Raw genomic sequence first — 56,912 nt, forward strand, 5'->3', positions numbered from 1 at the left:
GCGAACCGTCAGGTCGCATCCGCATTCTGCAAAGGCCTGATGTTGGTGGCGCCGTCCTTGTTACGCATTGCGTTGTGAATACGCAGTACGTCCTTCGCTGGCGGCAATCCAAATTCACGAGCGTACTCGCGGCTGAACTGGGTCGGACTCTCGTAGCCCACTTCATGCGCCGCCGTGGTGACGCTGTAGCCCGCAGTAACCAGCCACTTGCGCGCCTGCAGCAGGCGAATCTGTTTTTGGTACTGCAGCGGACTTAGCGCTGTCACGGCTTTGAAGTGACGGTGGAAGGCCGATACGCTCATCGCAACCTCCTCGGCCAGTTCTTCCATCCGCAGCGGGCGCGCATAGTCCTGGCGGATACGTTGAATGACCCGGTTCATGCGCGCCAGGGCGGTGTCCGGCGTCGCGATGTCATGCAGCATCCAGCCCATTGGACCTTGCAGTACGCGGTAAAGGATCTCGCGTTCATACGCGGGTGCAAGGGCCGCAATATCCATCGGATGGTTCATCAGGCGCAGCATGCGAACCCAGGCATCCAGCAATTCGACGGTCATGGCAGCGACCGAGAAGCCCGTTTCGCGGCGTCTTGCCGCGGCAGCATTGGGCAAATCGGACAGCAATTCCGCCAGCAGCGACGGGTCGAGCGTCAGGCTTACCGCAAGATAGGGCGCGCCCGAATCGCTGCTGCGCACGATGCCGGCTGCAGGCAGGTCGACGGACATGACGAAATAGGTGGCAGGATCATAGTGCAGGGTCTGTCCGCCCACGGTCATGGACTTACTACCCTGCAGGATCACGTTGACCATGGGCTCGTAGACGGCGGCAAGCTCGTGTTCCGGAACGGCTCCCTGAACCATCGCCACGCGCGGGATGCCAGTCTCGGTTCGACGATTTTGCGCGTGAGCGGCAAGGCTCCGCAGTTCGGTCAATGGGTTCTCCATGACACCCATTGGACTTCGACTTTCGGCTGACGGCAAGCGATCGAGCAGAAATAGGCAGGAATGAGGCACGATCGGGTGAGCCAGCGACGCCACGCGCACCTATCGTATCGGTACCGAATTTCAAGGAGCCATTCATGGGAGTCATCGTCATCACCGGCGGAAGCCGGGGCATTGGCGCGAGCACCGCAGTCGAATGCGCGCGGCGCGGATTAGGCGTCATCCTCACCTACAACCAGAATTCAGGCGCTGCTGAAGACGTGGTTCGCAGCATTGCGGTCGTGGGAGGCAAGGCGGTTGCGTTGCCGCTGAATGTCGCCGATGTCCGCACCTTTACAGGCTTTCGAAGCTCAGTGGAACAGGCGCTGGTATCCACATGGGGAGTGAGCCAGTTGGCCGGCCTGGTCAACAATGCGGGCTACGGTCTGTTCAATCCCATCGAAACCGTCACCGAAGACCAGTTCGACGGCTTGATGAACGTGCATCTGAAAGGCCCGTTCTTCCTCACTCAGGCGTTGCTGCCGTTGCTGAGCGAAGGCGCCAGCATCGTCAACCTGACGAGTGCGACCACGCGGGTGGCCACTGCGGGCGTTGCGCCCTATGCCGCATTCAAGGGGGGCCTGGAGGTACTGACGCGCTACATGGCCAAGGAATTCGGCGAACGCCGCATCCGGGCCAACTCGGTATCGCCGGGACCCATCCGCACCGAACTCGGCGGGGGACTGAACACTGAGTTCGAGGCGCTGCTTGCCTCTCAAACCGCCCTCGGGCGCGTGGGCGAGCCAGAAGAAGTGGCTCGTGCGATCGCGTCGCTGCTGACCGTGGACGGTGGCTGGGTCAACGCCCAGAACATCGAAGTCGCCGGCGGCTACGTCGTCTGAGGGCCATCCCATGATCGATCACATCTTTCTTACCGTGGGGGACACCGATCGCTCGGTTGCCTTCTACGAGACAGTGCTTCCCATCCTCGGAATCACCAGCCGGCTCGACTATGACGGGAAGGACGGCCCGGTGGGCCATCCCGACCTGAAGGGTTTCGGCGCAAAAGGCCGCATGTCGTTTTGGCTACGGCAAGGCGTTGCGGCGCCCGGTGCCGTGCACATTGGCTTCATTGCGGATTCCGAAGACGTGGTGAATGCCGCCTTCGCGAAGGCCCTGGCCGCCGGTGCGACCGAGATCCATGCGCCCGGGCCGCAGCTTCCCTACGATCCCCGCTACTACGCTGCGCAGGTCAGGGACCTGGATGGCTACAGCCTGGAGTTTGTCTACAAGAGCTGGCAACACGGGGCCTGATGGGATGACTCAGCAGACCGCAAACCTACGAAGGATCGCGAATGCCCTCATCGCTGCGACCAACGCCTTCGACGTGAAAAAGACATTGGCCTTGTTCACAGCGGATGCGGTGATCGACGACCCGTCCACCGGCCATCGCTTCGACGGCCACGCTGGCATCCGGCGCTATATCGAAGAGTATTTCATCGGCTATCACACGGTGACAAAGTTCGTGTCGATCGAGTTCCTCGACGACAACCGGGCGCGCGTGCGGGTCGATTTCACCGGGGATTTTGGTCGCGAGACCGGCCTGTTGGAGATTTCGGTCGACGCCCGGGGACTGATCCTGCGCATCGACGCTTCGCTCGACTAGCCGATCCCGAAGAATGATCCAAGCCGGGCGGCGCTTGCGACACCTGAGCTGCAGGCGTGATGCTTCACCTTCGGTCAGATCACCGCAGGCGCATTCCCGGCGGGAGACGCGGTGGAACATGCCAGCAGCTGAGCCACGCTGAGTTGGTCGGCGTGCTGTTCCAGATGGGACACGCGCGACTGGCCTGATATCCGAATAAATACAATTTATCTTTAATTCAAATAAATGGCGAATATTCGTATATCAGATAACTGTGGTCGCGAACCTCGGATCAGTCAGTTGCAGCCAGCGCCACCGCATCATCGCCAGCAGGAATATGTGACGGACTTCCCGCATCGTTCGCCGCAAGCCATACCGCCTCGGCGACCTGCACCGACCGCGTGATGGGATGATTGCCTTGCCAGCTGGCGAATACGTTCTTCGCCAGTTCCGCGTACGGCTCGGGAAAACCCGCCGCCATGCGTGGCTGGGCGTTCTCGCCGAACCGCGTGTCAGGCGCGCGGCCCGGCAGCACAACACGAACACGTATGTTGAACTGCTCCAGTTCGAGCGCCAGCGAATCGGAGAAGGCATTCACCGCGGCCTTGCTCGCCGTATAGACGGACAGCAGATGCAGGGGGCGGAGCGTCACGGTCGAGGTCACATTGACGATCACGCCGTCCTTGCGCTCGCGCATCTGCGGAACGAAAGCCTGCGTCACGGCGATGGTGCCGAGCGTATTGGTCTCGAATACGTCGCGGGCAACGTCCATTGGCGTGCCCTCCAGCGCGTTGAGCATGCCGATCCCCGCATTGTTGACCAGAACGTCGATCGGGCCGGCGTCCGCCACGGCCCGGCGGATGCTGGCCGGATCGGTAACGTCGAGTGCGATCACCCGCAGGCGGTCGGAGCGGGGCAGGACGTCTTCGCGTGGCGTGCGCATGGTGGCGACGACATGCCAGTCGCGGTCGAGGAAGTAGCGGGCGATCTCGAGGCCGAAGCCGGACGAGCAGCCGGTGATCAGGACGGTTTTCATGGGATCTCCTGGGTGGGGTGTGCAGGAGAGTCACGATACGGCCCGGCATCCGGACTTGCTACAATCATTCGTCCCATTATCGTTTGCAGGAGTCCGGTCGTGGTCGATCCGCTCGCCGATGTCGTCAGCTTGCTACAGCCGAAGCCGACGTTTTCGAAGGCAGTCAGCGCGGCGGGGCCCTGGCGCGTTCGCCGGAAAGAAGCGGGGCAGCCGTTTTATTGCGTCATCCTCGATGGGTCCAGCCGGATGCAGACGAACGGAGAGGCGCCGATCACGCTCGAGGCAGGCGACTTCATCCTGATTCCCGAAGCCTTCGACTTCACCAGGTCGGGCCTGGTGGAAGTGCCGGACGACGCGCCGGATAGCTTGCCCGCGGCCATGCCCGATGGCCGGTTCCGTCTCGGAACCATCGACGCGCCGGCGGATGTGGAATACCTGATCGGTCACTGTGCGTTCGGCTCGCCGGACGCCGATCTGCTCGTCTCGCTGCTTCCCCGGATCGTGCTGGTGCGTGGCGAGCGTCGCCTCGCTACGCTGGTCGAACTCCTGCGCGATGAATCGCGCGCGCAACGGCCGGCGCGCGATGTCGTACTCGCTCATCTGCTGGAACTGCTTTTCATCGAGGCACTGCGATCGACCGGTACGGCGGCGTCGCCCGGGCTGGTACGGGGACTGACCGATGCACGCCTGGCCCTCGCGCTCCGGCAGATGCACGCAAGTCCGGAGAAGCCCTGGACCGTCGTGGAGCTTGCGAAGATCGCGGCGCTGTCTCGCTCGGTGTTTTTCGAGCGCTTCAGCCGCGCCGTGGGGGTGGCTCCCATGGAATACCTGCTGTCGTGGCGTATGGCTCTCGCCAGGCGGCTGCTGCGTGGGAAAGACATGGGCGTGGCTACCGTCGCCGGGCGTGTCGGCTATAGTTCGGCGAGCGCGTTCAGCGTCGCCTTCGCGCGTCATGTGGGCATGCCGCCGACGCAATTCAGAGACGCGTAGAAGCGCGTCGGGACGATATGCGATGCCCGGTGATGTATCTGCTGCGATCGCTCAGGCGTCCTGTTCGCCCATCGGAACCCGCTCGACCAGGAAATCCACGAAGGCCCGGATGCGCGACGCCAGGTGCGGATGTCCCACGAATACGGCGTGGGTCGCCTGACGCTCGCCGGTAGCGAACGCGTCGAGGATCGATATCAGCCGCCCTTCGGCGATGTCTCGCTCGACGTGGTAACTCGACAGGCGGGCGATACCCACGCCTTCCATCGCCATGCGCCGCATCGTCTCCCCGTTGTTCGCGCGAAAATTGCCGCCGATGGGCACCTGACGTACCTGTCCCGTAGCGGGATCCAGGAAGGGCCACGAGGTAAACGCCGGACCGAGGTTGAAGGCCAGGCAGTTATGTGAGGCCAGGTCATCCGGCGTGGTGGGTACGCCATGGCTTTTCAGATAGGCCGGCGAAGCGAAGACGACGAACCCGGCCTCGCCGATCTTGCGGGCCTTGAGGCCGGAGTCGGGCAGGGTGCCGACGCGGATGGCGACGTCGGCACGATCGTCCACCAGGTCCACGATGCTGTCGCTCAGCGACAGGTCCAGTTCGACGCGCGGGTACAGGGCGAGAAAGTCGGGCACCAGTGGCACCACCTTGCGCACGCCGAACGACACCGAGGCACTGACTCTGAGCCGCCCGGAGGGCGTCGACCGGGCGCCATGGGCGACCAGGCGCTCCGCCTCATCGATATCGGCCAGGACGCGCAAGGCGCGCGCGTGATAGACCTCGCCTTCAGGCGTGAGCTGCAGCGTGCGGGTGGTGCGTACGATCAGACGGGTGCCCAGACGCGCCTCGAGACGTGCGACCAGCTTGCTGATCGCCGACGGTGAGAGGCCCGCGGCGCGGGCGGCGCCGGCGAAACTGCCGGCCTGCACGACGCGCATGAACGCTTCCATTTCACCGGCGCGGTTATCCATGAAAAAACCTCTATTCGTGAATTCAAGGAACGGGTGTCGGTCCGCGGGACGCCTTGTCGCCCGGGCGACCAGCTTTCATATTACGTCCTGATCACGGCAGCTCACGATCATCCAAGCCATGTGGCCTGCCGATCGAACTATATTGATGAACTGAGCGACTGAATGTGCCGCGTGACTCTCATTCGCTCGCGTGCTTGCCGATTCCCCTGCTGATCACCATGTCGGGAGCCATCCCGACCCTTTTTCCGGAGCCACTCATGGCGCAGCCCGCGCTTTTCAAACCCTTCCGCGTACGTAATCTCGAACTGGCCAACCGGATCGTGATCGCTCCCATGTGCCAATACTCGGCCGACAACGATGGCCGCATGACCGACTGGCACCAGATTCACCTGGGGCAGCTGGCCTTGTCCGGTGCGGGTCTGCTGACCATCGAGGCGACGGCCGTCGAGCCGGAAGGTCGCATTACCTGGGGCGACGTCGGCCTGTACGACGACGCCACCGAGGCGGCCATGGGCAAGGTGCTGGAGAGTGTGCGCCACTGGTCCGATATGCCGATCGGTATCCAGCTCGGCCACGCCGGGCGTAAGGCGTCCACCGAGACACCCTGGGCCGGTGGTCATCAGCTGGCGCCGGATGACGTACACGGATGGCAGACGGTCGGTGCTTCGCCGATTCCCTTCCAAGCGGGCGATGTGGCTCCGACCGAGCTCGACAAGGCCGGCCTCGCGAGGGTGCGCGACGCGTTTGCCGCCGCCGCCGTGCGTGCGGCGCGCCTGGGCCTGGCGTTCGTGCAGTTGCACGGGGCCCATGGCTACCTGTTGCACCAGTTCCTTTCGCCGCTGTCCAACCAGCGTAGCGACGAATACGGCGGTTCGCTTGAGAACCGCATGCGTTTCCCGCTGGAAGTCTTCGACGCCGTGCGCGCCGCGTTCCCCGTCGATCGCCCCGTGACCATGCGTGTTTCCGCGACCGACTGGGTGGACGGCGGTTGGGACCTCGAGCAGACCATCGCCTTCGCCAAGGCGCTGGAGGCGCGTGGCTGCGATGCCATCCACGTTTCCACCGGCGGCCTCGACGAACACCAGAAGATCCCGGTCGGACCGAGCTATCAGGTGCCGTTCGCGCGCGGTGTGAAGGAAGCGGTCGACATGCCGGTCGTGGCTGTCGGTCTGATCACCAGCCCCGAGCAGGCGGAAGCCATCGTGGCCACGGGCGAGGCCGACCTGATCGCCCTGGCGCGCACGATTCTCTACGACCCGCGCTGGCCCTGGCATGCCGCCGCCGAACTGGGCGGCACGGTCCATCCGCCCAAGCAGTACTTGCGTTCGCAGCCGTCGCGGCATCGCCACCTGTTCGACGTCGAAGGGCTGGTCGAACCGCAGGCCGCGTGGCGGCGGGATGAGGGTGGCGCTTACCGCTGAGTTATCGCTGGCAAGCAGCGCCGGTCCGACGTGCCGCAGGGTCGACCCCTGCGGCATTTTCGTTCAAGCGAATCTCTGTACCAATCGGTACACTGCGACCTCCATCGACACAGGAATCCGATCGTGGCCGCTCCGTTCCCTCCCTTCACGCACGCTACCGCCGTTCAGAAGGTCCGCATGGCCGAAGACGGCTGGAACAGCCGCGACCCGGCGAAGGTCGCGCTGGCATACACCCGCGACAGCCAGTGGCGTAACCGCGCCGAGTTCGTCCATGGCCGCGAGGCGATCGTCGCCTTCCTCACCCGCAAATGGGAGAAGGAGCACGACTACCGTCTGATCAAGGAGCTCTGGGCCTTCGACGGCAACCGTATCGCCGTCCGTTTCGCCTATGAATGGCACGACGACAGCGGTCAGTGGTACCGCTCATACGGCAACGAGAACTGGGAATTCAGCGCGGAAGGCGAGATGGAGCGCCGTTACGCCTGCATCAACGATCTGCCTGTCGCCGAGTCCGATCGCAAGTTCCACTGGCCGCAGGGGCGTCGTCCGGACGATCATCCGGGACTCTCCGATCTGGGACTTTGAGCGCGATGGCTCGCGAGGTCTACGAGCGTGCGGAGATCATCCCGCTGCTGGCCGAGGCGTTTCGGGAACTCGGCTACAACGGGGCGACGATGAGCCGTATCACCGAGCGTACCGGGCTGGGCAAAGGAAGCCTCTATCACTTTTTTCCCGGTGGGAAGGAAGAGATGGCGGCGGCCGTTCTGGCGGATATCGATGCCTGGTTCGATGAACACATCTTCAAGCCGTTGCGCGGCGCCGAGCCCGGTGTGGCGATCGAAGGGATGTGGAAATCCGTGGATGCCTATTTCGATTCAGGACGACGCGTGTGTCTCGTCGGGGCATTCGCCCTGGATGAGACACGCGACCGCTTCGCGATGGCGGTGAAGAACTATTTTGTCCGTTGGATCGATGCTCTGAGCGAATGCCTCGGTCGGCTGGGACAGTCCCGGGTCATGGCGCGCGAGACGGCGGAAGATGCGGTCGCTGGCATTCAGGGGGCGATCGTTCTGTCGCGGTCGCTGGGCCAGCCCGGCATTTTCAGGCGTGCCGTGGCCCGGATGGCTTGTCGGACAAGTGCTGGACGCTAATATGTACGAACGATCACTTGCAAGTACGTCCTGATCTCCGGCACCGACGGATCGCCTCTCATGCCCACCATAGAACCCACACGCTGTGCCTGGGCCGGATCCGACCCGCTCTACACCGAGTACCACGACACGGAGTGGGGCGAGCCTCTGCACGATTCGCGAATGCTCTGGGAGCAGCTGATGCTGGAAGGTTTTCAGGCTGGGCTCTCGTGGATCACCATCCTGCGCAAACGCGAAAACTTCCGCAAAGCGTTCAAGGGGTTCGATCCGGTCAAGGTTGCCCGCTTCAGTGAGAAGGACATCGTGCGCCTGCTGGACGATGCCGGCATCATCCGCTCGCGCGCCAAGATCGAGGCGACCATCAACGGGGCGCGCATTTATGAAGACATGCACGCCCGCGGCGAAGACTTCGACAGCTACTGCTGGTCGTTCACCGACGGCAAGGTGATTCGTGGCGACGGCCGTACGGCGCCTACGCAGACGCCTTTGTCGGTCACCATCTCGAAAGACCTCAGGAAGCGCGGCTTCAAGTTCGTCGGTCCGACCATCACCTATGCCTGGATGCAGGCCGTGGGTATCGTCGACGACCACGCCCTCGGCTGCTTCCGTCGCTGACGAAACGACGTAGAATCCCCGGCCTGCCTGACGGAAGACCGCTCTTGTCCGCACCTCCGGTTTCCAGCGACGACCGCTTTACCGACGCCGATCGCGCGTGGATGGCCCGTGCGCTTCAGCTGGCGGAACACGCGCGCGATGCGGAGGGCGAGGTGCCCGTCGGTGCCGTGCTCGTGCAGGGTGGCGTCGCGATCGGCGAAGGCTGGAATCGCAACATCACCCTCAACGACCCCACCGCGCATGCGGAAATCCAGGCGCTGCGGGCCGGAGGCCAGGCTGTCGCCAACTACCGGTTTCCAGGCTCCACGCTGTATGTGACGCTCGAGCCTTGCACCATGTGCGCGATGGCCATGATCCACGCACGGGTCGGGCGCGTGGTGTTCGGCGCGACCGACCCCAAGACCGGCGCAGCCGGGAGCGTGTTCGACACGCTGGTTTCGCCGTTGCACAACCACCGGGTGAGGGTCGAGGGCGGCCTCGGGGCTGACGTGGCGAGCACGATGCTGCGCGAGTTCTTCCGCGCGAGGCGCCAGGCGCCACGGGTTGAAGGTCAGGCGTAGGGCGCGAGCGCGTCCGTGACCGACTGCTCGATTTTCACGTCGATCAGTGCGTCCGCGCGGGTGACGCCGAGGTTGACCGAGGCGATCGGCAGACCTTTGCGCGAGGCTTCGAGAACGAAGCGGTAGCCGGAGTAGACCATCAGCGACGAGCCGACCACCAGCATGGCGTCGGCCCGGGCCAGATGTGCCCAGGCCGTGTCGACACGGGCGCGGGGGACATTTTCACCGAAGAAGACGACATCGGGTTTCAGGATCCCGCCGCAGACCGTGCAGGTCGGGATGACGAATGCGCTGAAGTCCACCTCGTCGAGGTCGGCGTCGCCATCGGGCGCCACCGTGGCCTGCAGCGCGAGCCACGCGGGGTTCGCTTCCTCGAGCCTGGCCTGCATGGAGGCGCGCGTCGTGATATCGCCGCATTGCATGCAGCGCACGCGGTCGAGGCGTCCGTGGAGGTCGACCACATTGATGCTGCCGGCCGCTTCGTGAAGCCCGTCGACGTTCTGGGTCAGCAGGAGTTCGATGCGCCCCTCGTGCTCCATCCGTGCCAGTGCCCGATGCGCGAGGTTGGGGCTCACCGATGAGAAATGGCGCCAGCCGATCATGCCACGCGCCCAGTAGCGTGCCCGGGCCGGCGGACCGCTCATGAACATCTGCAGGGTCATCGGCGGGCTGCGTTTCCACGCGCCCTGACCATCGCGGTAGTCGGGAATACCGGAATCGGTACTGATGCCTGCGCCAGTCAGCACGAAGAGGCGCGGATGGGTGTCGATGAAGGTGTGCAGGGTACTCACAGTGCCGGGCACTATAGCCGATCGCTCAGCTGTGTTTGCGCAGCACCTGAAGCGCATGCGCGGCGTCTTCCCCGAAGCGCCGGATCGCCGCGTCGACGCTGGCATCCCGTTCTTCCGCCAGGCGGCGCTCCAGCGTGAGTCCCAGGCGCGCGAGGTCGGTGGCCTCGGCCATACCAAGCGCACCGGAGACCCGGTGCAGCCAGGCCTGCAGATCGGCGATGCCGGGCTGGGCGAGCAGGACGTCGAGTTCGGAAAGATCGCGGCTGAGTGAGCGATCCAGTGCCGAGATCACTTCGCGCAGCGCATGGGTGCCTCCGAGCGTGGTCCGCAGGGTCTCGATGTCGATGCGCGGAGGATGGCGTGGCAAGGTCAGCGTGACCTCGATGATGACCCGTGTACCCCGATCCGGCGCGCACTCCCTGTGCAGGACGCCATCGAGCGAGGCGATCAGCCGGGCGGCAGTGTCCAGGCCTAGACAGTCGTCGAGCGTCTCGCCGGGATCGGCCACCGTGATGTGGACCAGCTGGCCGTCCGGCACATCGCCGACGACATCGACCTGCAGCGCGACATGTGCATGGACGGTGACGGCGAAGGCGCGGTCGAGCAGCAGGCAGAGGACGTCACCGAGCGCTGCGTAAGGACCCACGAGATCGGGCGCCAGGGCGGGGTCCAGCTCGAGCTGAAGCGTGCCGCCGCGCTGCCGGGCGAGGCCCGTGTAGTAGTGGCTTACGCGCGTCAGCAGGTCGGGCAGGTCAGCGCTCGCACCCATGCGGACGCAGGCCCGGGCGATGCGTTCGCGCCATGCGTGAACTCGCGCGTGCAGGCGCATTCGTAGTGGCGATGCCGGCGGCGATGTGCTCAACTCTGCGCCCCGCCGCACGGACTGGCTACGGAGAAAGGATTACTCATGGTTCACCGCGTCATTCTTGCGGATGATCATCCCGTCGTTCTCAAGGGCATCAGCCTGGCCCTGACCAAGGACGGCCTTGCCGACGTGGTCGGCGAGGCGCAATCGCCCGATGAACTGCTGGCTGCGCTCGCCGCGCAGCCTTGCGATGCGCTGATTACCGATTTCAGCATGCCGGAGCCCGGACGGGACGGCCTCGCGTTGCTTACGGAAGTGCGGAAGCTCTATCCGGCATTGCCGATCATGGTGATCACCACGCTGGCCAATCCCGCGCTGTATCGCGAGATTCTCGGTACGGGCGTCCGCGGACTGATCGGGAAGTCGGGCGACACCCGGGAAATTCCCGAGGCATTGGCGCAGATCGTGTCCAACCATGTGTACCTGGGTGCCTCCGTTCGCGAGATGATCGTTACGCCGCAGGGCGAGCCGGTGGGCAAGGGCACCCTGGCGGACCTGTCGCCGAGGGAGCTGGAGATCCTGCGGTTGTTCGCCGCGGGTAACAGCGTGACCGACATTGCCCGCGCCACGGGCCGTGGTCTTTCGACCGTGAGCCAGCAGAAGACGAATGCCATGCGCAAGCTGCGGCTGGACACGGATGCTGAGATCTTCGAATACATCGACCGGCTGCGGTTACCGCCGGCCGATGAGAGCGATGGCAAACAAGATAGTCGCAGGCGACCGCGCCGGACATAGAAAAAATCTCAAAAGTGCACACCGGTTTGACAACGCCATTCAGGCGGCATGCCTACAATGCCCCGGTCCGGTGCCCTGACGGCACCGCCCAAGGAGAGCTATCGGTGAGTGCCAAGATCAGCCCGCTGGCGGGAAAGCCCGCTACGGAAACCACTCCGGTCGACGTCGCCGCCCTGCTTGCCGCGTATCACGACCTGCGACCCGATCCGTCGGTACCCGAGCAGCGCGTCGTCTTCGGTACGTCCGGCCACCGCGGCTCCTCGTTCGACCGTTCGTTCAACGCATGGCATGTGCAGGCCGTGGTCCAGGCGATCTGTGAGTATCGCCGTAAGGAAGGCGTGGACGGGCCTGTGTTCGTAGGCATCGATACACACGCGCTGTCCGCCCCGGCGTTCGAGAGCACGATCGAAGTGCTCGCCGCGAACGGCGTGCCGACTTACATCTCGGCCGGTGGGGAATACACCCCCACACCCGCGGTCTCGCACGCGATCCTGGTGTTCAACCATGGGCGCGAGAGCGGCCGTGCCGACGGCATCGTCATCACGCCGTCGCACAACCCGCCCGAAAGCGGCGGGATCAAGTACAACCCGCCGCACGGTGGGCCCGCCGATACCGATGCGACATCCTGGATCGCGGCCCGCGCCAACGCGCTGATCGAGGGCGGCCTGCGTGACGTGAAGCGGCAGCCGTACGCACAGGCGCTGAAGGCGTCGACGACGCAGGAATACGATTTCCTGGAACGCTACGTGGCCGATCTGGGCAATGCGCTCGATCTGGACATCATCCGGAACAAGGGCGTCCGGATGGGCGTGGACCCTCTGGGTGGCGCCGGCGTCCATTACTGGCGCGCCATCGGTGAGCGTTACAAGCTCGACCTGACCGTGGTCAGTGAGACCGTCGACAAGACCTTCTCCTTCATGTCGCTCGACTGGGATGGCCGTGTCCGCATGGATCCATCGTCCGCCTATGCGATGCAGCGGCTGATCGGCCTGAAAGATAAGTTCGACGTGGCCTTCGCCTGCGACACGGACCACGATCGCCACGGCGTGGTCGCGCCCAGCACGGGACTGCTGCCGGCCAATCACTACCTGGCGGCCGCCGCGTGGTATCTGTTCCAGAACCGTCCGGGCTGGCGCGCGGACGCGGCCGTCGGCAAGACGGCGGTGAGCACGGGTCTGCTCGACCGCATCGCCGCGCATCTGGGCCGCCCGCTGCGCGAAGTGCCGGTCGGGTTCAAGTACTTCGTGTCCGGACTCTACGACGGCAGTCTCGGCTTCGGCTGCGAGGAAAGCGCTGGCGCGTCGTTCCTGTCGAAGGACGGCGGGGCCTGGTCGACCGATAAGGACGGCATCGTCGCCGCGTTGCTTGCTGGCGAGATGACCGCGCGGCTGGGCAAGGATCCCGGTGAGATCTACCGGGGTATCACCGGCGAACTGGGTGATCCGGCCAATTCGCGCATCGACGCGCCGGCCTCCCACGCGCAGAAGGCGAAGCTGTCGAAGCTCGCTCCGGACCAGGTCGAATCCAGGACGCTCGCCGGCGATCCGATCGTCGAGGTGGTCAATCAGGCGGGCGGCCAGCCGATCGGCGGGATCAAGGTGATCTCCGCGGAGGCATGGTTCGCGGCCCGTCCGTCGGGCACCGAGGACATCTATAAGGTCTACGGCGAAAGTTTTCGCGGCAACGATCACCTCCAGCAGGTGCTGGCTGAGGCGCAGGCCATGGTAGACAAGGCTCTCAGCTGAAACTAAGGTGTTGACGAGGGCTAAAGTTAAGCCCTCGTCAAGCCGATAGGTAGGGGTCCCCTTACTAACGGCACTCGCGTGAATTTTCTCAAGTCGACCCAGGCCCGCTATACCGTAGCCGTGCTGGGCTCTTTTATCGTACTGGTGATCCTCACTCTGATCGTCGTCCGGCTGTTCGTCAGCCCCGACCTGCGGGCGACCGAGGCGCAACTCGTCGGCCGCAATGTCGACGAGATCGGCACCGTCATCACCAACAAGCTCAAGCAGGTCGAAGCGCAGCAGCGCAGCATCACGCAGACGGTGGCGCTCATGGACAGCGCGTCCATCGACCGTCTCCAGCCGGGTCTGGTCGACCAGTACGGCGATCCCGACGTGTTCGGTGGTGGCATCTGGCCGCTGCCGTTCAAGCGCGAGGCGAGCAAGGAGCGCGACAGTACCTTCTTCGCCCGGGATGCCAGCAACAAGCTCGTGGTCAACACGCACTGGAATCAGCCTGACGCGCTCAAGTACTGGGAGCAGAGCTGGTACAAGAATGGCCTCAGCGCTCCGCGTGGTCATTGTCTCTGGGCCGATGCCTATAAGGACGATGCCAGCGCACAGCCGCGCACCAATTGCGCCATGGCGATCTACAAGGGCGATGACGTGTTCGGCGTCTCCACCATCGACGTCACGCTGGGCTTCTTCAACCGCCTGGTCGCCGACATGGAGAAGAAGGTCCATGGTCAGATCCTGATCGTCGAGCCGAACGGCACGGTGGTCAGCAACAGCACCTACATCAAGGACGATATCGTCCTGAAGAAGATCCCCGATCTGGCCGCTGGCTCGGCGATGATCGCGCAGGTGAAGGACGCCCTGCCGAAGGTGGCCAAGGGCGGTCAGGTCGAGCTCGATTACGACGCGGATGGCGAGTCGCACACGCTGTTCCTGAAGCCGATCGCCGGCACTCCGTGGGTGCTGGCCACGAGTCTCCCGACCCGGCTGCTTACCGAGAACAGCGCTCGCATCCTGACCAAGCTCGCCGCGGTGCAGGTGCCTCTGGCACTTCTGCTCATCGTGGCGCTGGTGCTGGGCATCCGTGCGCTGATGAAGCAGCTCGCGACCCTCAAGGCCAACATCGACGACCTCAACTCCGGCGACGCCGATCTGACCCGTCGCCTGGCGAACGGCAGCGGCAGCGAATACAACGGCGTGGTCGAGAGCTTCAACGGCTTCATCGCCCGTCTGCAGGGCATGATGCGTCAGGTGCGCGACAGTTCGTCGGCCATCTCGTCGGCGGCCACGCAGATCGCGAGCGGCAACATGGATCTCTCGCAGCGTACCGAGGAGCAGGCCAGCTCGCTGGAAGAGACGGCTGCGTCCATGGAAGAACTGACGGCGACCGTGCGCCAGAACGCCGATAACGCCCGTCAGGCCAATACGCTGGCGCGTGAGGCAGCCAACGCGGCGCGCGATGGCGGCGGCACGGTGAACGAAGTGGTCGTGACGATGGACGCGATCAGCCAGTCGTCCGCACGCATCGCCGACATCGTGGGTGTGATCGACGGTATCGCCTTCCAGACCAACCTGCTGGCGCTCAACGCGGCGGTGGAAGCGGCCCGGGCGGGCGAGCAGGGTCGCGGGTTCGCGGTTGTGGCAAGCGAAGTCCGCAGTCTCGCGCAGAGTTCCGCCAAGGCGGCGAAGGACATCAAGGCGCTGATCGCCGAGTCGGTCGACGACGTCGAGCGCGGTTCGCAGCTGGTACGCGTCGCCGGCCAGCGCATCGGTGAACTCACCGGCAGCGTTGCCCACGTCGCTACCTTCATGGAGGAGATCATGGCGGCCAGCACCGAGCAGAGCCAGGGCATCGACCAGGTCAGCGGTGTGGTCACCCAGCTGGACGACATGACCCAGCAGAACGCGGCGCTGGTCGAGGAAGCGGCTGCCGCGGCCAAGGCGATGGAAGACCAGACGCGTACGCTCGAAGCGGTGGTCGGCGGGTTCAGGCTCTGAGATAAGGGGCGCTTGGTACCATGGGGGCTTTCATCGCCCCCATGGTCCCGTCATGTCGTCACCCCAAAGCACGCTCAAGGTCGTCGTCGGCTCCCTCAATCCCGTGAAGATCGGCGCGGTACGCAACGCTATCGCACCGCTTTTTCCGGGACGGCTGATCGAATGCGAAGGCATGCACGCACCGTCCGGCGTGCCGGAACAACCGATGACCGCCGCCGAGACTCGCGAAGGCGCGATCAACCGGATGGAATACTGCCGCGCACACGGCGGCGAGGCGGACTTTTACGTGGCGCTGGAGGGCGGCGTGGACGTCACCGCGGATGGTCCGGGCACCATGGGCTATGTCGCGATCGCCGGGGGCGATGACGTATCGGTCGGCTGCAGCGCCTGGCTGCCCCTGCCGCCGGCCGTTTACGAGGCGCTGGTCGATGGCGAGGAGCTCGGTCCCGTCATGGATCGCCTGTTCGGCACCGTCAACATCAAGCAGCAGGGTGGCGCCATCGGCCTGGTCACGAATGGTCACGTGACGCGCGAGAGCGCGTACACGCAGACCATCATGCTGGCGATGGCGCCGTTCCTGCATCCGGAACTCTACGGGCTGGTCGCGGCGGAAGACGCTTAGCGCATGCCACCCGAGCCGAGGATCAGTTCGCCGGTCACCCAGCGTGCGTCGTCCGAGGCGAGGAAGGTCACGATCGGCGCGATGTCTTCCGGCTTGCCGACGCGGCTGAGCGGGGTCTGGCTGGCAGCCCAGGTTTCGAAGTCGCCGCCGGCGATGCCCGCCGTGTGCGTGCCTTCGGTGATGACCATGCCCGGGTTGACCGAGTTGACGCGGATGCCGCGCGGGCCGAGCTCGCGCGAGAGCACGCCGGTAATCGCGTCGACCGCGCCCTTGGTGCCCGTGTAGACGCTGCTGTCGACCGGTGTGATACGCGTGACCGCGGATCCGATGTTGATCACGCTCGCGCCCTGGCCCAGGTGCTTCGACGCGGCCTGCGTCACCAGAATGGTGCCCAGTACGTTGATATCGAAGATGCGGCGATACAGTTCTTCGGTGGTGGCCTCGATCGATGCGAACTCGTAGACACCGGAGTTGTTGACGACGATGTCCAGACGGCCGAAGTGCTCGATGGCGGCGGCAACGAGCCCTTCCGCGTCGGCCTGCTTCGAGACGTCACCGCCTACCGCGACGGCCTTGCCACCGGCCGCCTCGATGGCTGCCACGACCGCGTCCGCGCCCGCCTTGCTCGAAGCGTAGTTGACGACGACCGACGCGCCTTCGGCCGCCAGCGACCTGGCGATGGCGGCGCCGATACCCTTGGATGCGCCGGTGACCAGCGCGACTTTGTCTTTCAGCTTGCTCATGGGAGTGGTTCCTTGAATGACCGCCGATCTGGCCGTCGAAGAGCTATCCATGGGGTCGCCAGCGCAGGGGTGTCATAGGCGCCGCGTCACAACACTTATGCGGCGTACGCAAGATTGTTTAGGTGCGCCGGGGTTGAATCCATGATGCAATGCCGCATTGATGAACGGCATACCCTTCTGGAACTCCCGAGCCATGAGCACTTCGACCGCACTCGAACCCGTCGACTCGTTCGACTACGTCATCTTCGGCGCCACCGGCGACCTGACCATGCGCAAGCTGTTGCCCGCGCTGTATCGCCGCTTCGCTGAAGGCCAGGTGCCGTCGGACTCACGCATCGTCGGTACCGCGCGCTCGCCGCTCGACGACACGTCGTACCGCGAACGGGCGCAGAAAGCCCTGAAGGAATTCATCCGCGCCGAGGAATACTCGGACGACACGGTGAACCGGTTCCTCGGGCTGGTTCACTATGTGAGCCTCAATGGCGCCGAGTCCAGCGGTAACTGGGACGGCCTCAAGTCGCTGCTGGACGACGGCGCGACGAATGACCGCATCCGCGTCTTCTATCTCGCCACCTCGCCCGACCTCTATGGCGATATCGCGAAGAACGTCGACGAAAAAGGTCTTCGCACCGAAACGTCGCGCATCGTGCTCGAGAAGCCGATCGGTACCGACCTGGATACCGCGCGCAAGGTCAACGAGGGCGTGGGTCGCCACTTCCCCGAAAACAGCATCTTCCGCATCGATCACTACCTCGGTAAGGAAGCGGTGCAGAACATCATCGCGCTGCGCTTCGCCAATCCCATGCTCGAGCGCATGTGGGACCACGAGTCGATCGAGTACGTGCAGATCACGGCGGCCGAGACGGTGGGTCTGGAAGGCCGGGGTGGTTACTACGACGGCTCCGGCGCGCTGCGCGACATGATCCAGAACCATCTCCTGCAGGTATTGACGGTCGTCGCGATGGAGCGTCCGTCATCGCTGGATGCCGACGCGCTGCGCGACGAGAAAGTGCGCGTGCTGAAATCGCTGAAACCGCTGGACCGGAACAACCTCAGCGCCCATGTGGCGCGCGGCCAGTACGTACAGGGCACCAACGACGGTAAGCCGGTGCCGGCCTATCGCGAGGAGCTGCCGGGCGAAACGCCCAGCAACACCGAAACCTTCGTCGCGCTTAAGGCCGAGATCGATACGCCGCGCTGGCATGGCGTGCCGTTTTACCTGCGATCGGGCAAGCGCATGCCGGAGAAGCTGACCGAGGTGGTGATCCAGTTCCGCGCGGCGGAGCCGGGCCTGTTCGGTGAGGCACGTCCGGGCAGCCGTCTGGTGATTCGTGTGCAGCCGAACGAGAGCGTGACCTTGCCGCTGTTCGTGAAGCAGCCGGGTAACCGGTTTGCGCTGGACGAGGTGGATGCGTTCTCGAAGTTGAACGAGCCCTCGCGCATCGTCTATCGCGATTCGTATGAAGGGCTGATGCTGGATGCGGTGAAGGGCAGTCCGGCCTTGTTCGTGCGTAAGGACGAAACCGAGGCCGCATGGCAGTGGGTGACGCCCATTCTCGAAGCCTGGCATGACGACCAGACGGGACCGGATGCCTACGAAGCGGGCACCTGGGGACCGGATTCGGCCCGGGCGCTGCTGCGTCAGGCGGGGCATGTCTGGGTAGAAGATATCGCGGCCTGAGTCGTCGCCAGCAGGCCGGTTCCCGCCAGGTTGAGCGCTTACACGACCAATGAGGCTTCACCCGTCTCGCCACGCTCCAGCAGCGTGGCGAGGCGATCGAGCCCTTGCTTCAGTCGCACGCGCTCCTTCACTCCTCCCAGCGACACACGAATCGCCTCGGCCGGCGGCGCATCCAGGGAAAACGCCTCGGCCGGTGTCACGGCGAGGCCGTCCAGCCGCGCCGCGGTCGTCAGCGAGCGGGCCGTCCAGCGGGCGGGCAGGGGAAGCCAGAGGTGAATACCCTGAGAGGCGATGTCGACACGGCTCAGCGCGAAGGCCGCCATGCGCTGCCTTTCACGCGCCTCGCGCCGCACGCCTTCCAGCACGGCGGTCGCGGTGCCATCGTGAATCCACTGCGTGGTCAGGGCGCTCGTCATCGGAGCAGGCATCAGGCTCACGGCGCGCAGACTGGTCAGGAAAGCGCCACGCGCCGCCGCGTCGGGCGACACCACGTAAGCCGTACGCAGCCCCGGTGTCAGCGCCTTGGATAAGGTCGCTACGTAGTAGGTGCGCTCCGGGATGTGTCGGGCGAGAGGCAGCGGAGGGTCGTCCGCGAGCGCCCAGTACGGGTCGTCCTCGATCACCTGCAGGCCGTGCATCCGCGCCACGTCGGCCAGCTGGATCCGGCGCGTCTCCGGTACCGTCCGGGCCGTTGGATTGCATAGCGTCGGATTCAGGTAGAGCACCCGCGCGTTCTCGCGCGCCGCGGCGTTTGCCAGCTCGTCCGGAAGCATCCCGTCCGCATCGCCGGCGACGGCGATCAGGCGGCGCCCCAGTTTTGCCGCCGCCGTGATCATGCCGGGATAGAGCAGCGCGTCGGTCAGAATCGCCTCGTCCGGAACGGTCAGGGCGAGGATCAGACCGGCCAGCGCCGTCTGCGCGCCGGGGCAGGTGACGATGCGTCCTTCATCCAGCTTCCCGAGCATGGGCTTCAGCCAGAGCGCGCCGGCCGCGCGGTCCGCGGCGCTGCCACCACCGGCGTGGTAGCTCATCAGCAGGTGCGCGTCCGCATGCGTCAGAACCTGATCGATACCGCGTTTCAGCAGGTCCGCCAGATCGATTCCGTCTGGCGGGGGCGGCAGATTCATGCCCAGGTCCACGACCTGTGTCGTGTCGAACCGAGGCGCCGCGACGAATGTCCCCAGCGCGCCGCGCGCGTGGAGCAGATGGCGCTCACGAGCTTCGGCATAGGCGCGGGTAACGGTGGTGAGGTCGATGCCGAGCGCACGGGCGAGCAGGCGTTGCGGCGGTAGTCGATCTCCGGGACGAAGCCTTCCCTCGGCGACCGCGCGTTCCATGAAGCGGACGACCTGCAGGTAGCGCGGTCCCTTTTCGTCCAGCACGCCGGCCCAGTCGATACCCTGCAGGGAGGTTGTCCGTGTCACCTTGCCAACCATGTAGGGAGGGAATGGTCAGGTAGTATGCGCCTCATCGGCGCGCTGGGTCATACATCGCCAACGCGCACGGCTCAGGCGCTGCGTGCGCCCGAGAGAACCGACTCTAGAAGATCGACGACCCGCTGTCCCTCGCCCACGTGCGCGAGTTCGATGGCCGTGCGGCCGTCGAACTCGCCGATAGGCGTGCGCAGCAACCACTCCCAGACGGCGCGGCGGTCGGGCTCGATGAGCCTTGCGATGTCGGCGATGCGATGAATGATGCCGTTACGCATGGCTCAGAAGACGTGGCTGAGTGAGAGGAAGAAGCTCTGGGTGTGGTCGTCGCCGACCATCGGACTATCGTTCACGGCGTCGGGCAGCACGGTGTAGCGCATGCCGGCGGCGGTAATCCACGACGGCGACAGGCGGTACATGGCCGCCAGACCCAGCCAGGGCGCCGTGCCGCTGCCGGCGCGGTACGACGCCAGGCCGCTACGTGCCGCCTCGCGTCCGCTCACGCCGTAGTAGTAGTCGTTGAGCGCCCCATTGGCGCGGGTCACGCCGAGAGTCGGGGTGAGGGTAAGCGCGCCCTTGCGGATGGGATAAGCGTAGTTCGCATCGAGCGACGTGCCGCCACCATGCCCGGTGAATTCCTTCTGCGCCGAGGCCTGCAGGACACCCCAGTCGGCCGTGTGCTTCCAGGCGATGCCACCCATGCCGGAGATATCGCGATCGGACAGGCGGCGCAGCCGCGCATCGTTGCTGTCGTCGTGACGAAAGCGGTTGGCCAGCGGCGACACCAGGACCGAGATCTCATCGTTCGGTGTCTTATACAAGCGATAGCCGAACGAGGCGCCGCGGAAGTAGAACGACTTGCCTTCGTAATTGACCAGCGGCAGTGGCCAGGCCTTGTTGTCGTAGCTGCGATACGGGCTCGGGCTCCAGGTCGCGCCGATGCCGAGCGTCCAGTGCGCCTGGCCATCGGTGGAGGATTGCGCGTGGGCCGCGGGGACGGCGACGCCGGCGAGGACAGCGACAAGGGGCAGGGAGCGGAAGCGGGGCAGCGACATGCAAGGTAACCGTGGGGACGATGTCGGGCATGGTGGCGAGCCCACATTGCCTCAACATTGCGCGTCCGGTCAGGCCTTTAGCGCGTGTTAGCATCGCCCCCCTTCATGCCCGCGGTGCGGGCCGGGCGGGGTCGCGCATGCGCATATTGCTGGTGGAAGACGAGCCGGAGATGGCCGAGGCCCTTCAGGGAGCCCTGCATCGGCACGGCATGCTGGTGGATCTGGCGGGTGACATCGCGCATGCGACGGAGGCCTTGCAGAGCAGGGTGCATGACCTGCTGCTGCTTGACCGTCAGCTCCCCGACGGCGATGGAGCCACGCTCGTGGCGAAGGCACGTGCCGTACACGTGGACCTGCCCGTGATCATGCTGACGGCGCGCGGTACGTTGACCGATCGCATTCAGGGGCTGGATCTGGGCGCCGACGATTACCTGGTCAAACCGTTCGCTATCGAAGAACTGCTCGCACGCATACGCGCCATCTCGCGCCGGCCGGCGCAGATCGCATTGCCGGTCGCTTCCATCGGCAACCTGCGTTACGACTTCGGTGCGCGGGAAGTCTTCGTCGATGGCGAGCGTCTGCGGCTGCAGCGCAGGCAGCTCCTGCTGCTCGAGGCACTGGCCTACCGGCACGGACGCACGGTGCAACGCGAGGTGCTGCAGGAGGCCGTTTACGGTTTCGACGATGCGATTCAGTCCAATGCACTGGACGCGCACGTATCCAAGCTTCGCCGCGTGCTCACCGAAGGGGGCGCACACGTGGAAATTCACGTGATTCGCGGTGTGGGCTACCTGTTGCGAGAGGTGGCGAATGCATCACCCCGGTAAGTCACTGACGAAACGGCTGGCCTGGCGCCTCAGTGTGCTGCAGACGCTGACGCTGGTGGCGACGATCGCGGCGTTGACCTGGAGCCTGATCAATGCGCGGGCGTCGTACATCGACGATGCGGTGTCGAAGACCATCCTGCGCTCACTGGTCGTCCAAGGCGGGGCGTTGCGTCTGGACGACGATCGCGACATGGCGATGCTGCTCACGAAGTCGCCCGGTCTCTGGTTCGCGGCCGCGGACGAACAGGGGCGCTACCTGGAATACGGGCATGTTCCCGGAGCGTACGCGCCCTTCGTCGCCGCGCTGCCTTCACTGGAAGCCTCGGAAATCCACAGCGGCGAACCACCTTACGTGATGACGATGCGTCTGGCGGTCGATGAGCGGGACGGGGACCGTATACACGTGATGGTGGGCGGTGTGCCTATTTCCGGGCCCGCGGTGCTCGTCGCGAGGATCGCGTTTTACCTCGGATGGCGTATCGGCCTGCCACTGGTCTTGCTGACCCTCATCGCCGTGCCCTGGATCATCCATCGTGCGATGGCAGGCGTCGGTCGGGTCGCCCGGCAGGCCGAGGACATCGATATCGCCGATCGCGGAGCGCGCCTCGAGGACGGTGCGGTACCTCGCGAACTGCAGCCTCTGGTGCGTGCCTTCAATACCGCGCTGGCCCGGCTGGCCGAAGGTTACGACGCGCGCGACCGCTTCCTGACGGATGCCGCCCACGAACTGCGCGCGCCTATCGCCATCCTCGAAGCCCGTCTGGCGGCTCTTCCGCCCGGCGATTCGAGGACGAGGCTGCTGACCGACCTTGCGCGTCTGGCGAACATCGCCGAGCAGCTACTGGATCTGCAGCGCCTTGGCCGTCAGCCCGACACCCTCGGTGTTCTGGATCTCGTCGCCCTGGCGCGTGAGGTCAGCTCGGATGTCGCGCCGCTGGTGCTCGACGCGGGATACGAACTGGCCATGGACGCACCGGATCACCCCGTGAAGATCGTCGGTGATCGCCTTTCGCTGTCGCGCGCGCTGACCAATCTGATCCAGAACGCGATCGTGCACGCAGGGGGCAGGGGACTCATTCATGTCGAGGTCCACGACGACGGTGTGCTCCAGGTGAGCGATCAGGGACCGGGTATTCCCAGGGAAGAGCGCGCGCGCGTGTTCACTCCGTTTTATCGCCTTCAGCCGAGCAGCGTCGGTACAGGCCTGGGCTTGCATCTCGTGCAGGAAATCGTGGCACGACACGGCGGCGACATCGGCGTGACGGACGCGCCCGGTGGCGGCGCGCGTTTCCGGATACGGCTGCCTTCGGCCTGACCTCCGTCAGGCCGGAGACGCCAGAGCCGGGTCTCTCCGGTGGTGCGACGACGTTGCCATTGCATCCACGCGGTCCGCCCGCATTATGTGACGAACCCTCGAGGAGGTCCCCATGTCCGACTATCGCAAGACTCCCGAAGCCCTTTCCCGGCTCACCCCCGAACAGTTTCGCGTGACCCAGCAGAGTGGCACCGAAAGGCCGTTCCAGAACGCCTTTCACGACAGCCATGAGCCCGGTATCTACGTCGATATCGTATCGGGCGAGCCGCTGTTCTCGTCGCTGGACAAATTCGACAGCGGCTGCGGCTGGCCGAGCTTCACGCGTCCGCTCGAGGACGAGCATGTCGTCGAAAACCGCGACATCAGCCACGGCATGATCCGCACGGAAGTGCGTTCGACGCATGCCGACAGTCATCTGGGTCACGTGTTCCCCGATGGCCCGCGCGACCGTGGCGGGCTCCGTTACTGCATCAATTCCGCCTCGCTGCGCTTCATCCCCGTGGCCGATCTCGAGAAAGAAGGCTATCCGGATTACGTGGCCCTGTTCGCCAACGAAAAAGGAGGTGTCGTATGACGTCACGCGCCATTCTGGCCGGCGGCTGCTTCTGGGGTATGCAGGACCTGATCCGCAAGCAGCCCGGCGTGATCGCCACGCGTGTCGGCTACTCCGGTGGCGACGTGCCCAACGCGACGTACCGCAACCACGGCACCCATGCCGAAGCCATCGAAATCGAGTTCGACCCGGCGAAGATCGACTATCGAAAGATCCTGGAGTTCTTCTTCCAGATCCACGATCCGACCACGCTGAACCGCCAGGGTAACGACCGCGGGCTGAGCTACCGGTCGGCTATTTTCTACCTGGACGACGAGCAGAAAGCCGTCGCCGAGGACACGATCGCGGACGTCAATGCATCGGGGCTATGGCCGGGCAAGGTCGTGACCGAACTCGCCCCGGCGGGGGATTTCTGGGAAGCCGAGCCGGAGCACCAGGACTATCTGGAAAAGTATCCGAGCGGTTACACCTGTCATTTCATCCGTCCGGACTGGGTACTGCCCCGACGCGCGGCCTGATGTGACCTGATCCAGGCCCGGCGCCGCCGGGCCTGGCACGCGGGCGGGGCGGGCGGCGATCAGCGCGGGCGGATGGAAAGCAGGTCGGGCATGCGATCGATCACGGCCAGTGCACCGGCTTTCTGCAGATCCAGCGACTTGCGGTAGCCGTAGCTGACCATGACCAGCGCCACACCCGCGTCATGCGCCGCCAGCATGTCGCTCTCCGAATCGCCGACCATGAGCACGTCCGACACGGCGACTTCCGCCGCTTTGGCGATATGCAGCAAGGGCACGCCGCTGGGCTTGCGCTCGGGAAGCGTGTTACCGCCGACGATGGTATCCACGTACGGCAGCATGCCGCGAACCTCGAGCAGCGGACGGACGAACTCTTCGTTCTTGTTGGTGCAGACCGCGATCTTCACGCCCTGCGCATGCAGCGCCGCCAGTGTTTCGACGACGCCGTCATAGGCGACGGCATCGAGCGCGGTCTCGGCATAGTGTTCGAGAAATCCGGGCATCACCGCGTCGATATCGGCGTCGCTCCCTGCATCGCGGAACGCGTAGGTGATCAGCTTGCGCGAGCCCTCACCGATCCACTCGGTGATGCGCGCGGTGTCGACGGTGGGCAGTTTCCAGTCGGTCAGCGTGCGGTTGACCGACTCGGCAATGTCGGCGGCGCTGTCGACCAGCGTGCCGTCCAGATCGAAGATGACCAGCGAAAAGGGAAAGGTCACAGGCTCGGGCTCCGGGCGCAAAGACCGCCATTCTACGCCCTTGCCGCCCGCCGCTCCTGCATGAAGACGATCACATCGTCGACGGACATGGGCATGGCGGCATGGAAGCCTTGCAGGTAGTCGCAGCCATGCGCGATCAACCATTCCGCCTGCGATTCGCGCTCCACGCCTTCGGCGATCACGTGCAGGCCCAGGGTATGGCCGAGCGTCAGGATGGCTTCGCAGACGGATGCCGAGCGGACTTCGGAGTCGATTTCGGCGACAAACGCGCGATCGATTTTCAGCGCATCGATAGGCAGATCGCGCAGATAGGCGAGGCTGGAGAACCCTGTACCGAAATCATCGAGGTGCACCGGTACGCCCAGTGCTTTCAGGGCATCCATCGCGCGCAGGGCCTGATCGCCGATCACGGCGCTCTCGGTGAGTTCGACCTGGATCGCTCCCGTCGGCAGATGGTAATCGGCGATGGTCTGGCGGATCGCATCGACGATGTCGTCGCGCTGCAGCTGCACGGCCGAGACGTTCACCGCAAGGGCGATGTCCGCGAAGCCCGCCTGCGCCATGGTCACGTACGCCCGTCCGACCTCGCGCAACACACGATGGCCAAGAGGAACGATCAGGCCGGTTTCCTCGCACAGCGGAATGAAGACGTCCGGTGCGACGAAGTCGCCGTCGGGCAGTGGCCAGCGGATCAGCGCTTCGAGGCTGACGATCAGGCCGTCGCGGCTGCGGATGATCGGCTGGAAGTGGACGATGAAGGTGTCCTGATCCAGGGCGTTACGGATCTGCGCCGCCATCTTCAGACGGTTGATCGATGCCGCCGCCATGGCCGCTTCGAACACGTGCCAGGTGCCCGGCGCGCCGTTACCCATCTGCGCCGCGAGGGCGGCCGCGCCCAGGACCTTCTCGGCCCGCTCGCCGTCACGCGGGTGCAAGGCAAGGCCAACCCGCGGTTCGAGGACGTGCAACATGCCATGGACGCTGACGGGCGAGGTCACCGCGCGCATCAGCGCCGCCAGCATCTCGCCACGGCGCTCATTGTTCAAAATGGCGAGGACGAAGGTTTCCGCGGGACGATGGGCCACTGCGCTGTCGGGGCCCCTGAGGGCCGCGAAGCGGTCCGCCATCACGCGGAGCACGTCCTGACCGACGGCCTGCCCGAACGTATCGCTGATCAGCTCGAGGCCGCGCAGTTGAACGAAGGCCAGTTCGTAACCGACGGAGCGGCGACGGTCGTCGTCGAGGAATTCGAGCAGGGCATCCGTGTTGTGCAGACCCGTGGTGGCGTCATGTGTGGCCCTGTGACGCAGAACACGCTCGTTACGCAACCTTTCGGTGACATCTTCGGCCACCACCAGACGCGCGGCGTGCCCGGGGAAGTCGATGTCGGAGGCGTGGACCCGTACCTGGAGCAGGCTTCCGTCCGCGCGACGGTGTGTCCAGGGATGTTTTTCGGCGGCGCGAACGTCGCGGTTCGTAACGGCGGCCTTCAGGGCACCCTCGTCGGCGGCGGGCCGGATGTCCAGCAGGGTCATGGCAAGGAATTGCGTCCGCGTGTAACCGTACGCGTCGATGGCCGCCTGGTTCACGACCAGGAAGCGCAGTGTGTCGACGTCGTAGACCCAGCAGGGCATCGGATTCTTGTCGAAGATGATGCGGAACCGGCGCTCGGCCGTTTCGATCTGTTCGACATAGCGCAGGTGGTCGCGTTCGGCGCGACCGATGCGGCGCAGGATGTACAGCAGGACGATCCAGTACAGCAGGTAGAGCGCGCCGGTGAGCGCAACCACGGGGTACCAGCTTTCGACGACAGCGGCGCTTGCCGTGCCGAATCCCACCCACAGCGGATATCGTCCCGGCGCCGCGGCGGAAATGAGACGCTCCACGCCGTCGATGCGACTGACGCGGCGGCCCAGACGGACGTCGTCCGGTGCGAACAGCATGTCGACCGGCTTGCCGGTCAGTTCGGCATTCGCACCCGTCCGGGCGACGATCACGCCGAAGCGATCGGTGATGGCGGCCACGTCCTGCGAGCCGGCGTGGAGGTTGTCCACGACGTCCTGGAATTCGGCCTGCCTGAGGCGGACGAGTACCCAGCCCCCATCTGACAGAGGCACAGCCAGCGGCATGACCCAACCGTCGTTGTGTCGTGCGAGCGGACCCGTGCGCAGGTCCGCACCGCGCGTGAGGTCGCTACTCCACTGGCGGATAGAGGGTTCCGGATCGCCGGCGCTGATCGGCTGTCCCTGCGCGTCGACCAGGACGATGCTTTCGACCTGCTCATGGCGTGCCATGACGCCCTTAAGGTTATCGGCGACCAGTGCCTGCGCCTGCGCAGGAACGGTGCTGGCTAGATCGCGGGCATTGGCCGCGACGGCCTGCATCGCGCGCTCGATGGTATGCAGGCGCGCACTGAGCAGACGCTGTGCACCGTCCGCGAGAGCCTGCGCCTGAGCATGCGCCGCCTGCACGCGGTGACGGTAATCCTGAAACAGGACGGCCGCCAGACCGATGCCGATGATCATGCCTACCGCGAAGCCGATGGACCGGACCAGCGAAGAAGTTTTCCTGAACTCGTTGATCACGGCGATGGAACGCCTATCCCCCCTGGAAATGAGGACGCTAACAGTCTCTCGGATCGCCCGCAATCATCTTCACAGATGCGGCGAAGTGTGCATTTGCCAATTTTTGGGTGTTGATGCGATGCATCCGCCGACGTTTCCATGCCGTAATGACGGGTAACGCATGATTACTTAAGAAATCCGCATGAACACGCGTGTCCTCACGTTTATCGCTTACCAGGCGCTGTGGTTCGCCGTGGTCGTCGCCGCAGGACACGACCGCGGCTGGCTTGCCTGCGCAGCATGTCTCGCGTTCGTTCTCTGGCAATCGATCGCGTCAGCCGAGCGCGCCGTCGTCTGGCGGCTTGCCGTTCTCGCGGTGTTGCTGGGCATGCTTGTGGACGGAGGTGCGACGGTGGCAGGTGTCGTGCGCTACGCGGCGAAAGATCCGATGCCCTTTCCCGGTGGGCCCCCGTGCTGGATCCTCGGGCTCTGGGCGTCGTTCGCCGTAACGCTGCCGGGACCGATGCGCTGGCTGTCCGGCCGTCCGGTGGCGGCGGCGTTGCTGGGAGCCGTCGGCGGGCCGTTGTCGTACGCGGGAGCGCAAAGGGGTTGGAGCGCGGTGACGTTTCCGGCACCTGTCTGGCAAGGATACGCGTGGCTGGCGGTTTCCTGGGCTGTCGCGATGGCGGTGCTTGCCGTCGCGCTCGCACACCTGACGTCAGGCCGGGCAGCGACCGTCAAGCGGTAATGCGAGGGCGTCTTCCCACGCGTGGGACGGGACGTCACTCTTGCGCTCGGACGGGCTGAACTCGATGCGTACGTCGAGGGGCTTTCCATGGTCGTCGCGTATCGCGCCGGGCCCTTCGTACCGCCGAAGCAATCGTGTCGCCTCGGTGTAGGTCACGCTGATCGTCGGTGCGGCAAAGCCATACCAGGCATCCAGCCTGAGATCGATCCTGCGCTCCGGCCCCTGCGCCGCGGCGGCGGTGATCTTCACGGGAAAAAACTTGCCGCGTCCCGTCATCAGGAACGGGACGGACGCTCCGCCCCGGATGACGCGATCCCAGTTGGCCCGTACGTAGGCATCGAACCCGGCATCGATGACCGCGCCGGCATCGATGCTCAATGGATGCTCACTGCGCTGGCCATCGACTTTGCGTACATAGGCGACACGCTGGCCGCCTTCGCCACGGACGCCCTCCTCGTATCCGTTGCGCGCATCTTTGAAGTCGAAGTCCGGCTGTGTCGGCGCACCAGCCGTGCTTAGCCGCTTGCGGGCGAAGGCCCTGCCATCCGGACACTGAAAGACGATGGCGTGCCGTGACGCATCTTCGATGTGGACTTCCCGATAGATAAGCGTGTCGCTGCCACGGGCGAAGGCCTCGCCCGTGTATTGCGCCATCGCGAAAGAGGGCGAAGCGGCGGCGTACGCCGAAAAGGCGATGAGTGAGAGAGCGGCTGGATGGCGCATGGGACCTCGTGGCGAAGGGGCGTCATGGAGTTCATACGTGCAGCCTCGCCGTCAGGATGCGCGTTGGTGCCGTGCAGGCATCGTGACGCGATCCCTTTCCCGGTCTACCTCGTTCGCATGCCTTGTGTGTTCCTATTCGCCTGCTACTTGCCCTTACCGGCGTGTGGCGAACACGCCGTCCAGTGCCAGCTCCGCCGTGAAGCCGGCTTTGGTCAGCCGTGTAGCGATTTCGCGTGGCACGTCACGTCCGCTGGTCAGCTTGTTGGGGCTGCCGGTGTAATGGAAGAGACGCCCGCCACGACGGAGCACGCGGGCCAGCTGGCCATAGAAGGCCTGCGAGTAGAGTTCGCCCGCGATGCCGAAGCGCGGCGGATCGTGCAGCAGGGCATCGACGGACGCATCCGCGATATGCGCGATGGCGTGCGAGATGTCCGCGTGCGTAAGAGTCAGCCGTCCTCCGGTTTCGGGCGCTTCCGGGTCGGGCGACCACGGGTTGATATTGCGCAACCAGAGCACATCCGCGTTCTTTTCGAACGAGTCGATGCGCGCGACGCCGGAATCCAGACAGCAGGCGGCGAAATAGCCGAGTCCGCCGCAGGTATCCAGCACGACCTTTCCCCGGGGTTCGACCAGGGCCACCTTCCGCCGCGCATCGTCGACCGGCGACTCTTTCGACGTCGGCAGCATCTTGATGCCATCGATTTCGAAGGTCGGCGCGCCCCATTCGGTGGGAACCAGTTTGATCAGCGAGCCCGAAAACCTCGACACCGGTTCGAAGCTTTCCCCATCCCACCAGTAAAGGGTCCGGTCCTTGAGCTTGCGAGGCCACGGGTAGACCCGTTCGCGCCAGGTCCACGTGTCCGCGGCAAGCGATACATCGTCATCGGTACGCCCCAGATCCAGCGAACCACGCCACGTGCCCGTGCCGTCCTGTCGCGCCGCGGCCCACGCCTCGACGATGGGACGCGTGAGCAGCGGACCGGAATAGTGGGACACAGGCGAACTCCAGCAACGGGCAATCGACGATTTTACCTGTCAGAACGCCGATCCGACGGCTTTCAGCCACACGGCGACCGCGTGCGCACCCGGATCGGCGTGCCCCTGCGTCCGATCGCCGAGATAGGCGGACCGGCCCAGGCGTGGCCGCATCGTCCTGGTCGCCTCCACGCCTTGCTCGGCGGCGGCGATGGCGGCGTGGACGACGGCCCTGGTCTCATCGCCCCTCGCCACGGCGGCGTCGATCGCATCGGCGGCGGGGAGCAGGGCGTCGAGCATGGTGCGGTCGCCGGCTTTGCCACCGCCCAGCGCCTGCACGGCTTCGCAGCCGGCACGGAAAGCCGCAGCCCATGCCAGGGGCGCGTCGACCTTGCCCGCCTCGGCGAGGGTCGTGGCGGCCCGCACGATGAACACGGCATAGAGCGGTCCGGACGTGCCGCCGAGCACGCGCCGCAAGGTCCCGGCAAGGGCGAGCAGGGCGCCGGCGGGATGGGCGACGTCGAGCGTGGGCAACGCATCGTCGATCGCACGGGCACCGCGCGCGAGGCTGAGGCCGATGTCACCGTCACCCACGACGGAGTCCAGTGCGGTGAGCTCGGGCTCGGCGGTTTCGAGAGCCGCTGCCACGGCGCGCAGGCTGGCGGTGAAGCGATCCGCCTGGCTTGCGTAGGCCCACGCCGGGCCTGCGGCGTCCGCTGCCTTCTCCGTGGGAGCGACCGCAACGATCGACGGACGCGTCGTCGGCCGCAAGGGCGCATGCCAGGCCGCGGCGGCGGCGGGTGCCAGCAGGCGCCCGAGGCGGTGTTCGTCGAGCTTGAGCAGGCTGAGCGAGCAGCCGGGCATTTCCAGTGCGGTGAGATAGGTACCGACCAGCGCCGCGGATACTTCCACGCCGAGGTCGGCGAGCCGCGTCAGTGCGTGGCGCGCAACGATGTCGAGCTCCTGCACGGCGGTGCCGCCCAGGTTGTTGACCAGCAGCGCCACACGGTCCCCGCCACCGATGGCGCCGCGCGACAGCAGGCGCTCGATGAGCCGATCCAGCATCTCGTCGGCCCGCGCGATGGGGCCGCGCTGTGCGCCGCGTTCGCCGTGGATACCTAAGCCGTATTCCACTTCGGTCTCGCCCAGTTCGAACCCTGGCTTACCGGCGGCCGGTACCGTACACGACCCCAGACCCAGTCCCATGCTGACGACCGCGTCGATGGCGGCCTGTGCCTCGTCCCTGACCCCGGCGAGGATCAGCCCGGCCTCGGCGGCGGCGCCGGCCACCTTGTGCACGAGGACGGTGCCGGCGATACCCCGGCGACCGACGGCATGGTCGTCATCGAGAGCGACGTCGTCAGCGACGACCACCACCTCCACCGCGATGCCCGCCGCGCGTGCGAGCTCCGCGGCGAGGCCGAAGTTGAGCCGGTCGCCGGTGTAATTCTTGACGATGAGCAGGACGCCGGCGGGACCGGCTACGGCGTGAATCGCCGCAAGGACGGCATCCACGCTGGGCGAGGTGAACACCTCGCCGACCACTGCGGCGGTGAGCATGCCGGCGCCGACGTAACCGGCATGCGCGGGCTCGTGACCCGCGCCACCGCCGGAGATGAGCGCGACCTTTCCGGCAGCGGCGTGCGCGGCGTGGTCGGCGCGCAGTACGACATTCTCGCCCTCGATGCGAGCCAGTCGTACGTCGCCGAGGACGAGTCCTTCGATCATCTCGTCGACGACCTTCAACGGATCATTGATCAGCTTCTTCACGCAGCGCTCCTCGTGGATTCGATGGTGGGCGGATGCAGGCATAGTCTCACCATACGTCCGGTTACAAAAATGCGTGTAGGCTTGTCGGCTACTTTGCCCGCGAAGCTATCTCATGGCTCTCAAATCCACGGTCTTCAAGGCTGACCTGCAGGTCAGCGACATGGACCGGCATTATTACCAGGGCCATGCCCTGACCATCGCCCAGCATCCGTCGGAAACCGACGAGCGCATGATGGTCCGCGTCCTGGCCTTCGCGCTCAATGCGGACGATGCTCTCGTTTTCGGGAAGGGCATCAGCTCGGAAGACGAGCCGGATCTCTGGCGCAAGGAGCTGACCGGCGAGGTCGATCTGTGGATCGAGATCGGCCAGCCGGACGAGCAGCGCATCCGCCGTGCCGCCGGCCGGGCCAATCGCGTCGTCATCTATAGCTACAGCGGACGCAGCGCCGAAGTGTGGTGGAAGAAGACCGCCGCCGCCGTGGCGCGCACCCGGAACGTTTCCGTCATCGACGTGGCCCCCGCCACGGTGGAGGCGCTCGCCGCGCTGACCCAGCGCACGATGCAGATCCAGTTCATGGTGCAGGACGGTCAGGCCCAGGTGATCAGCGGCGAGTCGGTCGTGCCGGTCGAGCTGACGACGCTGGCCTGAGCCTCCGCGCGAGATCAGGGCACGCACTTGTCCGTGCTATTCAGCTTGGTCGACGCGATGCCGCCAAACGGGCTGATGCCGATACGCGACCCGGGCAGGCGTGTGGTGTTCACGCCAAGCCCCGTCGTCGTGGCGACACCGGCACACAGAACGAAGGCCATCGGCTGGCTTGGACTGGTGCGCGTCGACACGGGCGCGAGCTGACCCTGCTGTCCGAAGGTCACGACCGATCCGTCCACGGCGCGTGCCGAGACGTCATTCAAGGCGCCACCGACGCGAAGGATCTGCATCCCCGCCGATACACTTGCCGAGTAGACATCGCTCGCCTTCGTCGTCGCCACGGGATGCACGTACACGAGCCATCCCGTTTCATAGGTGCTCGCGCCGGAGCAGGTCGCGCCGTCGGTACTCGCGCATATCGACACATAGGTCGCGCGCAGCACGGCTTCCGTCCGCGCGTACTGGACCGCCGCCTGCAGGTTGTCGACCGAGGTCCGGAGCCGGTGGCGCTGCAAGGTCGTGCGGAATGACGGCACGGCGACGGCCGCGAGGATGCCGGCCACGATGATGGCGATCATCAGCTCCAGCAGGCTGAACCCACGAGCGCCGCCCGCGGACGGACGCGCACGCATTACCAGCAGGTTCCGTTGCTGGTCGGGCCGGTCGGGGACTTCACGCCCGTGTCGGTCACGGACAACGTCGTACAGACGTCGCGCGCCTGAGCCGCACCGGGCACCGGCGTCGCGGTCGCGTTATACGCTTGCGCATCGAGCGAGTTCACCGCGCTTACGGTGACGACCGCCGTGTAGTACCCGCTCTCCGACGTCGCCGTCGTCGTGGCCGCGTAGCCGATGGTGGCGAGGTCGGCATAGACGTTGTGCAGGGCGTAATACCGTTCCTCGGCATTGGCGATGGCCATGAGTAACTTCTGTCCGTCGGCGCGACGCGCCCGGAAGCCGTACTTGGTGTACGCCGGAAAAGCGATGGCGGCCAGTATCGCCATCACGACCAGCACGATCATCAGTTCGACAAGGGTGAAGCCGCGGCGTCGGTCGGGTGCGTGCATATCAGTTCTCACTGTTCAGGACGCGCCACGAGCGACGCCGCGCGGTCGGAATGCTGTTGGCGGCCGTCGCGCCCGAGGCGAGGACCTGGCCAGGCAGGTAGGACATGCCGCCGCTCAGGCTGGCCGCGGAGTAAAGCGCGCCCGAGCTGGCGGCGCCGCTGACACGTGCACCGGCCAGTGAGTAGCCCGCACTGAAGGTCGTCGCGGCGCCGATGGAAACGCCGAAGGCGGCGCCGCCGGTCGTGCCGTCGAGCGCGATGACCGAGCCGGAGCCGGAGGTCGTGCATGGGTCGCTCGCTGCCGGAATGAGCGTGCTGAAGGACACCGTGTTATTGCTGGAATCGAGGGCCGGCGTGACCACCACGCGCTCCCCGGCGGTCGCATCCAGCGGCAGATACCAGCCGGACCGGGTCGCCGCCACGGCGTTGTTCGTGACGCCGATCGCATTGGCCGAATTGACCGTCATGGATTGCCTGACGAGGTTGCCGCCAGCGACCGTGACCGGCGACGCCACGGCGGTGCCCGGATCGCGTATGCCGTAGAGCGCCTGCGTGGTGGTGTCCGCGGTATCCGCCGTGCTCAGGTAGCGCCCGGTACCGAATATCACCAGAAAGGCGGCGGACGTCGGATCGGCCAGGAGGCGCGGCGATGTCGTGATCGACTGGGCGTTGGCGGTCGCGGGCTTGAACAGCAGGCTCACGCCCTGTGAGGGGGCCGTTGCCGCCAGGGTGGTCGCCGACAGGTCGATGCGCCAGACGTTTCCGTCGAGGTCGCCGGCGAACGCGACATCGGCAACCTGGTCGCCGTCGTAGTCACCCACCGCGGGTGTGCTGAGGCCGTGACTCGACGTGGCCCCGGTACCGGAAGGGGTACGGATCTCCTTGAGCAGCGTGCCGGTCTGGGCGTCGAGAACGAACAGCGAACTGTAGGTGTTGCTTGCGGCCGCGGCGGTGCTGCCGTCCGGGAAGTAGCCGCCGGGTACCAGCACGACCCAGCGCCCGACGGTGCTGTTGCTGTCGCCGTTGTTGAAAGCGACGCGTGTGATGACCGGCGTGCCGAAGGTATAGCCGAGGTTCGCAGGGGTTCCGACCGTCGATACGCTGTCGCTGTTGAATTCCCAGAGGATCTTCGACGCTACGGCGGTACTCGTGTTGAGCGTGGCCGCCGATGGATCGGTCACGTCGATGCCATAGACGCCACGTCCACCCAGTCTCAGCGCGCCGACCAGCAGCGTGTGCCATCCCGCGGTGGTCTTGTTCGCGGTGTTGGCGGCGTTGAAGAAGACGTCGCCCGTCACGAGGCTTCCGTCGACGGTGGGAGTGAAGCTGAAGTTGGTCAGACGCGTCTGGGCGGGGAGGTTGGCATAGACGCTGGCCGGGATGTACCCCCAGATCTCGCGACCCGGAATGGCGTTCGCATCGGTGCTGAGCCGGGCATCGAAGGCATGCAGCATGCCGTCATTGGCACCGACATACACGGTCGCCGGGCGCGCCGCCCACTTCGCCAGGAAGGCGGAATAGCTGGTGGTCTGGTCCGTCTTGAGCGCCAGCGCCTCCGGCGAATTGGCGGGGAACGCATCGCTGTACGCGCCGTTGGGTGCGCCGACATACGTCGGCTGGGAACCGAACACCGCCCCGAGCAGGGACGTGCGCGAACGGAAGGTGGTGCCCTGGAGCGTCCGGACACCGGAAAGCCAGTCGACACGTTTGGCGCCCAGCCCATCGGTCGTGGCCGCGGACCCCGTCCCGTCGGAGGAGTCGAGGATCGCCTTTTGAGCGGCACTCAGCGTCGTGTAGGCGAAGGTGATGCCGGTGCCCGTGCCAGGCCCGGTCGCGGTAGCGATGAAGCGCGGGTCGCTGCTGAGATCGCGGGCGTTGAGGATGTCGCCCGCCGACCAGAGTGCGTCGCCGACACTGCCGTTGGCGTTCAGCAGACTCGCGGTGAGCGATCCGCTCCAGTCGGTCGTGTTGTAGCCGGCGGCGTAGGCGACCGCGCCCGTGGTCAGCACGTTGCTGCTGAGGCTGAGCGTGAGTGAGCTGGAGCTGCTGGCGATCACCGAGGACAGGATGGTGGTCAGGCTGCTGACGAGCGACGTGGGATCCGCAGCGCTGAAATAGCCGCCGCGACTGTTCACCGCGGCATGCCAGGTGTCGTCGATATTGCTCGCTCCGCCGCCCGTCGTCGGTATCGGCCACTGTTTGCCGCCCGCGCGCAACGCCGCGTAGTCGCCCGGATAGGCCAGCGTGCCGGAGATGCCCATGGTGACCATGTATTGCGACATGTGCTGCCAGCTTGCCGGGTCGTTGGACGGATTGAAGTACACCTCGCTGTTGCTGCCGGGGTTGGTGGAGCTGACGGTCGACGTGGCGCCGGTGACACCGGTCGTCAGGTCCGAGTAATAGGGCGGCACGATGTTCCTGAGGTCGGTTCGCAGATCCGTCGCCCAGTAATAAAAGGCGATATCCGCGAGGGATGGACTGGTCGTCCCCGCCTCGTTCCAGAAGATCCTGGACGTCTTGTCCGATGTCGAATAAGCGACTTTGTCAGGCAGCGTGGTCGAGACGGCGTCGGACCCGGCCGCCGCCGGGCTGTCGCCGTTCCAGTAGCCATCGGTGACCAGCATGTTGAAGTTCTTCCGGCAGGCAAGCTCGCCGGGATTGCTCGTGCTGCCGTTCCAGTACGGGTCCAGCGCTCCGGCCGATGTGGCGAGGCTGCGCTTGTAGAAGTCGCCGGCGACCTGCGTCGCGACGCGGGTCGGGGTTCCGCCGCTGGCCGGCACGCCGTAGATCCAGTTCATGAACTGGCTGCGCCAGCACGGGTCGCTGGTACTGGACGTCAGGCAGCTCGAACCGGTCGAGTTGGCCAGTTCGAGAATCTTGCTGGTCGACACCAGCGGCCCGTACGACTGACCGCTGTACGAGCCGGACGCGTTATAGGTGCTCGAACCCGACTGACTCTGCAGTGTCTGCCATGCGACGCGCACCGAACCATCGGCCATGCTGCCGAACACGCGTCCGATCGCCGCACGGGCGTTGAGGTTGCGCGACCGGTAGTAGCTGTACCAGACGGCGAAATTCTGCTGAATGGTGGCCGACTCGTTCGCCACCAGGTGGTAGACGCAGGTGCTTTCATCCGTGGGCGATGTGCAGACGTAGTAGAAACCGCCCGTATCGGTCGTCGTGGTCGTCGTCGTGGTCGTCGTGGTGGTGGTTACCGTCGTGACGATGGTGCAGGTAGTGATACTGAGCCGGATCCCGCCCACGCCGATGCTGATCACGGTGTTGCAGGTCCACACGCTGACGCTCGTGGGGCTGTTCACCACCGTTTTGACGCCGGTGAAACCGCTGAACGTGCCGCAGTTTCCGAGGATCAAGGTGGTGCAGGTCGTCGTCGTGACGCTGGTCGAGGTATCGCTCGTCGTCGTGCTGGTCGTCGTCTTCCCACGCACGACCTCCGGAATATCCATCTGCTGGCAGGCGTTGACGGGATTTCCGCGCGGGTTGGTGGTGGTGTAGAACCACGTCGTCAGCTCATTGGCGTTGCGCGCGCAAGGAGCGTTGCCGGCCAGGGTATTCGAGAGAAACCCGGCGTAGAAATTCTTCGAAAGGTCGACCACGATCGGGTCGAGGTAACCGCTGTTGTTGGGCGACCAGCACTTTTTCGTCAACGTGTTCGCGCAATAGCCGTCGCGCCAGGCCGCCTTGTACGTCGGCGTGCCCAGAGGAACACCATTGGCATCGGGCGGTACCACATAGGTCACCGTCGGATCGAAGTAAATCGGATTGCCCTTGGCCGAGTAGTAGTACTTCTTGTCGTAGTAACCGTCCATCGCATCGGGGATCGACGTGGCGTTCATCGAGCCGGAATCGTCGAAGGTCACGACGATGTTGGGTGCGACCCTCGAGGTGACGCTGGGCGGCGTCTTGCTCACCGTCACCGTACCCGCGATCACGCTCGGCACCCACGCCATCCACACCAGCGCGACCAGCAGGAGGGCGGCCCATGCGATGGATGGCTTCTCTTTCATCATCGGCTGGGGCCTCAGGTCAGGGTGCATGTGACGAGGTTCGGCGTGACGAAGGTGGTCTCGACGACGCGGATCGTGTTGGGACTGCTCCCGGTGGCGCGCGCGGTAATCCGGTACAGATAGAACTTCGCCGTCGCCGATCCGCTCGATCCGGCCTCTTTGGCGGCGCTGGTTCCGTTACCCGGGGCGAGGTCCTGACCGAGGAATTCGACGACATACCAGGGGTTGCGCGCCATGACGGCGGTCGACAACGCGGCGTCACTGCTCTTCTTCGTGTAATCGATGGTCACGCCGGCGCCCTTGTATTCGGTGGCGCCGTCGACCATCCAGACCGATGACTGCCGGAATGCCGTGACCTTCGCGCTGATCGTGGAAGGGTTGCTGGAGTTGTAGCAGGCGACGGCGGTGTTACCGCTGAAGAGGTTCCATTCGACGCCGCGCAAGGCGTTCTCGGCGGACCACTCCGCCTGTTGCGCGTTGCGCATCGCTCCGGCCATGCGCTCCTGCAACAATGAGCGACTGGATGTGCTGATCGCCACGATGGTCAGGATGAGCAGAAAGATCATCGCCAGGACGAGCACGGCACCGCGCTGCCGGTTCATGGGTTGTAGTTCCGGATCGACACCACGGCGGTGAACTCCCGCCGCAGCATGTGATTGTCGAAACCCTGCTGGCTGGGCATCACCGCTCGCTTCGTATCGTCGGGCGACGAGAGTCCGGTAACCGCGCTGTCTCCGTAGTACTGGTACTGGAGGTCGGTCGGGGTCAGCGTATACAGCGGGAGCTGTCCGTCCATCAGAATGTGAACCTCGATGCTCTGTACGGACCGCCACATGCAGCCGGGATCGGTCCCGGAAACGGTCACCGTCGATGACGCGCACGCCGTCGAGCTGTCGATCTCCGCCGCGGTGCGATAGCTGGTGTTGCCTGAGCCGTCCATCACCCCGTAGAGGAAATCGAGCCGTTCCACGCCGCGTACCACTTCGGCGCTCACCCCGTTGACCCGCTTCATCAGTGCACCGGTCTTGTGCCCGTTGTTGTCGTCCACGACCTGCAGAAAGTACGAAACGGTCTGGAAGTCCCGGTTGAAATCGAACAGTTTCGGTGTGACGCCGGACGGCCGGGCGGGAGCGCTGTAGTTGGTCGATGGCGTAAACGTCGCGGCCGACAGGGTAGCGGCGAAAACCTGGGCCGAATTGCAGTCGGCAAGCATGAGCAGGTCGCCGGTGGCATAGGCGGATAGCGGCGGCTCGCCTGTCTGAGGAACCACGGTGATACCGGCGACCGAGCTTCCGCTCAGCGTCAGCTTGCTCGTGGTGCCATCGAGCGCCCAGCCTCGTGCGCCGTCCAGGTAACGCAAGGTGATGACGCCGGTGCCAGGCACGCGGTTACCGACGGTCGTGCCCTGCTGAGGAATACCTTTGCCTGCCGGGTCTGCCGGATCTTGTGGCGTACACGCGGAGACGGTGCAGTCGTACCCTCGCAAGGCGAGGAAGGATGGCATCGCGAATGACGCGACAGGCGCGACGGGATACGTGTTGGTGCCGCTCGTCGAGCCCCAGGTCGTCGTGTTGTCGCTGATGGCGGCCTGGAAGACGGCGCCGGACACGAGTACCTGAGGCGCTCGCAGGTAACGGTCCAGTGACACGACTCCGTTCGACAAGGGAGCGGACTGACCGCCGACGTTCGAGCAGTACTGCGCGTTCGTCATGCGCAGGTCGGTCGTCAGCGCGGTCATCGCGAAGCGTCCTTCCTCCTGCAGTTTTGCCAGCTGGGTCTGCGTGACCGTGCTGCCGGTGGTCGTGAGAACGACGCTGACGATGCCGCCCGCCACGACGAGGCCGAGCACCATGGCGACCATGAGTTCGACGAGGGAGAAACCGAAGGAGCGGTTCATGGCTGGAAATTCCAGACATAGACCCTCGGAGCGGCATCCTGATGCTTACTGTCGCCGGCACCGCGCTCCGTCCAGCTGATCCGCATGACGCAGTTACCGGCGTACGGCGGGCGTACCTGGAGCTGCGTCGCATTCGCCGTGGTGCCATTGCTGCAGGCTATCGATGCACTGGCGTTGGGCAGGAACGTCCGGAGCTGCGAACTCCAGATGTACTGGTCGCGCAGCGCGAGTTTGGCCGGCGTGCATGCAAGGTCGGCCGTGCATGCCTGCGATCCGCTTAGCGGATACGCCGCCGAGTTGTAACCGCCGGCCCAGACCCCGAGCGGATTAGCGCGCATGCGGTCGGCCATGCTCATCGCGATGAATTCAGCCTGGGTCCGCTGGTACCCGACCTGATTCGAGCGAAACGAGGCGATGAGGAGACTGGAAAGTCCGAGAAGGCCGACCGTGAAAACCAGGACCGCCATCAAGACCTCAATCAGAGACACACCTCTGACATGTCTTGCCGAAGCCATATGAAACCTTGAAAAGCAGAAGTGCGATTCAGGTATAGGCTGTGCACGCGCGTCGCTTTACGTCTATTCGGTAGAAGCTAGGCCTTTACGGCAAAACATCCCACGGCATCGCTTCACCTCGAGTGGTTGCCATGCGCTTTTGCTGTCACTTTCACGAATGTGGACAACGTGCGAACGCTCCGTTGCAACCTCAGGGCAGACAACTGTCGGTGCTCGCGAGCTTCGTGGAGGCGATGCCGCCGTAAGGACTGACGCCGATGCGTGTGCCCGGCAGGCGGGTCGTATTTTGCCCCAGGACGCTGCCCGGCTGACCGGAGGGCATCGCGCACAGGACGAAGGCCACCGGTTGGCCGGCGTTGGTGCGCGACGCGACCGCTTCGAGCTGGCCCTGCTGGCCGAAGGTTACGACGCCGGTATCTACGCCGCGTGCGGACACGAGGGTCAGGGCCGCCGCCGCACGCAGGATCTGCATACCGCTGGCAGGCGTGGCGGAATAGGCATCCGAGGCTTTGCTTGTCGCCACCGGGTGGCTGTAGACGAGCCAGCCCGTGTCCCAGGTGGTCGACGATGCGCAGCTGGTGCCGTCCGTGCTCGGACACAGCGAGACATAGGTGGCGCGCAGCACCGCTTCCGTGCGGGCGTATTGCACGGCAGCCTGCAGCTCGTCGACCGCGGCGAGCAACCGGTGGCGCTGGATGCTCGCCCGGAACGACGGCACGGCGATCGCCGCGAGGATGGCGGCGACGACGATCGCCACCATCAGTTCGAGCAGGCTGAAGCCCTCCATGGAACGCGGTCGCGACGGCATGGACATCACCAGCAATTGCCGTTGCCGGTGGTGCCGGTCTGGCCCCTGACGCCGGTATCGGTCAGCGTCAGCGAGCCGCAGACATCCCTGGCCTGGTTGCCGACGGGCACGGCTGTCGCCGTATAACCCTGGCCGGCAAGCGCGTTGACGGTACCGACGGTGACGGACGCGGTGTAGTAACCGCTGTCCGAGGTGGCGGTTGTCGTGGATGCGTAACCGATGGTCGCAAGGTCCGCGTAGATGTTGTGCAGGGCGTAGTAGCGCTCTTCGGCATTGCCGATCGCCAGCAGCAGCTTCTGTCCGTCGGGGCGCCGGGCACGGAAGCCGTAACGCGTGTACGAAGTGAACGCGAGGGCTGCGAGGATCGCCATCACGACGAGGACGACCATGAGTTCGAGCAGGGTGAAGCCGGCCGCGCGGCGTGGCATCTTCATATCAGTTCTCGCTGTTCAGGACGCGCCAGGCACGTCGGCGGGCCGTAGGGATGCTGGTTCCGAACGTGCTGCCCGCGGAGGTCAGCTGGCCAGCCGCGTAGGCGGTGCCGCCGGAAAGGCTGGCCGCCGTATAGAGCGAGCCCGAACTGGCCGCACCCGTGACGTGCGCGCCGGCAAGGGAGTAGCCGGTCCCGAACGACACCGCGCTGCCGATCGAGACACCGATGGCGGCGGCGCCGGTCGTCCCGTCAAGGGCGATGACCGAGCCGGAGCTCGAGGTCGTGCAGGGGTCGTTGGCGGTCGGGATCAACGTGCTGAACGTCACGGTGTTGTTCGACGAGTCGAGCGCAGGCGTAACGACCACGCGTTCACCCGACGGGTTGTTCAGCGGCAGGTACCAGCCCGCATTGGTGGATGCGACGGCTTTGCTGGTGACACCTATCGCCCCGGTCGCGCTGTCCACGGTCATGGTCTGCTGGATCAGCGTGCCCCCGGCGACCGTGGTCGGCGTGGTCACCGCCTTGCCCGGATCGCGGATTCCGTAGAAGGCCTGAGTGGTGGTGTCGGAGGTATCCGCCGTGCTGAGGAAACGACCGGTCCCGAAGATCACCATGAAATACGCGGAGGTCGGGTCGGCGAGGAGTCGCGGGGAGGTCGTGATCGATTGCGCATTGGCGGTGTCCGGCTGGAACAGGAGGCTCACACCTTGCGACTGGGTGGTCGAGGCCAGCGAGGCGGCGGACAGGTCGATCCGCCACACGTTGCCATCCAGATCGCCGGCGAAAGCCACGTCGGCCACCTGATCGCCGTCGTAGTCACCGACGGCCGGCGTGGTGAGGCCGTGACTGGCGACCGCGCCGGTGCCGGTCGGCGTACGGATTTCCTTGAGCAGGGTTCCGGTCTGCGCATCGAGCACGAAGAGCGAACTGTAGGTATTGGATGCGGCGCTGATCGTGCTGCCATCGGGGAAGTAACCGCCGGGGACGAGCACCACCCAGCGCCCGACCGAATTGTCGGTGTTGGTGTATGCCACGCGGGCGATGACCGGCGTGCCGAAGGTGTAACCGAGGTTGGCCGGCGTGCCCGCTGTGGAGACGCTGCTGCTGTTGAATTCCCAGAGCACCTTTTTCGCGACCGCGGCGCTGGAACTCAGCGTCGCCGCCGACGGATCGGTGATGTCGATACCGAACACGCCGCGTCCACCCATGCGCAGCGAGCCGACCAGCAACGTATGCCATCCGGCGGACGAGTTGTTCTGCGCGTTATCGCCGTTGAAGAAAACGTCACCGGTGACCGGGCTTCCATCGACCGTCGGCGTGAAGGCGAATTTATTCAGTCGTGACTGCGCCGGCAGGTTGGCGTAGACGCTGGCCGGTACGTATCCCCAGATTTCCCGTCCGGGCGATGCACCGCTCACCGACGCGAGGCGGGCGTCGAAGGCGTGCAGCATGCCGTCGTTGGCGCCTACGTAAACGGTGGACGGCCGGTTCGCCCAGGTCGCCAGAAAACGGGAGTAGCTGTTGGCGGAACTGTTCTTCAGCGCCACCGCCTCGGGCGAACCGCTGGGGAACGTATCGCTGTAGCCACCCGTGGGCGCGCCGACGAAGGCCGGCTGCGAACCGAACACCGCACCGAGCAGCGACGTACGGGTGCGCAGGGAGGTGCCTTCCAGCGTGCGCACACCACTGAGCCAGTCGACACGCGATGCGCCCAGGCCATCGGTGGTCGCCGTGGAGCCGCTGCCATCGGACGAGTTGATGGCGGCTTGCTCGGTCGCGCTGAGGTTGGCGTAAGCAAAGGCGACGCCGGTCCCTGTGCCCGGTCCGGTACCCGTGGTGAGGATGCGGGGATCGCTGGCGGCGCGCTCGGTCAGCAACGTGCCGGCCGACCAGAGCGTGGTGCCGATGGAACCATCGGTGCCCACGGCCTTGGCCAGCAGCGATCCGCTCCAGTCCGTGGTGTCGTAACCCGCGTAGTAGGCGACGGCATTGGTCGTCAGTACATTGGTGCTGAGGCTCAGCGTCAGTGCGGTGGAACTGCTTGCGATGACGGAGGACAGGATCGTGCTGAGACTGTTCACCAGCGACGTGGGATCCGCCGCGCTGAAGTAGCCACCCCGGCTGTTGAGCGCCGCATGCCAGGTATCGTCGATGTTGGTCGCGCCACCCGACGTATTGGGTGTCGGCCATTTCTTGCCGTTGCTCCCCGTGCGCAGCGCCGCGTAGTCATCCGGATAGGTGAGGCTGCCCGAGATACCCATCGTCACCATGTACTGCGACATGTGCTGCCACGTGGCGGGATCGTTCGACGGGTTGAAATACACCTCCGGGGTGGCGCCCGGGGACGCGGTATTCACCGTGGCGGCGCTGCCGGTGATGCCTGTCGTCAGGTCGGGGTAGTAAGCCGGAACGTTGTCCTTGAGGTCGCTGCGCAGGTCATTGGCCCAATAGGCAAACGCGATGTCCGCGAGCGAGGGATTGGTCGTGCCGGTCTGATTCCAGAAGATTCTCGACGTACCGTCGCTGATCGAATAGGACGTGCCGTCGGGAAGTGTCACCGCCTTGTTGTCGTTCGGGCTGACCGTCGACGGGTTGTCGCCGTTCCAGTAACCGTCGGTGACCAGCATGTTGAAGTTCTTGCGGCAGGATAGCTCGCCGGGCGTGCTGGTGCTGCCGTTCCAGTAGGGGTCCTGCGACGTCGGCGAGGTCTTCAGTGTACGTTTGAAGAACTCGCCGGCGGCCACCGTCGCGACGCGCGTCGGCGTGCCGCCGCTGGCGGGAGCGCCGTACAGCCAGTTCATGAACTGGCTTCGCCAGCAGCTGTCGCTGGTGCTGGTCGCCGTACATCCCGTCGTGGCATTCGCCAGTTCGAGAATCTTGCTCGTGGACGCCAGTGGGCCGTACGAGGGGCCGCTATAGGAACCCGTGGTGTTGTAGCTGCCGCTGGCCGACTGGCTTTGCAGCGTCTGCCAGGCGACGCGCACCGCGCCGTCGCCGATGCTGCCGAAGACGCGGCCCACGGCGGCACGGGCGTTGAGATTGCGCGTGCGATAGAAGCTGTACCAGTTGGCGAAGTTCTGCTGGGTCGCCGCCGATTCGTTGGCGACCAGATGGTACGTACAGGTGCTGTCGCTGGTCGCCGAGGTGCAGACGTAATAGAAACCACCCTGGTCGTATGTGGTGGACGTCTTCGTCGTCGTGGTGGCGACGCTGCAAGTGGTCGTCGTCGTCTTGTTGTTGCCTCTTCCCGAGGTTGTTGCCGTGCACGTATAGGTTGAGCTGCTGCCGTCGCTGCCCGTGTATGTGTGGGTGCCGGTGGTTCCGTTGGCGCTGCCGCAACCGGTGTTCGTGCAGGTCGAATTGGCGGTCGACGTCGTCGTCGTCGTGGTCGCGCCACGTACGGACGTCGGGATATCCATCTGGCTGCACGAGCCATTGTCGTACCAGGTAGTCAGTTCGTTGGCGTCCCTGGCGCAGGGCGAGTTGCCCGCCAGCGTATTGGCCAGGAAGCCGGCGTAGAAGGCCGTGCTCAGATCGACGACGTTCGGCGCGATATATTTGCCACTCGAGGGAGCCCAGCACTTCTTCGTCAGTGTGTTGGCGCAGTAGCCGTCACGCCACGCCGCCGTGAACGTGGGCGTTCCCAGCGGGGCACCCGTCGCGTCCGGCGGTACGACGTAGGTCACCGTGGGATCGAAATAGATCGGGTTGCCGTTTGCCGAGTAGTACACCTTCGTGGCGTAACTCGCATCCATCGCGTCGGGGATGGCGGTGGAATTCATCGAGCCCGAGTCGTCGAAGGTGACAACGATATTGGGCGCCACCTTCGAGGTGACGCCGGGAGGCGTCGTGCTCAGTGTCACCGTCGTGGCCGCGGCCGGCATGGCGACGAGAAGGCATGCAAGCGCGCTGAGAGCCATGCGCCGGATGAAGGAGGGCAGGGACATGATCGAATCCTTCAGCTCAGCGTGCAGGCGACGAGGTTGGGTGTGACGAAAATACTTTCGACGACACGGATCGTGTTCGGGCTGCCGCCGGTGGCACGCGCCGTGATCCGGTACAGGTAAAACCTGGCGGTCGCGGTGCCGCTGGAGCCCGCTTCCTTCGCCGCACTGGTGGCGTTGTTGGGCGAGAGATCCTGACCGAGGTATTCGACGATGTACCAGGGATTGCGGGCCATGACTGCCGTCGACAACGCCGCGTCGGAGGACGCGGTCGTGTAATCGATGCTGACGCCCGCTCCCTTGTATTCGGTCGCACCGTCGGTAAGCCAGATCGAGGACTGGCGGAAGGCCGAGACCTTCGGACTGATCGTCGCGGGGTTGCTGGAGTTGTAGCAGGCGATCCCGCCTGCGCCACTGAACAGGTTCCATTCGACACCGCGTAGAGCGTTCTCCGCGGACCATTCGGCCTGTTGCGCGTTGCGCAGCGCGCCCGCCATGCGCTCCTGCAGGAGCGAGCGTCCGGACGTGCTGATGGCGACGATCGTCAGCAGCAGGAGGAAGATCATGGCCAGGACCAGTACCGCACCGCGTTGCCGCTTCATGGGTTGTAGTTCCTGACCGCGACGAGCGCCGAGAACTCGCGTCGAAGCATGTGATTGTCGAAACCCTGCTGGCTGGGCATCACGGCGCGGGCGCTGTTGTCCGGCGCCGCGAGTCCGGTGACCGCACTGTCGCCGTAGTACTGGTACTGGAGGTCGGTGGAGGCCAGCCCGTACTGGGCAACCTGGCCGTCCATCAGTATGTGCACCTCGATGTCCTGGACGGAACGCCACAGGCAGCCGGGATCCGTGCCGGTGACCGTGACCGTCGACGACGCGCACGACGTGGCGCTGTCGATCTGGGCGGCCGTCTGATAGCTGGTGTTTCCCGAGGCGTCCATGACGCCATACAGGAAATCGAGACGTTCGACGCCGCGCACGACCTCCGCGCTGACTCCGTTCACCCGCTTCATCAGCGCGCCCGTCGTATGCCCGTTGTTGTCGTCGACAACCTGCAGGTAGTAGCTGACCGTGACGAAGTCACGGTTGAAATCGAAGAGCCTGGGCATCACGCCCGAGGGTTGTGTCACGGATGCGTAGTTACTGGCAGCTGGCGTGAAAGTCGCGCCGGAGGCCGTTACCGCGAAGATCTGCGACGCGTTGCAATCGGACAGCATCGCCAGATCGCCCGCCGTGTAATCGGTCAGCGGTGGCTCGCCGGTCTGCGGCGCGATGGTGAAACTCGTGACGGTCCTGCCGCTGAGGTTCATCGTGCTGTGGTTGCCGTCGAGCGCCCACCCGCGTGAGCCATCGAGGTAGCGCAGCGTAAGCACGCTGCTTCCCAGCACCCGCTTGCCGACCTCCGTGCCCTGAGCGGGGAGAGGCGAGGTGTCGCCCGAGGTCGACGGGTCTCCCGGCGTACACGTGCTCACCGTGCAGTCGTAGCCGCGCAGGGAAAGAAACGGCGGCATCGCGAACGCGGCAGTCGGCGAGGCGGGGTAGGTGTTGCTGCCGCTGGTCGACGCCCAGGTGGTCGTGTCGTCATGCAGCGCGGATTGAAGGGTGGCGCCGGACACCAGCACCTGCGGTGCCCTGAGGTAGCGGTCGAGGGACATCACACCGTTCGACAGGATGGATGACTGCCCGCCCATGTTGTTGCAGTACTGGGCGTTGGTCATGCGCAGGTCCGTCGTCAGGGCGGTCATCGCGAAACGACCTTCTTCCTGCAGTTTCGCGAGCTGGGTCTGGACCAGGCTGCTCTGCGACGTAACGAGGAAGACATTGACGATACCGACCGCGACCAGCAGCCCGAGCGCGAGCGCGACCATCAGTTCGATAAGGGAGAGTCCTCGCGACGTGCGTGCGCGCAGGGGCGAGATCCCGGTCATGGCTGAAAATTCCACACGTAAGTCCGTGTACCGGCGTCCTGATGGGAGCTGTCGCCGGCCGCGCGCTCAGTCCAGTTGATACGCATCACACAGTTGCCCGCATAGGGTGGGCGGACCAGCAGCTGCGTGGCATTCGCCGTCGCGCCGTTCGTACACCCGATGGATGCCGTGGCGTTGGGAAGGAAGGTGGTGAGCTGCGTGCTCCACATCGACTGGTCGCGCAGCGCGATTTTAGCCGGCGGACATGCGCTGGCCTTATTGCATGTCTGTGTGATCGAGAGGGGATAGGACGCGGAGTTGTAGCTGCCGGACCAGACGCCAAGCGGATTCGCACGCATGCGATCGGCCATGCTCATCGCTAGAAATTCGGCCTGGGTGCGCTGGTAACCGACCTGATTAGACCGGAACGATGTGATCAGAAGGCTCGATAGTCCGATGAGTCCGACACTGAAAACCAGCACCGCCATCAGCACCTCGATCAAAGACACGCCCCTGACATGTCCTGGCGAAGCCATACTTCCCCTTGCATTTAAATCGAAATAAATCGGGGAAATGCTAGCTTCGCAATGATGGAGTGGCAACGAGGTGTGACCTTTTGCCGCCAGTACATATGCGTAGTCCGCATTCCGTGATGGTGCGATGCGCGCAATCTAGTAAATGAGACCATGCATGAAACAGCTAAAAACACGGTGCGAATATGCAAATGCTATAGCGCGTTTTTTTGCGTCCGCGAGATGATTCGATATTCGCCAGGTTTCGGTCGTCACGTCTGAAATCCGTCGCGCTCTCACGAAAAATCTCATCAGCATCGTGAAATGCCACGACAGGTTGCGATTTCCTGCCGGAAGAGCGGCTTCCTGCGGCAACGACCTGGATTTCACCGCGGCTGCACCGGTGCGGGCAAAAGATCGAGCCCGGACAACACCTCGGCCACGGAGCCGAAGGAGGGGCTCGTGCGTATATTCCTGTGGATAGGCATCGCTGCGGCCGTGCCAGCCGTCGGCTGGGCACAGTCGTCATTCACCGAGGCCCGCGAGCACCGCGCGACGGACGATGTCGCCATCAGCGCCTGCGGGGATGCCGTGAATCGCGAGGTGCGGTCGCGCAACGCCATGGCCAGTCAGGTCGAGGTCGACGAGGCGCACGCATCGCCCGCTACGGAAAGCAGGACCGACATCGCAGGCGGAGGGCATCTTCGCGACGGATCGGGCGGCACGCGTAAGTTTACGTTCCGCTGCTCATACGATATTCGTGCGGGCAATACCTCGAACGTATCGGTGTGGCTCTGACCCGCGGGACATTCAGCGACCTCAGGGCGCCCTGGCCATGTCCGCCGTCGACCAGCCACCACCGAGGGCGCGGATCAGGCTCGCCGTCGCCACAAGGCGCTGCTCGGTGATCTGAAGGCTGCTCTGTTCGGCTGAGAGCGCGGTGGCCTGGGCCGTCACGACCGTGGTGTAGTCGACGGTGCCCGCCTGGTATTCGTTTGTCGCGATCGTTTCGGCCTGCCGTGCGAGGCGCAGTGCCTCATCCTGCGCGACCGACTGCTGCGCGAGCACGCGCAGGTTGGACAACTCGTCCTCGACGTCCTGAAAGGCGGCGAGCACGGTCTGCCGGTAACTGGCGACACTCTGGTCGTAGGCCGCGCGCGCGGCTTCGACCGTGGATCTGCGCTGGCCACCGTCGAAGAGGGTCTCCGTCGCCGTTCCCGCCAGCGACCAGAGCTCATTCGGGGCGGACAGGAGCTTGCCCAGACCCGAGTATCCGGCTTCCGCCGACAGGTCGATGGTCGGGTAATACGCCGCCTGCGCCACACCGATCTGGGCGCTCTGCTGCTGCATCCTGCGCTCCGCTTCCGCGATATCCGGCCGGCGCTCGAGCAGTGCGGAAGGCAGCACACCGGCCACCTCCGGCAACGGCGTGTCCAGCGCGGCCGCCGGAATGGTCAGCTCGGCCGGCGCTTTGCCGACCAGCAGCGCGATCGCATGTTCGTACTGGTCACGCAGGCGCTCCGCGCCGACGAGGGACGCGCGGGCCGTGGCGAGAGTGGTCTGTGCGGTGATCACATCCGAACGTGCCACGGTGCCCGCGTCGTACTGGTTCCGCGCGATGCGCTGGCTGCGCTCATAGGCATTCACCGTGCGCTTGTAGAGCACGATGAGCGAGTCCTGATAGCGCAGTTCGAAATAATCGGTGACCAGCTCCGCCTGCGCGGAGAGGGTGAGGTCGGCCAGTTCAGCCGCGCTTGCCTGCGCGGAGGCCGTGTCGCTCTCGATCTGCCGACGGGCCTTGCCCCACAGATCGGGCTCCCACGTGCCCGACGCGGTCGCCGCGCGGCTGGTGCTGTTGCTGCGCGCACTGTGCTGGCGGCTGGCGGTCGGCGCTAGGTCCACCGTGGGCGACAGTCCGGCGCGCGCTTCGCCCACGACGGCTACGGCCTCGCGATACGCGGCTTCGTAGGCTTTCAGGTTCTGATTGTCGATGGCGACACGGGACACGAGCCGATCGAGCAAGGGATCGCCATAGACGCTCCACCAGGGACCGCGCTGCGCCGCGTCCTTCGGTTGCGCCGCCTGCCATCCGGCCGGCGCCTCCCTGAACGCGGCCGGGGCCGGTGCCGACGGGCGTTCGTAATTCGGCCCGACGGCGCAGGCACCGAGGGCGGTGCTGATCGCTGCAACGAGGAAGATGGGGGTCAGTCGGTTCATGGACGGGTATCCGGCAGGGCCGCGCCGGGGAACGCCCGGTGCCAGAAGCCCAGCGAGCGATGGCGGAAGCGGTCGAGGTAGAGGTAGACGACGGGCGTCGTATACAGCGTGAGCAGCTGGCTGACGACGAGACCGCCGATGATGGAGATGCCGAGCGGACGGCGCAGCTCCGCGCCCATACCGTGATCGAGCACCAGAGGTAAGGCGCCGAGCAGGGCGGCGCAGGTCGTCATCAGGATGGGGCGGAAGCGCAGCAGACAGGCACGCTCGATCGCCTGGAGCGGTTCGAGCCCTTCGTTGCGTTCGGCTTCAAGGGCGAAGTCGACCATCATGATCGCGTTCTTCTTGACGATGCCGATGAGCAGGAACACACCGATCAGCGCGATGACACTGAATTCGGTACCGGTCAGCAAGAGGGCCAGTACGGCACCGGCACCGGCGGACGGCAACGTCGACAGGATCGTCAGCGGATGGACGTAGCTCTCATAGAGGATGCCCAGAACGGCATAGACGGCGAGCAGCGCGGCACCGATCAGCAGCGGCATCGTGGCGATGATCGACTGCGACTTGCCTGCCGTGCCGCCGAACGACCCACGCACGGACACCGGCATGCGAATGGCCTGCGTGGCTTGCTCGATGGCCCTGGTCGCATCCGCCAGTCCATAACCCGGCGCCAGGTTGAACGACAGCGTGGTCGCGACGGCCTGGCCCTGGTGGCTCACCTGCACAGGCGTATTGCCGGTGGCCAGCGTGGCGAACGAGGAGAGCGGAATCATGGTGCCGGCCGTCGTGCTGACCGCGGAGCCGCTGGAGGCGCTTCCGCCGCTGGTCGCGATCGAGTTGGTCGCGGCGTTCGTCGCCGCGGAGGACGTGGACGTTGCGGATGTACTCGCCGCACTGGTGGTGTTCGACGTGGCATTGGTCGACGACGTGCCGCTGGCGGCTTCGCCCGACGTGCCGACGTAGATGCCCTTGATCGTCTCGGGATCCTGCAGGTACCGCGGCGCGAGTTCCATGACGACGTGGTACTGGTTCTGAGCCTTGTAGATCGTCGACACCGTACGCTCGCCGTAAGCGTCGTAAAGCGTCGCGTCGATGATGTCGGGTGTCAGGCCGAGCCGCGCGATGGTCGGGCGGTCCAGCACGACCCGGGTCTCGAGGCCGCCGGTCTGCTGGTCGGAGTTCACATCGGCGAGCATCTTGTTGGACTTCAGTGCGTCGAGCAGCTTGTTCGACCAGACACTCAGCAGCGCACTGTCATCGGACTGCAGCGTGTACTGGAACTGCGCGAAGCTCTGTCGGCCACCGGCGGACAGGTCCTGCATCGGGAACATCATCAGCCGGGCACCGGGAATGTTCGCCAGCTTCGGGCGCAGCCGGGCGATGACCTGTGCCGCCGATGCCGTCCGCTCCTCGAGCGGCTTCAGCGCGACAATGACGTTGGCCGTGCTGGTACCGCGGCCGCCGGTGAACCCGACCACCGTCTGCACGGCCGGATCCGCCTGCACGATGGCCTGCGCTTCGGTGAGCTGGGTGCGCATCGACTGGAACGACGTACTTTCGTCGGCGTTGATGCCGCCTATCATCAGTCCGGTGTCCTGCTGAGGGAACAGGGTTTTCGGAATGATCGTGAAAAGCACGACGGTGGCGCCGATGGTCAGAAAGAAGGTAAGTATTACCGCCAGCGGGTGCCTCAGCGCGATGCCGAGCGTTCGCGCATACAGGTCGTGAACCGCCTGAATGCGTCGTTCGATGAAGCGACTGACGCGGCCCGGCCGCTTCGGCGTCGTTTCGTCCTTCAGCAACAGCGCGCACATCATCGGAGTGGTCGACAAGGCCAGCACGAGCGAGATACCGATGGCGACGGACAGTACCAGCGCGAACTCACGGAACAGCCGTCCCACGATATCGCCCAGCAGCACGATAGGCAGGAATACCGCGATCAGCGACACGCTCATCGACAGCACGGTGAAGCCCACCTCTTTGGCACCGGTCAGGGCCGCCTCGACGCGAGGCATACCCGCCTCGCGGTGACGCGTGATGTTTTCCAGGACGACGATGGCATCGTCGACCACGAAACCCGTGGCGATCGTCAGGGCCATCAGCGACAGATTGTCCAGCGTGAATCCGCAAAGACGCATGATCGCGAACGTCCCAAGGATCGACACGGGCACCGCCACGGCGGGAATCAACGTGGCTCGCCACTCGCGCAGGAAGACCAGCACGACCAGGACTACCAGGACCACGGCGACGACAAGCGTTTCTTCGGTATGCGACAGCGAGGCGCGGATGGTGCTGCTGCGATCCGCGGCGATCGTCATATGCGTGCCGGCGGGGAGGGCGGCCTCCAGCTGCGGCAGCACCTTGCGGATACCGTCCACCGTGTTGACGATATTGCCGCCGGGCTGTTTGAAGATAAACAGCATGATGCCCTGCTTGCCATTGACCATGCCGACGTTGCGCAGGCTTTCCACCGAATCGTCGATCTCGGCGATGTCCTTGAGGTAGACAGGTCGCTGGTTGCGCCAGGCGACGATCAGATCCCGGTAGTCGCTGGCCTCGGAGACCTGGTCGTTGGCGTAGAGCTGGTAACGGAGCTTGCCCTCGTTGACCACGCCCTTGGCGCTGTCGGCATTGGCGGCGGACAACGCGGCACGCACGTCTTCCAGACCGATGCCGTACTTGAACACCTTGCCGGGATTGATCTCGACGCGTACGGCGGGCAACGAACCGCCGTTGAGGTCGACATTGCCGACGCCCTGCACCTGAAGCAGACGTTGCTCGAGAATGTTCGAGGCCTGATCGTAAAGCTGGCCGGTAGTCAGCTTGTCCGAGGTCATCGACAGAATCATGATCGGCGCATCGGCCGGATTGAACTTCCGGTAAGTCGGGTTGGCCTTGAGACTGGCGGGCAGATCCGCGCGGGCCCCGTTGATCGCCGCCTCCACGTCGCGTGCCGCGCCTTCGATATCGCGGTCCAGACCGAACTGCAGCGTGATGTTCGACGAGCCCAGGCTGCTCTGCGACGTCATCTCCGTCACGTCCGCGATCTGGCCCAGCCGGCGTTCGAGCGGAGCCGCCACGGTCGACGCCATGGTGTCCGAACTGGCTCCGGCCATCTGCGCCTGCACACGGATGGTCGGGAAGTCGACGTTGGGCAGCGGTGCCACCGGCAGCAGACGGAAAGCCAGGACACCGGCCACGGCGATGGCCGCGGTCAGCAGGATGGTCGCGACCGGGCGCCGGATGAAGATCGCGCTGAGGTTCACGATTGGCTTGCCTCGTGACCGGGCAGGCCGGCGCGATAGTGACGGAACCGCTGCGCGGCAAGGTCCAGCACCAGATACACCGCCGGTGTGGTGAACAGCGTCAGCAGCTGGCTGACCAGCAGGCCCCCGATCATCGCCACGCCGAGCGGATGGCGCAGCTCGGAACCGCTGCCATGGCCCAGAGCGAGTGGCACGGCCGAGATGAGCGCGGCCATCGTCGTCATCAGGATCGGGCGCAGGCGCAGCAGGCAGGCTTTGTGAATGGCCTCGCGTGGGCTGAAGCCTTCCTCGCGTTCGGCGGCCAGTGCGAAGTCGATCATCATGATCGCGTTCTTCTTCACGATACCGATCAGCAGGACGATACCGATGATGCCGATGATATCGAGCCCGGACCCGCTGATCTCCATGGCCAGCAGCGCTCCGATTCCCGCCGACGGCAGCGTCGACAGAATGGTGAGCGGATGGATGAAGCTCTCGTACAACACGCCCAGCACCACGTACATGACCAGGACCGCGGCCAGCACCAGATACAGTTCGTTGGACAGCGACGACTGAAACGCATCGGTCGCGCCCTGGAAGTTCACACCGAAGCTCCCGGGCAGGCCGACGGTCTTACGCGCCTGATTCACGGCGTCGACTGCCGCGCCCAGCGACGCGCCGGGCGCCAGGTTGAACGATACGGTGGTGGCAGGGAACTGTGCGAGGTGGCCGATCTGGTTCGGCTTATGTGTCACCACGACTTTTGCGATCGAGCTCAGCGGGACCTGTCCCGTCGTGGCGGTGGCCGAAGGCAGATAGATGGAATCGAGCGTCTTCAGGCCGCGCCCGAGCGTCGGATCCATTTCGAGGATCACCCGCATCTGACTCGACTGGGTGAACACGGTGCTGACGATGCGCTGGCCGAAGTTGTCGTAGAGGGCATTGTCGATGGTCGCCAGCGTGATGCCGAAACGCGCGGCGGTGGCGCGGTCGACCACGACCGTGGCCGCGAGGGCGTTGTCCTGCAAGTCGCTCGTCACGTCCGCCAGTTCGGAGGACTTGCGCAGCTCGGCGAGCAGCTTCGGCGTCCAGGTGGACAGTTCGTCCAGCGACGGGTTGTCCAGGATGAACTGGTACTGGGTGGCGCTGACCTCGGTATCGACGGTCAGATCCTGTACCGGCTGCATGTAGAGCGTGATGCCGGCGATTTTCGCGGCGTCCTTCTGGATGCGGCGGATGATTTCGTCGATGGAATCGTCGCGCTGATCCTTGGGCAGGACGTTGATCTGGAAACGGCCCGAACTCAGTGTCGTGTTGGTTCCGTCCACGCCAATGAAGGAGGACAGGCTGACGACGTCGCGATCCTTCAGCAGCACCTCGGCCAGCGCCAGCTGACGCTTGCGCATGTCGTCATAGGAGATCGACTGGGATGCCTGCGTGATGCCCTGGATCACCGAGGTGTCCTGGCTCGGGAAGAAGCCCTTGGGGACCACGATGTAGAGCAGGACCGTCAGCACGATCGAGCCTGCTGCGACGCCGAGCGTGATCCACTTGTGGTCGAGCGCCACGGTGAGAATGCGGTCGTAGCCGCCGATCACGCGATCGAACCATCCCGGCCGCTTTCCGGCGTCGGGCTGTTTCGGCTCGGCCGGATGCTGACGAAGCAGCCGTGCACACATCATGGGCACCAGCGTCAGCGACACCACGGCGGACAGGACGATCGTCACCGCCAGGGTCACGGCGAACTCATAGAACAGTCGGCCGATGACATCGCTCATGAAGAACAGCGGAATCAGCACCGCCAGCAGCGACACGGTCAGCGAGATGATCGTGAAGCCGATTTCTTCCGAACCCTTCAGCGCGGCATCCAGCGGACGCATGCCTTGTTCGATATAGCGGCTGATGTTCTCGATCACCACGATCGCGTCATCCACGACGAATCCGGTGGCGATGGTCAGCGCCATCAGCGAAAGGTTATCGAGGCTGAAGCCCCACAGGTACATGGCACCGAACGTGCCGACCAGCGACAGCGGCACGGACAGGCTCGGGATGATGGTGGCGCGGACATTGCGCAGGAACAGGAAGATGACCATGACGACGAGCGCCACCGCCAGCGCCAGCTCGAACTCCACGTCCTGGACCGACGCGCGAATGGTGGTCGTGCGGTCCGTCAGGACGGCCACATGGACGGACGAAGGCAGTCCGGCGGTCCACCGGGCGAGCGACGACTTGATGTTGTCGACCACCTGGATCACGTTCGCGCCGGACTGACGCTGAACGTTGAGAATGATGGCGGGCGTCGTATTCATCCACGCCCCGAGTTCCGCATTCTCCGATCCGGCCACGACCGTGGCGACGTCCTTCAGCTTGACCGGGCGGCCGTTCTTGTACGCGATGATCGTCTCGAGGTAGTCAGCCGGATCCTGGATCTGGTCGTTGGCATCGATCGTGTACGCGCGTCTGGGGCCGTCGATGCTGCCTTTGGGCGTGTTGACGTTGATGTTGTCCAGCGTGGTGCGCAGATCGTCGATATTGAGACCGTAAGCGGACATGGCGCGGATGTTCGCCTGCACGCGGATCGCCGGCTTGTTGCCGCCACTCAGCGTTACCAGGCCCACGCCGGGAAGCTGGGAGATTTTCTGGGCGATACGCGTATCCGCCAGCGTCTGCACCTGGGTCAGGGGCAGGGTGGGTGAGGTGATCGCCAGCGTCATGATCGGCGCGTCGGCGGGATTCACCTTCGCATACACCGGCGGTGCGGGCAGGTCGCTGGGCAGCAGACTGTTGGCCGCGTTGATCGACGCCTGCACTTCCTGCTCGGCGACGTCCAGGGTCACGGCCATGTCGAACTGCAGCGTGATCACCGACGCACCCGCCGACGAGCGCGACGACATCTGCTTCAGGCCCGACATCGTGCCCAGTTGCTGCTCGAGCGGCGCGGTGACCGCCGAGGTCATGACGTCTGGACTGGCACCGGGATAGAACGTCTGTACCTGGATCGTCGCGTATTCGACGGCCGGCAGGGCCGAGAGCGGCAACGAGCGCCATGCGACGAGGCCGACGATGAGCAGGGCGGCCATCAGCAGCGTGGTCGCCACCGGCCGCAGGATGAAGATGCGCGACGGATTCATGGGGCGGCCGTGGCGGCTGCCTTACCGGAGCCCGACGCCTTCTTCTCCTCCGGCACGACGACTCTGGCACCGTCACTGAGGTGATCCGCACCGTCCACGACCACGACATCGCCCACGTTCAGTCCGGAGGTCACGGCCACGTTGCCGTCGGCGGAAGGACCGGTCGTGATCTTGCGCAGCGATACCGTGTGGTCGCTCTTGAGCACGTAGACATAGGTGCCCGGTGTACCGGTCTGCACGGCCGTCGTCGGCACCGTCACGGCATCGCGCAGGGTGTCGACCAGCAGCGACGCGTTGACGAATTCGTTGGGAAACAGACGCCCGTCGGGATTGGCGAACAAGGCACGCAGCTTCACCGTGCCGGTGCTCGTATCGACCGCGTTGTCGATCGTATCCAGGGTGCCATCGGCCAGCTTCGTGCTGAACGTACGGTCCCAGACGGACACCGGCCGCGGCTTACCGTCGGCCGACGGCTTCAGCACGGCGGCCAGCGAATCTTCCGGCAGCGTGAACACGACCGAGATCGGATCCATCTGGGTCACCACCACGACGCCATCGGTGTCCGACGAGGTCACGTAGTTGCCGACGTCCACCTGGCGAAAGCCGGTCCTGCCGTCGATCGGAGAGGTGATGCGCGCATAGGTCAGGTTGAGCTTCTGCGTGTCGACCTGGGCCTGATCCGTCCGCACCGTGCCTTCGTACTCGTGCACCGAAGCGATGGCGGTGTCCACCGTCTGCTTCGATGTCGAGTCCTGTTTCATCAGCTGCTGGTAGCGCCGCAGATCGAGGCGCGCGTTTTCCAGCGTGGCCTGATCCTTCTGCAGCTGGCCCTGATACTGCGCCAGGGCGATCTGGTAAGGACGCGGGTCCACCTGCGCGAGTACGTCGCCCGC

General features: G+C 65.1%; 51 protein-coding genes (1 of these 51 running past the window's edge). 21 read left to right on the forward strand and 30 right to left on the reverse strand.

Features of this window, described 5'->3' with window-relative positions:
• Positions 1-8 precede the first annotated feature (8 nt).
• Complete coding sequence (locus J2X57_RS01280; protein WP_309864343.1) at positions 9-872, reverse strand: AraC family transcriptional regulator; 864 nt, start codon at positions 870-872, stop codon at positions 9-11.
• A gap of 203 nt (positions 873-1,075) precedes the next feature.
• Between J2X57_RS01280 and J2X57_RS01285 the strand changes: the two genes are divergently transcribed.
• The 3 genes from J2X57_RS01285 to J2X57_RS01295 are packed head-to-tail and all read left to right on the forward strand — an operon-like array spanning position 1,076 to position 2,583.
• Positions 1,076-1,819 (forward strand): SDR family oxidoreductase, encoded by a 744-nt coding sequence (locus tag J2X57_RS01285; protein ID WP_036113021.1) that lies wholly within the window; start codon positions 1,076-1,078, stop codon positions 1,817-1,819.
• A 10-nt stretch (positions 1,820-1,829) separates the two neighbouring features.
• Positions 1,830-2,231, forward strand: coding sequence for a VOC family protein (locus J2X57_RS01290; protein WP_309862830.1), 402 nt, complete (start codon positions 1,830-1,832; stop codon positions 2,229-2,231).
• Between the two features lie 4 nt (positions 2,232-2,235).
• Complete coding sequence (locus J2X57_RS01295) at positions 2,236-2,583, forward strand: nuclear transport factor 2 family protein (protein ID WP_309862833.1); 348 nt, start codon at positions 2,236-2,238, stop codon at positions 2,581-2,583.
• A 271-nt stretch (positions 2,584-2,854) separates the two neighbouring features.
• Here the strand turns inward: J2X57_RS01295 and J2X57_RS01300 are convergent, their stop codons facing one another.
• On the reverse strand, positions 2,855-3,598 hold the full coding sequence (locus J2X57_RS01300; RefSeq protein ID WP_309862836.1) for an SDR family oxidoreductase: 744 nt from the start codon (positions 3,596-3,598) through the stop codon (positions 2,855-2,857).
• 99 nt (positions 3,599-3,697) lie between these two features.
• On the opposite strand from J2X57_RS01300, the gene J2X57_RS01305 reads away from it, so the two are divergent.
• Positions 3,698-4,588 (forward strand): AraC family transcriptional regulator, encoded by an 891-nt coding sequence (locus J2X57_RS01305; RefSeq protein WP_309862839.1) that lies wholly within the window; start codon positions 3,698-3,700, stop codon positions 4,586-4,588.
• Positions 4,589-4,639: 51 nt separating this feature from the next.
• Here the strand turns inward: J2X57_RS01305 and J2X57_RS01310 are convergent, their stop codons facing one another.
• Entirely contained in the window at positions 4,640-5,554 is a 915-nt protein-coding gene (locus tag J2X57_RS01310; protein ID WP_309862843.1) for a LysR family transcriptional regulator, read from the reverse strand.
• 257 nt (positions 5,555-5,811) lie between these two features.
• Between J2X57_RS01310 and J2X57_RS01315 the strand changes: the two genes are divergently transcribed.
• From J2X57_RS01315 to tadA, 5 genes are all read left to right on the forward strand, one after another.
• Positions 5,812-6,975, forward strand: a complete 1,164-nt coding sequence (locus tag J2X57_RS01315; RefSeq protein ID WP_309862846.1) for an NADH:flavin oxidoreductase/NADH oxidase — start codon at positions 5,812-5,814, stop codon at positions 6,973-6,975.
• A gap of 120 nt (positions 6,976-7,095) precedes the next feature.
• Entirely contained in the window at positions 7,096-7,560 is a 465-nt protein-coding gene (locus J2X57_RS01320; RefSeq protein ID WP_036117550.1) for a nuclear transport factor 2 family protein, read from the forward strand.
• Between the two features lie 5 nt (positions 7,561-7,565).
• A complete protein-coding gene (locus tag J2X57_RS01325) occupies positions 7,566-8,126 on the forward strand; it encodes a TetR/AcrR family transcriptional regulator (protein ID WP_309862849.1) in 561 nt (186 codons plus the stop codon).
• Between the two features lie 60 nt (positions 8,127-8,186).
• Positions 8,187-8,741: a DNA-3-methyladenine glycosylase I gene (locus J2X57_RS01330; protein ID WP_309862853.1), complete on the forward strand. Its 555-nt coding sequence runs from the start codon at positions 8,187-8,189 to the stop codon at positions 8,739-8,741.
• Positions 8,742-8,785: 44 nt separating this feature from the next.
• Positions 8,786-9,301 carry a tRNA adenosine(34) deaminase TadA gene (gene tadA, locus J2X57_RS01335; RefSeq protein WP_036113041.1) on the forward strand — a complete coding sequence of 172 codons (516 nt, stop codon included), beginning with the start codon at positions 8,786-8,788 and terminating at the stop codon, positions 9,299-9,301.
• On the opposite strand, the gene J2X57_RS01340 is transcribed toward tadA, so the two are convergent.
• Together J2X57_RS01340 and J2X57_RS01345 are read right to left on the reverse strand one after the other, a co-directional pair.
• Positions 9,292-10,149: an NAD-dependent protein deacetylase gene (locus J2X57_RS01340; protein WP_308845721.1), complete on the reverse strand. Its 858-nt coding sequence runs from the start codon at positions 10,147-10,149 to the stop codon at positions 9,292-9,294. The two genes, tadA and J2X57_RS01340, sit on opposite strands and share 10 nt — an antisense overlap.
• A complete protein-coding gene (locus tag J2X57_RS01345; RefSeq protein WP_309862862.1) occupies positions 10,118-10,861 on the reverse strand; it encodes a hypothetical protein in 744 nt (247 codons plus the stop codon). The genes J2X57_RS01340 and J2X57_RS01345 overlap by 32 nt, the downstream gene beginning before the upstream one ends.
• Before the next feature lie 138 nt (positions 10,862-10,999).
• On the opposite strand from J2X57_RS01345, the gene J2X57_RS01350 reads away from it, so the two are divergent.
• The 4 genes from J2X57_RS01350 (at position 11,000) to yjjX (ending at position 16,048) form a co-directional block, all read left to right on the forward strand.
• Positions 11,000-11,692, forward strand: a complete 693-nt coding sequence (locus J2X57_RS01350) for a response regulator transcription factor (protein ID WP_052191257.1) — start codon at positions 11,000-11,002, stop codon at positions 11,690-11,692.
• A gap of 104 nt (positions 11,693-11,796) precedes the next feature.
• Positions 11,797-13,437, forward strand: a complete 1,641-nt coding sequence (pgm, locus tag J2X57_RS01355) for a phosphoglucomutase (alpha-D-glucose-1,6-bisphosphate-dependent) (protein ID WP_309862866.1) — start codon at positions 11,797-11,799, stop codon at positions 13,435-13,437.
• A 78-nt stretch (positions 13,438-13,515) separates the two neighbouring features.
• Positions 13,516-15,426, forward strand: a complete 1,911-nt coding sequence (locus J2X57_RS01360; RefSeq protein WP_309862869.1) for a methyl-accepting chemotaxis protein — start codon at positions 13,516-13,518, stop codon at positions 15,424-15,426.
• Positions 15,427-15,478: 52 nt separating this feature from the next.
• Complete coding sequence (gene yjjX / locus J2X57_RS01365) at positions 15,479-16,048, forward strand: inosine/xanthosine triphosphatase (RefSeq protein ID WP_043694090.1); 570 nt, start codon at positions 15,479-15,481, stop codon at positions 16,046-16,048.
• Here the strand turns inward: yjjX and J2X57_RS01370 are convergent.
• The gene (locus J2X57_RS01370) at positions 16,045-16,791 is read right to left on the reverse strand and encodes an SDR family oxidoreductase (protein ID WP_309862873.1); all 747 of its coding nucleotides are present in this window, start codon (positions 16,789-16,791) and stop codon (positions 16,045-16,047) included. The two genes, yjjX and J2X57_RS01370, sit on opposite strands and share 4 nt — an antisense overlap.
• 193 nt (positions 16,792-16,984) lie before the next feature.
• Here J2X57_RS01370 and zwf point away from each other — a divergent pair, with 193 nt between their 5' ends.
• Complete coding sequence (gene zwf / locus J2X57_RS01375) at positions 16,985-18,472, forward strand: glucose-6-phosphate dehydrogenase (RefSeq protein WP_309862877.1); 1,488 nt, start codon at positions 16,985-16,987, stop codon at positions 18,470-18,472.
• A gap of 38 nt (positions 18,473-18,510) precedes the next feature.
• Here zwf and J2X57_RS01380 read toward each other — a convergent pair whose 3' ends face one another.
• The 3 genes from J2X57_RS01380 to J2X57_RS01390 form a co-directional block, all read right to left on the reverse strand.
• Entirely contained in the window at positions 18,511-19,896 is a 1,386-nt protein-coding gene (locus J2X57_RS01380; RefSeq protein WP_309862880.1) for a PLP-dependent aminotransferase family protein, read from the reverse strand.
• Positions 19,897-19,979: 83 nt separating this feature from the next.
• Positions 19,980-20,180, reverse strand: coding sequence for an antitoxin Xre/MbcA/ParS toxin-binding domain-containing protein (locus tag J2X57_RS01385; RefSeq protein ID WP_043694084.1), 201 nt, complete (start codon positions 20,178-20,180; stop codon positions 19,980-19,982).
• 3 nt (positions 20,181-20,183) lie between these two features.
• Positions 20,184-20,957 carry a MipA/OmpV family protein gene (locus tag J2X57_RS01390; protein ID WP_309862884.1) on the reverse strand — a complete coding sequence of 258 codons (774 nt, stop codon included), beginning with the start codon at positions 20,955-20,957 and terminating at the stop codon, positions 20,184-20,186.
• A gap of 137 nt (positions 20,958-21,094) precedes the next feature.
• Between J2X57_RS01390 and J2X57_RS01395 the strand changes: the two genes are divergently transcribed.
• From J2X57_RS01395 to msrA, 4 genes are all read left to right on the forward strand, one after another.
• Positions 21,095-21,784, forward strand: a complete 690-nt coding sequence (locus J2X57_RS01395) for a response regulator transcription factor (protein WP_309862886.1) — start codon at positions 21,095-21,097, stop codon at positions 21,782-21,784.
• Positions 21,768-23,099 (forward strand): HAMP domain-containing sensor histidine kinase, encoded by a 1,332-nt coding sequence (locus J2X57_RS01400; RefSeq protein WP_309862889.1) that lies wholly within the window; start codon positions 21,768-21,770, stop codon positions 23,097-23,099. The genes J2X57_RS01395 and J2X57_RS01400 overlap by 17 nt, the downstream gene beginning before the upstream one ends.
• Before the next feature lie 112 nt (positions 23,100-23,211).
• Positions 23,212-23,673, forward strand: coding sequence for a peptide-methionine (R)-S-oxide reductase MsrB (gene msrB / locus J2X57_RS01405; RefSeq protein ID WP_036113072.1), 462 nt, complete (start codon positions 23,212-23,214; stop codon positions 23,671-23,673).
• Positions 23,670-24,170 (forward strand): peptide-methionine (S)-S-oxide reductase MsrA, encoded by a 501-nt coding sequence (gene msrA, locus J2X57_RS01410; protein ID WP_036113075.1) that lies wholly within the window; start codon positions 23,670-23,672, stop codon positions 24,168-24,170. Before msrB ends, msrA begins: the two co-directional genes overlap by 4 nt.
• A 59-nt stretch (positions 24,171-24,229) precedes the next feature.
• Here msrA and gph read toward each other — a convergent pair whose 3' ends face one another.
• Together gph and J2X57_RS01420 are read right to left on the reverse strand one after the other, a co-directional pair.
• Positions 24,230-24,886, reverse strand: coding sequence for a phosphoglycolate phosphatase (gph, locus tag J2X57_RS01415; protein ID WP_043694072.1), 657 nt, complete (start codon positions 24,884-24,886; stop codon positions 24,230-24,232).
• Positions 24,887-24,918: 32 nt separating this feature from the next.
• Entirely contained in the window at positions 24,919-27,471 is a 2,553-nt protein-coding gene (locus tag J2X57_RS01420) for an EAL domain-containing protein (RefSeq protein ID WP_309862894.1), read from the reverse strand.
• A 181-nt stretch (positions 27,472-27,652) separates the two neighbouring features.
• Between J2X57_RS01420 and J2X57_RS01425 the strand changes: the two genes are divergently transcribed.
• Positions 27,653-28,198: a DUF2878 domain-containing protein gene (locus J2X57_RS01425; RefSeq protein WP_309862897.1), complete on the forward strand. Its 546-nt coding sequence runs from the start codon at positions 27,653-27,655 to the stop codon at positions 28,196-28,198.
• On the opposite strand, the gene J2X57_RS01430 is transcribed toward J2X57_RS01425, so the two are convergent.
• The 3 genes from J2X57_RS01430 to J2X57_RS01440 form a co-directional block, all read right to left on the reverse strand.
• Complete coding sequence (locus tag J2X57_RS01430; protein ID WP_309862900.1) at positions 28,169-28,921, reverse strand: hypothetical protein; 753 nt, start codon at positions 28,919-28,921, stop codon at positions 28,169-28,171. The genes J2X57_RS01425 and J2X57_RS01430 overlap by 30 nt on opposite strands.
• A 153-nt stretch (positions 28,922-29,074) precedes the next feature.
• On the reverse strand, positions 29,075-29,917 hold the full coding sequence (locus J2X57_RS01435) for an SAM-dependent methyltransferase (protein ID WP_309862903.1): 843 nt from the start codon (positions 29,915-29,917) through the stop codon (positions 29,075-29,077).
• A gap of 39 nt (positions 29,918-29,956) precedes the next feature.
• Entirely contained in the window at positions 29,957-31,666 is a 1,710-nt protein-coding gene (locus J2X57_RS01440; protein ID WP_309862906.1) for a dihydroxyacetone kinase family protein, read from the reverse strand.
• Between the two features lie 112 nt (positions 31,667-31,778).
• On the opposite strand from J2X57_RS01440, the gene J2X57_RS01445 reads away from it, so the two are divergent.
• Positions 31,779-32,315 carry a YaeQ family protein gene (locus tag J2X57_RS01445; protein WP_036113095.1) on the forward strand — a complete coding sequence of 179 codons (537 nt, stop codon included), beginning with the start codon at positions 31,779-31,781 and terminating at the stop codon, positions 32,313-32,315.
• A gap of 14 nt (positions 32,316-32,329) precedes the next feature.
• On the opposite strand, the gene J2X57_RS01450 is transcribed toward J2X57_RS01445, so the two are convergent.
• The 12 genes from J2X57_RS01450 to pilV (J2X57_RS01505) all read right to left on the reverse strand — a co-directional run bounded on the left by J2X57_RS01450 (position 32,330) and on the right by pilV (J2X57_RS01505) (position 47,420).
• Positions 32,330-32,947 carry a GspH/FimT family pseudopilin gene (locus J2X57_RS01450; protein ID WP_051943634.1) on the reverse strand — a complete coding sequence of 206 codons (618 nt, stop codon included), beginning with the start codon at positions 32,945-32,947 and terminating at the stop codon, positions 32,330-32,332.
• Positions 32,947-33,381 carry a type IV pilin protein gene (locus tag J2X57_RS01455; RefSeq protein ID WP_036113097.1) on the reverse strand — a complete coding sequence of 145 codons (435 nt, stop codon included), beginning with the start codon at positions 33,379-33,381 and terminating at the stop codon, positions 32,947-32,949. The genes J2X57_RS01450 and J2X57_RS01455 overlap by 1 nt, the downstream gene beginning before the upstream one ends.
• A 1-nt stretch (position 33,382) precedes the next feature.
• Positions 33,383-37,438 (reverse strand): PilC/PilY family type IV pilus protein, encoded by a 4,056-nt coding sequence (locus J2X57_RS01460; RefSeq protein WP_309862912.1) that lies wholly within the window; start codon positions 37,436-37,438, stop codon positions 33,383-33,385.
• Positions 37,423-38,010 carry a pilus assembly protein gene (locus tag J2X57_RS01465; RefSeq protein WP_309862914.1) on the reverse strand — a complete coding sequence of 196 codons (588 nt, stop codon included), beginning with the start codon at positions 38,008-38,010 and terminating at the stop codon, positions 37,423-37,425. The genes J2X57_RS01460 and J2X57_RS01465 overlap by 16 nt, the downstream gene beginning before the upstream one ends.
• Positions 38,007-39,305: a PilW family protein gene (locus J2X57_RS01470; protein WP_309862917.1), complete on the reverse strand. Its 1,299-nt coding sequence runs from the start codon at positions 39,303-39,305 to the stop codon at positions 38,007-38,009. Before J2X57_RS01470 ends, J2X57_RS01465 begins: the two co-directional genes overlap by 4 nt.
• Positions 39,302-39,820, reverse strand: coding sequence for a type IV pilus modification protein PilV (gene pilV / locus J2X57_RS01475; protein WP_309862920.1), 519 nt, complete (start codon positions 39,818-39,820; stop codon positions 39,302-39,304). The genes J2X57_RS01470 and pilV (J2X57_RS01475) overlap by 4 nt, the downstream gene beginning before the upstream one ends.
• Positions 39,821-40,010: 190 nt before the next feature.
• Positions 40,011-40,628 (reverse strand): GspH/FimT family pseudopilin, encoded by a 618-nt coding sequence (locus J2X57_RS01480; RefSeq protein WP_309862923.1) that lies wholly within the window; start codon positions 40,626-40,628, stop codon positions 40,011-40,013.
• Positions 40,629-40,633: 5 nt separating this feature from the next.
• Complete coding sequence (locus J2X57_RS01485) at positions 40,634-41,062, reverse strand: type IV pilin protein (protein ID WP_309862926.1); 429 nt, start codon at positions 41,060-41,062, stop codon at positions 40,634-40,636.
• Position 41,063: 1 nt separating this feature from the next.
• Complete coding sequence (locus J2X57_RS01490) at positions 41,064-45,008, reverse strand: PilC/PilY family type IV pilus protein (RefSeq protein ID WP_309862929.1); 3,945 nt, start codon at positions 45,006-45,008, stop codon at positions 41,064-41,066.
• Between the two features lie 11 nt (positions 45,009-45,019).
• The gene (locus J2X57_RS01495; protein WP_079519847.1) at positions 45,020-45,607 is read right to left on the reverse strand and encodes a PilX N-terminal domain-containing pilus assembly protein; all 588 of its coding nucleotides are present in this window, start codon (positions 45,605-45,607) and stop codon (positions 45,020-45,022) included.
• The gene (locus tag J2X57_RS01500) at positions 45,604-46,932 is read right to left on the reverse strand and encodes a PilW family protein (protein ID WP_309862933.1); all 1,329 of its coding nucleotides are present in this window, start codon (positions 46,930-46,932) and stop codon (positions 45,604-45,606) included. Before J2X57_RS01500 ends, J2X57_RS01495 begins: the two co-directional genes overlap by 4 nt.
• On the reverse strand, positions 46,929-47,420 hold the full coding sequence (gene pilV / locus J2X57_RS01505; protein WP_197056456.1) for a type IV pilus modification protein PilV: 492 nt from the start codon (positions 47,418-47,420) through the stop codon (positions 46,929-46,931). The genes J2X57_RS01500 and pilV (J2X57_RS01505) overlap by 4 nt, the downstream gene beginning before the upstream one ends.
• A 465-nt stretch (positions 47,421-47,885) precedes the next feature.
• Here pilV (J2X57_RS01505) and J2X57_RS01510 point away from each other — a divergent pair, with 465 nt between their 5' ends.
• Positions 47,886-48,221, forward strand: a complete 336-nt coding sequence (locus tag J2X57_RS01510; protein WP_309862937.1) for a hypothetical protein — start codon at positions 47,886-47,888, stop codon at positions 48,219-48,221.
• A 21-nt stretch (positions 48,222-48,242) separates the two neighbouring features.
• On the opposite strand, the gene J2X57_RS01515 is transcribed toward J2X57_RS01510, so the two are convergent.
• The 4 genes in view from J2X57_RS01515 to J2X57_RS01530 are tightly spaced (each overlapping or abutting the next) and all read right to left on the reverse strand, a layout consistent with a single transcriptional unit that may run on beyond the window.
• On the reverse strand, positions 48,243-49,640 hold the full coding sequence (locus tag J2X57_RS01515) for an efflux transporter outer membrane subunit (RefSeq protein ID WP_309862940.1): 1,398 nt from the start codon (positions 49,638-49,640) through the stop codon (positions 48,243-48,245).
• A complete protein-coding gene (locus J2X57_RS01520; protein WP_309862943.1) occupies positions 49,637-52,909 on the reverse strand; it encodes an efflux RND transporter permease subunit in 3,273 nt (1,090 codons plus the stop codon). The genes J2X57_RS01515 and J2X57_RS01520 overlap by 4 nt, the downstream gene beginning before the upstream one ends.
• Entirely contained in the window at positions 52,906-56,019 is a 3,114-nt protein-coding gene (locus J2X57_RS01525) for an efflux RND transporter permease subunit (protein WP_309862946.1), read from the reverse strand. The genes J2X57_RS01520 and J2X57_RS01525 overlap by 4 nt, the downstream gene beginning before the upstream one ends.
• A protein-coding gene (locus tag J2X57_RS01530; protein ID WP_309862949.1) for an MdtA/MuxA family multidrug efflux RND transporter periplasmic adaptor subunit crosses the window boundary here: on the reverse strand, positions 56,016-56,912 show its 3' portion. The gene runs 327 nt beyond the window's last position; only the last 897 of its 1,224 coding nucleotides appear in the window; the start codon falls outside the window, past its right edge — the gene reads right to left on this strand; it ends in the stop codon at positions 56,016-56,018. The genes J2X57_RS01525 and J2X57_RS01530 overlap by 4 nt, the downstream gene beginning before the upstream one ends.

Origin of the sequence: Luteibacter sp. 1214, assembly GCF_031455395.1 — a bacterium.
Taxonomy (GTDB): domain Bacteria; phylum Pseudomonadota; class Gammaproteobacteria; order Xanthomonadales; family Rhodanobacteraceae; genus Luteibacter; species Luteibacter mycovicinus.

What these genes read in the sequence shown, in the direction of transcription:
- J2X57_RS01285 (WP_036113021.1), top strand. Translation starts at nt 1,076, where the DNA reads ATGGGAGTCATCGTCATCACCGGCGGAAGCCGGGGCATTGGCGCGAGC.
- J2X57_RS01290 (WP_309862830.1), top strand. Translation starts at nt 1,830, where the DNA reads ATGATCGATCACATCTTTCTTACCGTGGGGGACACCGATCGCTCGGTT.
- J2X57_RS01295 (WP_309862833.1), top strand. Translation starts at nt 2,236, where the DNA reads ATGACTCAGCAGACCGCAAACCTACGAAGGATCGCGAATGCCCTCATC.
- J2X57_RS01300 (WP_309862836.1), bottom strand. Translation starts at nt 3,598, where the DNA reads ATGAAAACCGTCCTGATCACCGGCTGCTCGTCCGGCTTCGGCCTCGAG.
- J2X57_RS01310 (WP_309862843.1), bottom strand. Translation starts at nt 5,554, where the DNA reads ATGGATAACCGCGCCGGTGAAATGGAAGCGTTCATGCGCGTCGTGCAG.
- J2X57_RS01315 (WP_309862846.1), top strand. Translation starts at nt 5,812, where the DNA reads ATGGCGCAGCCCGCGCTTTTCAAACCCTTCCGCGTACGTAATCTCGAA.
- J2X57_RS01325 (WP_309862849.1), top strand. Translation starts at nt 7,566, where the DNA reads ATGGCTCGCGAGGTCTACGAGCGTGCGGAGATCATCCCGCTGCTGGCC.
- J2X57_RS01330 (WP_309862853.1), top strand. Translation starts at nt 8,187, where the DNA reads ATGCCCACCATAGAACCCACACGCTGTGCCTGGGCCGGATCCGACCCG.
- J2X57_RS01340 (WP_308845721.1), bottom strand. Translation starts at nt 10,149, where the DNA reads ATGCGCTTCAGGTGCTGCGCAAACACAGCTGAGCGATCGGCTATAGTG.
- J2X57_RS01345 (WP_309862862.1), bottom strand. Translation starts at nt 10,861, where the DNA reads ATGGGTGCGAGCGCTGACCTGCCCGACCTGCTGACGCGCGTAAGCCAC.
- J2X57_RS01350 (WP_052191257.1), top strand. Translation starts at nt 11,000, where the DNA reads ATGGTTCACCGCGTCATTCTTGCGGATGATCATCCCGTCGTTCTCAAG.
- yjjX (WP_043694090.1), top strand. Translation starts at nt 15,479, where the DNA reads ATGTCGTCACCCCAAAGCACGCTCAAGGTCGTCGTCGGCTCCCTCAAT.
- J2X57_RS01370 (WP_309862873.1), bottom strand. Translation starts at nt 16,791, where the DNA reads ATGAGCAAGCTGAAAGACAAAGTCGCGCTGGTCACCGGCGCATCCAAG.
- zwf (WP_309862877.1), top strand. Translation starts at nt 16,985, where the DNA reads ATGAGCACTTCGACCGCACTCGAACCCGTCGACTCGTTCGACTACGTC.
- J2X57_RS01385 (WP_043694084.1), bottom strand. Translation starts at nt 20,180, where the DNA reads ATGCGTAACGGCATCATTCATCGCATCGCCGACATCGCAAGGCTCATC.
- J2X57_RS01390 (WP_309862884.1), bottom strand. Translation starts at nt 20,957, where the DNA reads ATGTCGCTGCCCCGCTTCCGCTCCCTGCCCCTTGTCGCTGTCCTCGCC.
- J2X57_RS01395 (WP_309862886.1), top strand. Translation starts at nt 21,095, where the DNA reads ATGCGCATATTGCTGGTGGAAGACGAGCCGGAGATGGCCGAGGCCCTT.
- J2X57_RS01400 (WP_309862889.1), top strand. Translation starts at nt 21,768, where the DNA reads ATGCATCACCCCGGTAAGTCACTGACGAAACGGCTGGCCTGGCGCCTC.
- msrB (WP_036113072.1), top strand. Translation starts at nt 23,212, where the DNA reads ATGTCCGACTATCGCAAGACTCCCGAAGCCCTTTCCCGGCTCACCCCC.
- msrA (WP_036113075.1), top strand. Translation starts at nt 23,670, where the DNA reads ATGACGTCACGCGCCATTCTGGCCGGCGGCTGCTTCTGGGGTATGCAG.
- J2X57_RS01425 (WP_309862897.1), top strand. Translation starts at nt 27,653, where the DNA reads ATGAACACGCGTGTCCTCACGTTTATCGCTTACCAGGCGCTGTGGTTC.
- J2X57_RS01430 (WP_309862900.1), bottom strand. Translation starts at nt 28,921, where the DNA reads ATGCGCCATCCAGCCGCTCTCTCACTCATCGCCTTTTCGGCGTACGCC.
- J2X57_RS01445 (WP_036113095.1), top strand. Translation starts at nt 31,779, where the DNA reads ATGGCTCTCAAATCCACGGTCTTCAAGGCTGACCTGCAGGTCAGCGAC.
- J2X57_RS01450 (WP_051943634.1), bottom strand. Translation starts at nt 32,947, where the DNA reads ATGCGTGCGCGTCCGTCCGCGGGCGGCGCTCGTGGGTTCAGCCTGCTG.
- J2X57_RS01455 (WP_036113097.1), bottom strand. Translation starts at nt 33,381, where the DNA reads ATGCACGCACCCGACCGACGCCGCGGCTTCACCCTTGTCGAACTGATG.
- J2X57_RS01460 (WP_309862912.1), bottom strand. Translation starts at nt 37,438, where the DNA reads ATGCACCCTGACCTGAGGCCCCAGCCGATGATGAAAGAGAAGCCATCC.
- J2X57_RS01465 (WP_309862914.1), bottom strand. Translation starts at nt 38,010, where the DNA reads ATGAACCGGCAGCGCGGTGCCGTGCTCGTCCTGGCGATGATCTTTCTG.
- J2X57_RS01470 (WP_309862917.1), bottom strand. Translation starts at nt 39,305, where the DNA reads ATGAACCGCTCCTTCGGTTTCTCCCTCGTCGAACTCATGGTCGCCATG.
- pilV (WP_309862920.1), bottom strand. Translation starts at nt 39,820, where the DNA reads ATGGCTTCGGCAAGACATGTCAGAGGTGTGTCTCTGATTGAGGTCTTG.
- J2X57_RS01480 (WP_309862923.1), bottom strand. Translation starts at nt 40,628, where the DNA reads ATGCCGTCGCGACCGCGTTCCATGGAGGGCTTCAGCCTGCTCGAACTG.
- J2X57_RS01485 (WP_309862926.1), bottom strand. Translation starts at nt 41,062, where the DNA reads ATGAAGATGCCACGCCGCGCGGCCGGCTTCACCCTGCTCGAACTCATG.
- J2X57_RS01490 (WP_309862929.1), bottom strand. Translation starts at nt 45,008, where the DNA reads ATGTCCCTGCCCTCCTTCATCCGGCGCATGGCTCTCAGCGCGCTTGCA.
- J2X57_RS01495 (WP_079519847.1), bottom strand. Translation starts at nt 45,607, where the DNA reads ATGAAGCGGCAACGCGGTGCGGTACTGGTCCTGGCCATGATCTTCCTC.
- J2X57_RS01500 (WP_309862933.1), bottom strand. Translation starts at nt 46,932, where the DNA reads ATGACCGGGATCTCGCCCCTGCGCGCACGCACGTCGCGAGGACTCTCC.
- J2X57_RS01515 (WP_309862940.1), bottom strand. Translation starts at nt 49,640, where the DNA reads ATGAACCGACTGACCCCCATCTTCCTCGTTGCAGCGATCAGCACCGCC.
- J2X57_RS01525 (WP_309862946.1), bottom strand. Translation starts at nt 56,019, where the DNA reads ATGAATCCGTCGCGCATCTTCATCCTGCGGCCGGTGGCGACCACGCTG.